Genomic DNA, 57671 nt, shown 5'->3' with positions numbered 1-57671 from the left:
TAGTAAATCTTCTTAAGCAAGCGACGATTGCAAGCAAAGAGTGGGTTTACGATCAATACGATTATATGGTTCGTACAAGTACAGTGGTTGCGCCAGGAAGTGATGCAGCAGTGGTTCGTATTCGTGGAACTAGAAAAGCACTAGCGATGACAACGGACTGTAACTCTCGCTACATTTACTTGGATCCAGAAACAGGCGGAAAAATCGCAGTGGCTGAAGCGGCACGTAATATTGTTGCTTCTGGTGGGGTACCACTTGCGATCACGGACTGCTTAAACTTCGGAAATCCAGAGAAGCCAGAAATTTTCTGGCAGATTGAAAAATCGGTTGATGGTATGAGTGAAGCGTGTAACGTTTTAAGCACACCAGTAATTGGTGGGAACGTATCACTTTACAATGAAAGAAGTGGAACGGCTGTTTATCCAACACCGGTTGTTGGAATGGTTGGATTAATCGAGGACATCGATCATATTACTACGCAAAGCTTTAAAGATGCGGGAGATTTAATCTATCTAATCGGGGAAACAAAGCCTGAATTTGGTGGAAGTGAGCTTCAAAAGCTGACACACAACAATATCTTTGGTAAAGCGCCAGAGCTTAACCTTGAGGTAGAAGAGAAAGCTCAAAAGCAAGTTCTTTCAGCGATTCGTGCAGGAGTGGTAGCATCTGCTCATGACGTGTCTGAAGGTGGAGTAGCAGTAGCACTTGCTGAAAGCTTAATGGGTAGCTCAGAACTAGGAGCAGAAGTTACCCTTCAAGGCGAAGCAACAACGGCACTATTTAGTGAGTCACAATCTCGCTTCGTATTAACGGTGAAAAAAGAAAACCAAGCTCAATTTGAGAGTTTAGTAGATGCAACTTATATCGGTACAGTAACAGATACGTCTGATTTAAAAATAACTTGTGGTGATGAATTGGTCGTTACACAACCAGTTTCTACGCTAGAAAAGGCTTGGAAAGGGGCAATCCCATGCTTGCTGAGCTAAAGGGGTTAAATGAAGAGTGTGGTATCTTTGGTATTTGGGGACATCCGGACGCTGCACAACTCACGTATTACGGATTGCATAGCCTTCAACACCGTGGTCAGGAAGGAACGGGAATGGTCGTTTCTGATCAAAAGAGATTGAAGGGCTTAAAAGGGGAAGGTCTTGTTGCCGAGATCTTTACGGCCAAGGCGATGGAAGAAATGACGGGCTGTGCGGCAATTGGGCATGTTCGTTATGCAACAGCTGGAGGAGGCGGTTACGAGAATGTTCAACCGCTTCTCTTCAACTCACAGACGGGCAGTCTTGCTCTTGCGCACAATGGAAACCTTGTGAATGCGAATCAGCTGAAGCTTCAGCTTGAGGGACAAGGAAGTATTTTTCAAACGAGTTCTGATACAGAAGTGCTAGCCCATTTAATTCGTCGCGGTGGATTTTCATCGATTAAAGATCGTGTAAAAACCGCTTTAACGATGTTAAAAGGAGCTTACGCCTTCTTGATTATGACAGAAGATGAGTTAATGGTTGCTCTTGATCCGAACGGCATGCGACCATTATCCATTGCTAAACTGGGTGACGCGTATGTGGTGGCATCAGAGACTTGTGCCTTTGACGTAGTAGGTGCCGAGTTCGTTCGCGATGTATTGCCAGGTGAGTTAATTACCATTAATGCAAATGGCATTCATTCAGAAATGTATTCCATTGCATCAAACCAAGCGATGTGTACGATGGAATATGTGTATTTTTCAAGACCGGATAGCAATATTCAAGGAATTAATGTTCATACGGCAAGAAAAGCAATGGGGAAAAAACTTGCCTTGGAAGTACCGATTGAAGCGGATGTCGTAACGGGTGTACCTGATTCTAGTATTTCAGCAGCGATTGGTTATGCAGAGCAATCTGGTATTCCTTATGAAATGGGTTTAATTAAAAACCGTTATGTGGGTCGTACGTTTATTCAGCCATCTCAAACTTTGCGTGAACAGGGAGTGAAGATGAAGCTTTCTCCAGTTCGTGGAGTGGTTGAGGGCAAGCGTGTCATTATGGTGGATGATTCGATTGTTAGAGGGACAACAAGCCGTAGAATCGTCACGATGTTGAAGGAAGCGGGAGCAAAGGAAGTCCATGTGGTCATTAGTTCTCCTCCGATTCAAAATCCGTGTTTCTATGGAATTGATACGTCTACAAGAGAAGAGTTAATTGCGTCTAAGCTTTCGCCTGAAGAAATTCGAGAGATGATTGGTGCGGATTCGCTCACATTCTTGAGTGTGGAGGGAATGCTTGAAGCAATCGGGAAGGATCCACGAGAGGATCAATGCGGACAGTGCTTAGCTTGCTTTACTGGTAAATACCCAACGGAAATTTATCCAACGGAACTAACACTAGAAACGGTCAAATAAATGGCAGCAGCACATGCTGCCTTTTCTTCGGAAATCTATTTTTACATGAAAATTGTTTAGCACCGGCGTCTACTTAAGACGCTTGCGCTTTTCTATGGAGGGTTTTTACAATGGCAAATGCTTATAAACAAGCTGGGGTAGATATTGAGGCTGGATACGAAGCTGTTTCCCGTATGAAAAAGCATGTAGAGCGTACCATTCGTCCAGGTGTGCTTGGAGGCTTAGGTGGGTTTGGTGGTATGTTCGATCTTTCAAGTCTAAACCTGAAGGAGCCGGTGCTCGTCTCTGGAACAGATGGCGTGGGAACGAAGTTGATGCTTGCGTTTATGCTCGATAAGCATGACACAATTGGAATCGATGCCGTGGCCATGTGTGTGAACGATATTGTGGTTCAAGGGGCAGAGCCGCTTTACTTTTTAGATTATATTGCTTGCGGAAAAGCAGAGCCTAGTAAGATTGAAGCCATCGTTAAGGGAATTGCAGACGGTTGTGAACAAGCGGGCTGCGCACTTGTTGGTGGAGAAACAGCTGAAATGCCTGGTATGTACAGTGAAGAAGAATATGATCTGGCTGGATTCTCGGTAGGAGCTTGTGAAAAGTCGGCATTAGTTGGCGGTGCTTCGATCAAATCGGGTGATGTTCTAATCGGCCTTGCATCAAGCGGTCTACACAGCAATGGTTTCTCATTAGTTCGTAAAGTATTGCTAGAAAAAGCAGGACTTGATCTTACTCAGCACGTAGATGAACTTGGTCGCACCCTTGGTGAGGAGTTGCTACAGCCAACAAAAATCTATGTGAAGCCATTATTAGCTGCATTGAAAAAGTTTGACATTAAGGGAATGGCTCATATTACCGGTGGTGGTTTTGTAGAAAACATCCCACGTATGCTTCCAGAGGGATTAGGAGCAGACTTAGAAGAGTCAAACTGGACGGTACCAGCCATTTTTAACTTGCTTGAAAAGTATGGTGAGCTTGACCGTAAGGAAATGTATAATATTTTTAATATGGGTACGGGTATGGTAGTAGCAGTGGATAAGAAGATTGCAGACGATGTGATTCGTTTCTTTAACGAAAGTGGAGAAAAAGCTTATGCAATCGGAACGGTATCAAGCCAAGAGGGAATACACATTAGGTAAGCGAGGGACAGTATGAAAAATATAGCTGTATTTGCATCAGGCTCGGGCAGTAATTTTGGTGCGATTTTAGAAGCGATTCAATGTGGTGAGCTCGAGGTGAAGGTGCAGCTGTTAGTATGTGACCAGCCGAGTGCGTACGCCATTCAAAGAGCAGAAGAGGCAGGCGTTCCAACGTTTGTGTTTCGTGCGAAGGACTATTCTTCAAAAGAGGAGTATGAGCAAAAGATTTGTGCTCTTCTTACAGAGAAAAACATTGATCTTGTGGTATTAGCAGGGTATATGAGATTAATTGGTCCTACCTTGTTAACTGATTTTGAAGGAAAAATCATCAATATCCATCCATCGATGCTGCCGGCCTTTCCGGGTAAAGATGCGATCGGTCAAGCGTTAGCGGCTAATGTGAAAGAAAGCGGAGTAACGGTACATTACGTGGACGCAGGGATGGATACGGGACCTATTATCGCTCAACAGTCAGTGATCGTTGATGAGGGAGAAACAAAGGAAAGTCTGCAGAAAAAAATACATGAGGTGGAGCACAAGCTCTATCCATCAGTAATCAGCCAGCTTTTAAAGGGTGAAAGGAGAACGGAAAGTGAAAAAACGAGCATTAATTAGTGTATCTGATAAAACTGGGGTTGTTGAGTTTGCCCGTCATTTAAGTGAATTAGGATATGAATTAATTTCTACTGGAGGAACAAAGAATGCCTTACAGGCTGCAGGTGTTCCAGTTATTAGCGTAAGCGATGTAACAGGGTTTCCAGAGATTCTTGAGGGCCGGGTAAAAACACTTAACCCCTACATTCACGGAGGCCTTTTAGCAAAGTTTTCAGATGAAAACCACCAAAAGCAACTTGCTGAGCATAAAATTGACCCAATCCAAATCGTTTGTGTCAATCTTTATCCATTTCAACAAACGATTGCTAAGCCTGATGTGACCGTTGAAGATGCGATCGAAAACATCGATATCGGTGGACCAACAATGCTTCGTGCTTCAGCCAAAAACCATGAGTTCGTAACTGTGGTTGTTGACCCTACTGATTATGAAGTGGTACTAGAAGAGCTGAAAGCTTCAGGTGATGTAGAGAAAGCTACACGTCGTAAGCTTGCTGCCAAAGTATTTAGACATACAGCTGCGTATGATGCAATGATCGCTGAGTACATGACTGACCTTGCTGGTGAAGAAAATCCAGAAAAAATGACGGTTACTTATGAATTAAAGCAAAGTCTTCGTTATGGGGAGAACCCACATCAAAAGGCAGCTTTTTATCGTAAGCCACTTGGCTCTGTTTTCTCGATTGCTAATGCCACTCAACTTCATGGCAAAGAGTTATCATATAACAATATTAATGATGCAGATGCAGCCCTTCAAATCGTAAAAGAATTTACGGAGCCTGCGGCAGTAGCGGTTAAGCATATGAACCCTTGTGGTGTAGGAACAGGAACGGATGTTTATGATGCATTCACAAAAGCGTTTGCTGCTGACCCTATATCGATCTTTGGTGGAATTATTGCCTTGAATCGTGAAGTGGATAAACCAACGGCTGAAAAGCTTCATGAAATCTTCTTAGAAATTATCATTGCTCCTTCTTATTCAGAGGAAGCTTTAGAAGTATTAACAAGCAAAAAGAATCTTCGCTTGCTAACGATTCCGTTTGATGAAAAAGTTAAGGTAGAAAACAAGCATGTGTCAATTGAAGGCGGACTACTTGTTCAAGATCAAGACCGTTTTACACTAGAAGATGCGACTGTAACGGTAGCTACGAAGCGTGAACCTAGTGAAGAGGAATGGAAAGCACTGAAGCTTGGCTGGAAGGTTGTTAAGCATGTGAAATCCAATGCGATCGTTGTGAACGATGCTGACATGACACTTGGAATTGGTGCTGGTCAGATGAACCGTGTAGGTGCAGCGAAAATTGCTTTAGAACAAGCTGGAGAAAAAGCTACAGGTGCGGTACTTGCGTCAGATGCATTCTTCCCAATGGATGACACCGTTGAAGCAGCGGCAAAGGCTGGAATTACAGCGATTATTCAACCGGGTGGATCAATTCGTGATGAAGATTCAGTGAAAAAAGCAGATGAGTACGGAATTGCAATGGTATTCACTGGAGTTAGACATTTTAAACACTAATTTTCAAAAATGGGGGTACAAACCATGAACGTTCTAGTCGTAGGTCGTGGAGGGAGAGAGCACGCTATTTGCTGGAAGGTAAGCCAAAGTCCTTCTGTAGAAAAGGTGTTCGTCGCTCCTGGGAATGTAGGAATGACAGACTTAGCCGTACGTGTAGATATTTCTGAAGACGAACAAGACAAGCTGATTCATTTTATAAAAGAAGAAAAGATTGGTCTTACGATTATTGGACCTGAAGCACCACTTCAAGCGGGACTTGCTGATCGCATTCGCGCAGAAGGTTTAGCGGTTTTTGGTCCAGATCAAAAAGCTGCTGTAATTGAAGGCAGCAAATCGTTTGCTAAAGAGCTGATGGAAAAGTACCAAATTCCAACCGCTGCTTATCAATCCTTCACAGATTTTGATGCAGCGAAAGCGTATGTGGAGGAAAAAGGCGCTCCTATTGTCATTAAGGCAGATGGTCTTGCAGCAGGCAAAGGAGTAACCGTTGCTCTAACGTTAGAAGAAGCGATTGACAGCTTGAAAGAAATGCTCGTGAATAGCAAGTTTGGTGCAGCCTCTGCGAAAGTCGTTATTGAAGAATTCTTAGAGGGAGAAGAATTTTCTCTCATGGCATTTGTAAATGGTGACGTTGTGGTGCCAATGGAAATTGCTCAAGATCATAAGCGTGCATACGATGGCGATCAAGGACCAAACACAGGTGGAATGGGGGCTTATTCTCCGGTTCCGCAAATCAGCAGTGAAGCTGTTCAAACAGCTGTTGAAACGGTGTTAAAGCCTGCTGCACATGCGATGATTGAAGAAGGAAGAAGCTTCTGTGGAATTCTTTATGCGGGTCTGATTCAAACGACTTCCGGACCAAAGGTCATTGAGTTCAATGCTCGATTCGGTGATCCAGAAACACAAGTGGTTCTTCCAAGAATGGAATCGGACTTAGTAGAGGTCATTCTTGCCGTGTTAAACGGAGAACAGCCAACGATCGAGTGGTCATCTGATGCCGTGGTGGGTGTTGTTTGCGCAGCAAAAGGCTACCCCGAACAGCCGGAAAAGGGTAGTGTTATTGAAGGACTTGATTCTGTGAAGGAAGGACTTGTCTTCCATGCTGGAACCGATCAGAACGAGGAAGGAAAGATCGTTACTGCTGGCGGACGTGTATTGCTAGCAGCTGCGAAGGCAGACACTCTTCAAGCAGCACAAGAGCGTGTGTATGCTGAGTTATCCCATGTATCAAGTGAGGGCATTTTTTATAGAAAAGATATTGGACATAAAGCCATTACGTTTGCCGCTTGCCAGACTTCTTAATATAAACAAATAGAAGAGCAATGATACTTCCAATCAAAGCAATCAATACAAAGGACATATCGCTAACATATTCCCAAAACATATAGTGATGACTCCTTTCTATGGTGAGATTTCCCCCTCTGTGATCAGAGGGGGCTTTTTTATTGGGTATTATAAGGTAAAAACTGTTCCGTCATTGATTTTTCATTAGAAGATTGATTTTGATTGTTTCTCAAATTTTGTTCTCTTTCATAGAGGGCAGTGATTGGACAAAAACGAACGATCCCCTCTGCCACCTTCATAGCACCTAAAATTCCTAGCAATACATAGGAATCTCTCCAAGGCATTTTTGTATGTTTCGCTGTACTCCATGCTAAGACACTTAAACCAATGGTAATACGGACAAGAGCATTTAAAATGCCAATATTGGGCTTTACATTCATGAAATTGTCACTCCTTTACAATTATTTTAAAAATTTAGTACTTCTTTACTGCGTTAAACAGTGAAATATGGTACTATAAAAACCAAACCTATAAAATGTAAGGGTTTTCATTTTAGATAGGTAGTGTTGAATTTCTGACAATATTTTTGAAAAAACTGTGTCAAAAAATCTAACCAATCAATGGTAGATCTTTGGTATTTGAACTATTGTTACCCGTAATATGACAAATTTTTTCTAAGATAAAGGACACTGCTTAAGGAGGGACATACATGCTGGATCAACGATATCGATGGAAAAATAAACATATTAGAGAACATATTTCCGTTCTAGATGGAAATGTTTCTCCGACTATTCTATTAACAAATGCCAAGTACCTGAATCAAACATTTCGTGCTTGGATGACAGCGAATATATGGATATACGACGACCGTATTATTTATGTGGGCGACCAATATCCTGACAATGTAGACAATTGTGAAATCGTGGATTGCTCAGGTCTTTTACTGGTTCCAGGCTATATTGAGCCACATGCGCATCCCTTTCAAGTATATAATCCCCATTCGCTTGCACACTATGCATCGCAATATGGAACAACAACACTAATTAATGACAATATGGTACTTGCGTTGCAGATGGAAAAAAATAAAGCGTTCTCATTTATGAGGGAGATGCATAACTCACCAACTTCCATGTATTGGTGGTGCCGCTTTGATGCCCAAACAGAGATCCGAGACGAGGAGCAAATTTTTTCACATAGCAATGTGAAATCCTGGCTCGAACACGATGCAGTGATTCAAGGCGGAGAGCTGACCGGTTGGCCAAAGCTTCTTGATGGGGATGATATGATGCTCCATTGGATGCAAGAAGCCAAACGAATGAGAAAGAAAGTGGAAGGCCATTTTCCGGGCGCATCTGAAAAAACATTGGCAAAGATGATGTTATTTGGTGCAGACTGTGATCATGAAGCGATGACTGGAGAAGAAATTTATAATCGTCTCATGCAGGGTTATATGGTTTCGTTAAGACATTCATCTATCCGTCCAGATTTACCTGTCCTTTTAGATGAAATACATCAGCTGGGAATCACGATGTACGATAAATTTATGTTTACCACAGACGGCGCATCTCCTCACTTTTACGAAAATGGAATTATTGATAATATGATTCGAATCGCCATAAAAAAGGGAGTACCAGTCATTGATGCCTACAATATGGGGACGATTAATGTAGCACGCTACTACAATGTAGAACACCTCCATGGAAATATTGCGACAGGAAGAGTAGCGAATATTAACTTTTTGACAGATGAACGTAATCCAACCCCTGTATCGGTTTTGGCAAAAGGTCAGTGGGTGAAAAGGGATGGAAAAGACACCAATGCCTATGAGCAACTAAATTGGGTGGATATGGGGTTTGAACCGTTAAAGTTAGACTGGGAACTATCCATGGATGATTTTCAGTTCTCTATGCCATTTGGAATAAAAATGGAGAATGCCGTTATTACCAAGCCATATTCTGTGTCTATTGATGCCAATTATGATGAGCTTTCGTGTGACCATGATGAATGCTTCTTCATGCTAATTGATAAACATGGCAAATGGAGAATCAACACGATGTTAAAAGGATTCTCTAACAAGGTACAGGGTTTAGCTAGTTCGTACTCGACAACAGGAGATATTATCTTAATTGGAAAAAACAAGTATGAAATGATGAACGCCTTTCACCGCATGGTCGAGCTGGGTGGAGGAATTGTCATCAGTGAGGAAAGAAGAATTGTGTTAGAAATTCCACTGCCTTTAAGTGGAGTGATGAGTGACCACTCAGTTGAGAGGCTGGTTGAGGAAGATAAGGAATTGCTTGCTTATTTAAAAACAAAAGGGTATGCGTACGGCGATCCTATCTATACCTTGCTATTCTTCTCATCCACACATCTGCCGTATATCCGAATTACGCAGCAAGGGATGTACGATGTGATGAACAAAATGATACTCTTTCCAACGATAATGCGTTAAAATATAAAAGGACCTCATAGAAAAAGCATAGAAAAAGATTATTAGGGGTGTATTGATGCTTAAGAAATGGATAACAGTCGGATTGGCATCTGCCTTTATACTAACTGGCTGTAACAAAGTAGAAGAGGTTCAAAAGGAAAGTGAAAAACCAGTGGAAGAGGAAGATACAGTCGTAGAAGAAGTATCCCAAACTTTTGAAGCTCCTTTAACTGGTGTGGAACTTTCAGATGAACCATCTGGTCGAGCATTTGGTGTGATGATCAACAATGATCCAAAAGCAAGGCCGCAGTCCGCTCTAAACCAAGCAGACATCGTTTACGAAGTGTTAGCAGAAGGCAATGTGACGAGATTTTTGGCTATTTTTCAAAGCGAACATCCTGAAAATATTGGGCCAGTAAGAAGTGCAAGAGATTATTATATTGACCTTGCCAGCGGGTATGATTCATTATATATCGCTCATGGGTACAGTCCTGAAGCACAGGAAATGCTTACGAGTGGGGTTATAGATAATTTAAATGGAATGCAGTATGATGGTACGCTTTTTAAACGTGCGAGCTTCAGGCAAGCACCACATAACTCCTATATTTCTTATGAGAATATTTTAAAAGGAGCAAAGCAAGTCGGTTATGACATGTCAGAAACTCCAGAGGCACTGCCTTTTTATGAGGAAGACGAGTTAGCCAGTATCACAGGTGAAGCTGCTGAGAATGTTACAGTTGCCTACTTAAAGAGCAATCTGTTTAAGGTCGACTACAAATACGATACCAGTAGCAAAAAATATGCTAGATATTCAAATGATGAACAAACGATAGATTTAGATTCAGAGGAGCCGGTTCTTCTCGACAATGTCTTTATTGCGGAGATGGAGCACACTTTACTCGATGACTCTGGAAGAAGAGAGATTGATTTAACCTCTGGTGGAAAAGGGTATTTATTACAGCAAGGAAAGCTTCTTCAGGTAGAGTGGAAAAATGTAGATGGAAGAATTCTTCCTTTCTTAAATGGCGAAGAAGTCAAGTTTGTTCCAGGAAAAACATGGATCAATATCGTTCCAACGAATCCAGGATTGGAACAAACCGTTACGATACAATCATAAAGGAGTCTAGATCATGCAAATTGATAAATTAAGGGGCAAAGAGCTCGACCAGTTATTTAAGGCGGTTTTAACGTTAAAGGATTTAGAAGAGTGCTATAAATTTTTTGATGATTTATGTACGGTCAATGAAATCCAATCATTAGCCCAACGCTTAGAGGTGGCCCGTATGCTTCGTGAAGGGAAAACCTATCATAAAATCGAAACAGAAACAGGTGCAAGTACAGCAACGATTTCACGTGTTAAGCGTTGCTTGAATTACGGAAACGATGCGTATGAAATGGCATTAGAGCGTGTGAAGGAAGAAGAAGCAGGAACGGTTTCGGAGTAAAAAATAGCGGGATAAAAGGATTAGAGATGCAAATATCTCTAATCCTTTTTTAGCGCTTAAGCAATAAAGCGTGTTTGAAAAATAAGCGGAGAAATTTCTCTTAATTAAGGAAATCGTACTGAAAATAGCTAAATAGACGGAAAGATTCCGACTATTGACTCGAAAAACGTGAAAATCGGCAATTTTGCTTTGCTTAATCGGAAAACCTCCGCTTATTTACCCCAAAACAAGCTGTATTCAGGAGCCTAACCGGAAATTCTCCGCTTATTACCCTTACCCTGTGATCTACTATGTGAATCAAGACATAATAAGCAATTAAAATTTGCCAAAAAAAATGTCAATGAAAAACGCCCTGTGAATGATATCGTGAATTCAAGTGCTTTTTCATAAGAAATCTTTGGTTTTATTTTTTAGAAACTTTCGCTAGTGCTATAATGGTGTAATGTGATAGTAGAATGGAGGTTACAGCATGTACGATACAAGAGAATGGCGTCATGCTTTTAAATTAGATCCTGATAAAACAATCTCAGATGAAGCGCTGGAGAGAATATGTGAGTCAGGCACAGATGCCGTCATTGTTGGTGGAACCGATGGAGTAACGGATGAAAAGGTACTGGATTTAATGGCAAGAATCCGAAGATACACGGTGCCTTGTGTGTTGGAAATCTCCAACCTTGAGTCGATTACACCAGGCTTTGATCTTTATTTTATCCCAACGGTTTTAAATAGTCCTGACTCCAAATGGATTGTTGATTTACATCATCAAGCGGTTAAGGAATATGGGGATATCATGAATTGGGATGAAATTCTTGTTGCAGGATATTGTATCTTGAACGAAAATTGTAAAGTAGCCAAACTAACCCATGCCCAAACATCTTTAACCAAGGAAGATGTGGTTGCTTATGCGCAAATTGCTGAGAAGATGTTTCATTTGCCTATTTTTTATTTAGAATACAGTGGAACCTACGGGGACCCTGAAATTGTGAAGGCCGTTAGCCAAGCAACCCAGGAGACAACCGTGTTTTACGGTGGAGGTATTCATACATTAGAGCAGGCGAAGGAAATGGCTGAACTAGCAGATGTGATTATTGTGGGGAATGCTGTTTACGACAATTTAGAGGAAGCTCTTCAAACGGTCGGAATTAAATTGATTAAACGATAGTATAAAGGTAAAATAGAATAAGAACATATGTTTGTATGGTGGTGAAAATATAGTGCAATACTTAACAGATAAATTATTAAATGGTTTAAATCCAGAACAACAGCGAGCGGTGAAAACGACGGATGGTCCTCTGTTATTGATGGCTGGTGCGGGTAGTGGAAAGACGAGAGTACTAACGCATCGTATTGCCTATTTGATGGTAGAGAAACAAGTGAATCCGTACAATATTTTGGCGATCACGTTTACAAATAAAGCGGCGCGTGAAATGAAGGAACGTATTTATTCCATGATGGGGGGAGTAGCCGATGAAATTTGGGTATCTACGTTCCACTCGATGTGTGTACGTATTTTAAGAAGAGATATTGACCGACTAGGATACAATCGTAACTTTACGATTCTTGACACAACAGACCAACAATCCGTGGTTAAGACCATTTTAAAAGAAAAAAACCTTGATCCAAAAAAGTACGATCCACGTGCGATCCTTGGGGCTATTAGTTCAGCGAAAAACGAACTGATTGGTCCGGAAGAATTCGCGAAAAATGCGGGCGGTCATATGGATCAAATTGTTGCCGATGTGTACGAGCTTTATCAGAAGCGACTACGCAAAAATCAAGCACTCGATTTTGATGACTTGATTATGACAACGATTCAACTGTTTCAACGTGTTCCAGAGGTATTAACCTACTATCAACGAAAGTTTCAATATATCCATGTGGACGAGTACCAAGATACAAACCGTGCTCAGTATATGCTGGTTAAACTTATGGCGCAACGGTTCCAAAATCTATGTGTGGTTGGGGACTCCGATCAGTCGATTTATCGCTGGCGTGGGGCAGATATCGCCAATATCCTTTCTTTTGAAAAGGATTATCCGCGTTCAGAGGTGATCCTTCTAGAACAAAACTATCGCTCGACAAAGAGAATTCTTTTTGCGGCGAATGAAGTGATTAAGAACAATCTAAATCGTAGAGATAAGAATCTTTGGACGGAGAATCCAGAAGGAAATAAGATTTTCTATTATCGTGCGGACAGTGAGCAAAGCGAAGCGCAGTTCGTAGCAGGAAAAATTAAGGAAGCTATTCAAAGCGGTAAACGTAAATACTCCGACTTTGCCATTCTGTATAGAACCAATGCTCAGTCCCGTGTAATGGAGGAAGTGTTACTAAAGTCGAACATTGAATACTCCATCGTCGGCGGAGTGAAGTTCTATGACAGAAAAGAAATCAAAGATACACTAGCCTACTTACGCTTGATTGCAAACCCAGATGACGATATCAGCCTAACTCGTGTGATTAATGTTCCAAAAAGAGGAGTCGGGTCGAGTTCCGTTGATAAGATTGCGAACTTTGCGGACATGCATGATATGTCCATGTTCCAAGCACTGGGATCGATTGAGTTAATCGGATTAAGCCCGAAAATTACAAAGGCTTGTCGTGAATTTTACGATTTAATTAATAACTACACACATATGCAAGAGTATTTATCGGTGACAGAGCTTGTAGAAGAAGTGTTAGAGAAAACCGGCTATTATGAAATGTTAAAAGCGGAAAAATCGATTGAAGCACAAAGCCGACTAGAAAACTTGGACGAATTTTTGTCTGTTACGAAAAACTTTGAAGAAGGAAATGAAGATAAAAGTCTGATTGCCTTCTTGACCGATCTTGCCCTTGTTGCCGATATCGATAAGTTGGATGAAGACGGAAAGCAAGTCGATACCGTTGTGTTGATGACCTTGCACTCCGCAAAAGGTCTTGAATTTCCTGTTGTGTTCCTTTTAGGACTAGAAGAAGGAGTGTTCCCGCATAGCCGATCTCTTATGGAAGAAGCAGAGATGGAGGAAGAACGTCGCCTTGCTTACGTGGGAATCACAAGAGCGGAGGAAGAACTGTTTATCACGAATGCACAAATGAGGACCTTATTTGGGCGTACGAATATGAACCCTCCTTCTCGATTTATAGGCGAGATTCCAGCAAATCTTCTCGAAGGATTAGAGCCGAAAAAGCCGTCGTTACAATCACAGTCAGCCAGTCCTTTTGCCGCTAGACAAGCAGCCGCTGTACGTAAGCCGGTACTTCGTCCAATGACGAATTCAACGGGTGGAGAAGAGCTTGGATGGAAAGTGGGAGACAAGGCCGTGCACGGAAAATGGGGCACAGGTACCGTGGTTAGCGTAAAAGGCGAAGGAGAAGGAATTGAGCTTGATATCGCATTTCCTAAACCAGTTGGGATCAAACGACTGTTAGCGAAGTTTGCTCCTATAACAAAGGGGTAAGGTATTTCAATCAATCAAACGATTGATTGAAATTGCTTCAAACCATGATACAACTGGCACGAAGGCAATTCAATCAAACGTTTGATTGAAAATTCTTTTTCTATTTTAAAATAGTTCTGATGGAAGGGTTGAGTACATGGATCAACAAGCTGCGGAAAAAAGAGTACAAGAGCTGCATGTCCAGTTAAATCAGTTAAATTACGAATATCACGTATTAGACCAACCAACCGCTTCAGATGCTGAATACGATCAATTATTAAGAGAATTAATCAATCTGGAAGAAACGTTTCCTCAACTAAAAAGTCCGGACTCACCTACACAACGTGTAGGTGGAGCCGTATTAGATATGTTTGAAAAGGTACAGCATCAATCGCCTATGCTTAGTCTTGGCAATGCCTTCGGAGAGCAGGATTTGCTTGATTTTGACCGACGTGTTCGCCAAGCAGTGGGAGATCAAATTTCTTATGTGTGTGAATTGAAAATTGATGGTCTAGCGGTTTCGCTTCGTTACGAAAATGGTTTGTTTATTCAAGGAGCGACAAGAGGAGATGGAACCATTGGGGAGGATATTACGTCTAATTTACGTACAATCAAATCCATTCCCCTAAGATTAAATAAACCAGTGTCCATTGAAGCTCGCGGAGAGGTCTTTATGCCTCGAAAATCGTTTGAAGCATTGAATGCATTGAAGACAGAACGAGGGGAAGAGCTGGCAGCCAATCCCCGAAATGCTGCAGCCGGTTCACTAAGACAGCTTGATCCAAAGATTGCTGCATCACGTAATTTGGATATTTTCCTATATAATATTGCAGATGTAGGGGAGACCGGTGTGACTTCCCATAGTGCAGGCTTAGATTTGCTAGAAAGTCTAGGTTTTAAAACGAATAAGGAAAGAAGAAAATGTGCTTCTATCGAGGAAGTCATTTCTTATGTTAATGAGTGGACGGAGCAGCGACCAAATCTTCCGTATGATATTGATGGGATTGTGATTAAGGTCGATTCCCTCGCACAGCAGGAGGAGCTTGGTACAACGGCGAAAAGTCCACGTTGGGCCATCGCGTACAAATTCCCAGCTGAAGAAGTGGTCACGACTTTAAAATCAATTGAGTTAAGTGTAGGACGTACAGGGGTCGTTACACCAACGGCTATTTTAGAACCCGTCCGTGTAGCTGGAACAACCGTACAACGTGCCTCTTTACATAATGAAGATTTGATTCGGGAAAAAGATATCAAAATTGGCGATCAGGTAGTGGTAAAAAAAGCAGGAGATATTATTCCGGAGGTCGTAAATGTACTTGTTGAGAGACGTACAGGGGCAGAGGAAGAGTTCCGTATGCCAACACACTGTCCTGAATGTGAAAGTGAACTAGTGAGGCTTGAAGAGGAAGTGGCGCTACGTTGTATTAATCCGAAATGTCCGGCGCAAATCAGAGAAGGATTAATCCACTTCGTATCAAGAACGGCTATGAATATTGATGGTCTTGGTGAAAAGGTCATCAGTCAGTTATTTGCCGAACAATTGATTGAAGATGTGGCAGATATTTATAAACTATCCTTTGATCAGTTGATTCAATTAGAGAGAATGGGAGAAAAGTCAGTTAACAATCTGATTGAAGCGATTGATGCTTCAAAAGCCAATTCCCTTGAAAAGCTGTTGTTCGGATTAGGCATCCGTCACGTGGGAGCCAAAGCAGCAAAAACTCTTGCGCAGGAATTCGAAACGATTGACCGACTGGCGGTGGCTACGGCTGAGGAGTTAACAGCCATCAACGAAATCGGAGAAAAAATGGCCGAATCGGTGGTCGCTTACTTTGAGCTTGAAGAAGTGAAAGAATTAATTGAAGAGCTAAAAGAAGCAGGAGTTAATACCACTTATCTTGGGCCGAAAAAGGTTGCTGTTGAAAACATTGATCATTTTTTTGCGGGGAAAACGATTGTCCTAACTGGAAAGCTAGAACAGCTTTCTCGTAATGAGGCAAAGGAACGAATCGAAGCGTTTGGCGGGAAAGTTGCAGGAAGTGTAAGTAAGAAGACAGATTTGGTGATCGCTGGGGAAGAGGCAGGATCCAAATTAACAAAAGCAGAACAGCTAGGAATTGAAGTATGGAATGAAGAGAGATTAGTGGAAGAATTGAAGAAATAGAGGTGATACCATGAGGAAGATTCTAATGGTTGCTCTTACCGTTCTCTTGAGTTTAACCGCCTGTGCTCCTAATCTTCAGAAGCAAGAAGAGGTGGTACAGGAAAACGAAGATACAAAGCAAAAGGCCATTATACCGAAGTATCAGATTTCTGATCAATACTATCGGACGATCCTCCCTTTCGAGCCCTCACAAGCAAGAGGGTTAATCGTAAATAACTTAAACACAAGATACGATATCAGTGAGTTTGAAACAGGGTTAATGAGGCTTGCGCAAACATCCTTTGGTCCAGATAAGTACCTTTTTAAGGAAGGGCAAAATCTTGACCGGGAAACGGTTGGTTTATGGTTGAACCGTAAAATGACGGCGACGCAGCTACAAGATGCTGGTTTAAAAGAAAATGAAAACATTGGTTTGAATCCGCAAATTCCTGAAGGCGGAGATATAGCTGCGAACAATGAACAGAACCCGATTTATTTAGCGCATCTTCTTGAGCACAACTATCTTCTTAAAGATGAAGACGGAACGGTTCGTCTCGGAGGAGTGGTGATCGGTCTGGCATTAAACTCTGTTCACTATTACCAAAAGGAAGCATACGGTGCCACGTTTGAATCCGAAATATCTCAAGCCAAACTTGAAGAAGAAGGAAAGAGAATCGCGGCAGAAGTACTGACGAGACTACGTGGGATGAAGAGCTTAGCGAATGTCCCTATTACGATTGCCCTTTTTAAACAGAAAAGTCGCTCTTCTGTCGTTCCAGGGAATTTTATCGCTTACGCATCAGCAGATAAAGGAAGTTCAAAATTGGGTGCTTGGCAGAGTGTGAACGAAAATTATTTTCTGTTTCCGTCTACCGAAGCAACCAATGCCCATCGTGATGATGTGACTTTCTTTTTGAATTTTAAACAGGACGTGGAAACCTATTTCCCAAACTTTAATGGTGTTATAGGTCAGGCTTTTTATGTAGGAGATCAGCTTCAAGAGCTGAAAATCGATATCCCGATCCAGTTCTACGGAAAAGCAGAAGCAGTGGGCTTCACGCAGTACGTAACAGGATTGGTGATGGAGCATTTCCCTGACTATTATTCAGTCGAGGTGAACATCACATCCGTGAACGGACAAGAAGGTTTGATCGTGAAAGAAGCTGGAGACAAGGAACCATTTGTTCATATTTATCAATAATTCCAAAGACAAGGTGAATGCCTTGTCTTTTTTTACTTCATTTGAAGGTGCGTTCATTTGCATGCTAGAATGGGGATGGAACGTTTTTATCATAAGGAGGCGGAAGAATTGGTGCAACCGTATAAACATGAACCATTCACAGACTTTTCTAATGATCAGGAACGCGAAGGATATTTATTAGGCTTACAAACAGTAGAAGGATATCTTGGTCAGGACTATGATTTAATCATTGGTGGCGAGCGAGTTTCTACAGAAGAAAAAATTGTTTCATATAATCCATCACATAAAATAGAAGTCGTAGGACGCGTATCTAAGGCAAATCGTGAACTAGCAGAAAAAGCCATCCGAGCGGCTATGGAGGCATTTAAAACTTGGAGAAAAACAAAGCCAGAATTACGTGCAGATGTACTCTTTAAAGCCGCTGCAATTATTCGCCGTCGCAAACATGAATTCTCTGCCCTGTTAACAAAGGAAGCGGGGAAACCTTGGAGAGAAGCGGATGCGGATACAGCCGAAGCGATTGATTTCCTCGAATATTACGCGCGTCAAATGCTGTTGCTGAAGGACGGCGTGCCGGTAAATAGCCGACCAAATGAATTTAATCGTTATGACTATATTCCATTGGGAGTAGGAATTGTCATCTCTCCTTGGAATTTTCCGCTAGCCATCATGGCTGGAACAACCGTAGCCGCGATCGTAGCAGGAAATACCGTTCTTCTAAAACCAGCTTCCACCACTCCTGTGGTAGCAGCGAAGTTTGTGGAAGTGATGGAGGAAGCAGGATTACCAAAGGGTGTATTGAACTTTGTACCGGGTAGCGGAGCGGAAGTTGGTGACTACTTGGTTGATCACAAGGATACACGTTTTATCTCCTTTACAGGATCAAGAGATGTGGGATTACGAATTTTCGAGCGTGCTTCTAAATTGAATGAAGGACAGATTTGGTTAAAGCGTGTGATTGCTGAGATGGGTGGAAAGGACACGATCGTCGTTGATAAGGAAGCGGACCTTGAATTAGCGGCACAGTCCATTGTTACCTCGGCATTTGGCTTCTCTGGTCAAAAATGTTCTGCGTGCTCCCGTGCAGTTGTCGTAGAGGATGTTTACGATACCGTATTAAAGCGTGTGGTGGAGTTAACCAATCAGTTAACTCTTGGTAATCCGGAAGAGCAAAGCGTGTATATGGGACCTGTGATAGACCAGAATGCTTTTAATAAAATCATGAGTTATATTGATATGGGAAAAAAGGAAGGCCGTTTAGTCGCTGGAGGAGGGGGAGATAACTCGAAAGGCTTTTTCATTAAGCCTACCGTTTTCGCTGACTTAGCCCCGAATGCACAATTAATGCAAGAAGAAATCTTTGGACCGGTTGTAGGTTTTACAAAAGCTAAGGACTTTACAGAAGCCATTAGCATCGCAAATAACACGGAATATGGATTAACAGGAGCGGTTATAACCACCAACCGTGAACACATGCAACAAGCACGCGAAGACTTCCACGTAGGAAATCTATACTTTAACCGTGGCTGTACAGGTGCGATTGTCGGGTACCAGCCATTCGGAGGCTTCAATATGTCAGGAACGGACTCAAAAGCGGGAGGACCTGATTACTTGCTGCTGCATCTGCAGGCTAAAACAACATCTGAATTGTATTAATTAATATGGTAGCACCACTCCAGTTGGGGGTGGTGTTTTTTGGTGAGTTGAGTGCTCTGGAGCAAGGGGTGGTGGTAGTTATGACGTGAATGTGAAGGGGGAACGACAGTGAGAAGTCATAGGAGCGGGTTATGACGCGAGGGCAAGGAAAAAAGAGTGGGAGAAGTCATAAGAACAGAGTTATGACGTGAGAGCGAAGGTTGAAGGCTCGAGAAGAGTCATAAGAAGGAGATTATGACGTAAACGAGAAGGAAAATGAGAACGAGAAGTCATAAGAACAGAGTTATGACATCACGGCAAGGGAAATACCACTTGAGGAGTCATAAAAATTAAGAAAAATGTAAGAGCTAGTTCACTAGAATTCCACCCGAAAAGCCCACTTTTCCAACTTAATTTTATAAATTTCAGTGTATACATATCAGTAAACGGGGAGTTGAGCCCTATAATCATACAGAACCTATGAATATTTATGAATTAATCCTTTAGTTTTCAGATAATTCAGTTAGATAGAACCTAGTATGTATGCTACGCTTGTTATGTTGGTTCGGCCACGGCAAGAAATTATGTGTATAATTTTACAGAAAAATTGTATGAACCAATAAAATCGTTGAGAGGGGAAATGTGAAAAAAATATGGAAACAGCTACGTTAGTTACTTTTATTGTGTATCTAGTTGGCATGCTGATCATTGGTTTGATCTCATTTAAGCTAACTAGCAATCTATCGGACTATGTCTTAGGGGGAAGAAGTCTTGGGCCCGGTGTCACAGCATTAAGTGCTGGTGCCTCTGATATGAGTTCATGGCTGCTACTTGGGTTACCTGGACTTGCTTATGCCACTGGATTAGATTCCATTTGGATGTGTGTTGGTTTAATTATTGGTGCCTATTTAAACTGGAAGTTTGTTGCATCCAGACTACGATCGTACACTGAGGTGGCGAATGATTCGATTACGGTCCCCGATTTTTTTGAAAATCGCTTCAAAGATCAATCACGTTTACTACGAGTGATCTCCGCGTTAGTCATACTAATCTTTTTCACCTTTTACGCGTCCTCAGGTTTAGTAGGAGGAGCACTGTTATTCCAAGAAACGTTTGGAATGTCTTATAATACAGCTCTCTTTATCGGAGCCATTGTTATTATTTCGTATACTTTCTTAGGAGGCTACTTAGCGGTGAGTTGGACGGACTTTTTCCAAGGTTTATTAATGTTCTTAGCATTGGTGATTGTTCCGATTGTCGCAATTTTTAAATTAGGTGGTTGGGGTGAATCGATGGACGCCATCCGCAGCATTGATCCTTCCTATCTCAATGCATTTGATTCCGTCACGGCTTTAGGAACGATCTCATTACTTGCTTGGGGATTAGGGTACTTCGGTCAACCGCATATTATCACCCGCTTTATGGGCATTCGATCTACCGAGGAAGTTAGAAAAGCCAGATGGATTGGGATGAGCTGGATGACCATTTCGATTGCTGGTGCGATTATTGTAGGGTTGGTCGGAATCGCTTATTTTGCAGATAATCCACTTATTACAGCCGACGTAAATAATAGTGAGAAAGTGTTTATCTTTTTCTCAGATATCTTGTTTAATCCTTGGGTATCAGGAATTCTGCTTGCTGCCATTCTTTCGGCAATTATGAGTACCATTGATTCACAGCTATTAGTATCTTCCAGTGCGTTAGCTGAAGACTTCTACAAAGCGCTGTTCCGAAAGAATGCTAGTGATGCAGAATTGGTGTGGGTTGGTAGAGCAGGAGTCATCGTGATTGCTCTTGTTGCCATTGCACTTGCTTATACAGGCAATCCTGAAAATGGTGGAGCGTCTATCTTAGACCTTGTTAGTTATGCTTGGGGTGGATTTGGAGCAGCATTCGGTCCGGTAATCATTCTGTCTCTTTATTGGAAGCGAATGAACCGAAATGGTGCATTAGCGGGGATGATCACAGGTGCTGTTACCGTGGTTGTGTGGAAGCAGTTAACTGTGGCTGGCATGATCCCGTTTGAATTATATGAAATTGTGCCTGGATTTATTTTAGCGACAATTGCCATTATCGTATTTAGCTTAACAGGAAACGAACCGAAGAAAATTATTAAAGAGGAATTTGTTGAAGCGGTTGAGAATGATATTGAGAGTAAATAATGGATGAACCACTCGCGGGGTTGCGAGTGGTTTTTTGTTTTCGCCTTGCTTGCTAGAGCCTAATTGCCCGTTTGAGTCTGAATGGGTGGCTGGCGGTCAAATAGAGAGGTTCTAATTGCCCGCTGGAGTCTGAATGGGTGGCTGTCGGTCAAATAGAGAGATTCTAACTGCCCGCTGGAGTATGAATGGGTGGCTGGCGGTCAAATAGAGAGGTTCTAATTGCCCGATGGAGTCTGTTTGGGTGGCTGTCGGTCAAATAGAGAGATTCTAACTGCCCGATGGAGTCTGAATGGGTGGCTGGCGGTCAAATAGAGAGGTTCTAATTGCCCGTTGGAGCCCGAAATGGTGTCAGATGGTCCAATAGGAGAGTTCTAACTGCCTGCTAGAGCCCCGCTGAACCTCAACTGGTCAATTAGAAAATATCATCTGTCGCCCCTAGCTAAGCCAGTTCCGCTTTTGAAATTTGTCGAAAAAATAATCTGAAAATTTTAGAAAAAGTGGTTCCTATCTCCAAATCTCTGTTATATAATACAACATGTAAAGAAAACTGTATTATAACAAAAGGGACAAAAATCGAAGGGAGAGGTTTTTACAATGACAAATGAAAGAGTAAGAGAGTTACAGGAGAGCTGGGAAATGGATGCGCGTTGGAAGGGGATTGAAAGACCGTATTCTGCCGAAGAGGTGATTAGATTAAGAGGTTCGATTGATATTGAGCATACATTGGCACGAAGGGGAGCAGAAAAGTTGTGGAAGCTGGTGAATGAAGAAGACTTCGTAAACGCGCTTGGCGCATTAACGGGCAATCAAGCGGTTCAACAGGTGAAGGCGGGCTTGAAGGCCATATACTTAAGCGGGTGGCAAGTGGCAGCAGATGCGAACCTTTCTGGACATATGTATCCCGATCAAAGCTTGTATCCAGCAAACTCTGTACCGAGTGTGGTAAAGAGAATTAATCAAGCATTACAACGCGCGGACCAAATTACTCATTCAGAAGGAGACGACTCGATCGATTGGTTTGCCCCAATTGTGGCAGATGCAGAGGCTGGCTTTGGTGGACAATTAAACTGTTTTGAACTGATGAAAGGCATGATTGAAGCAGGCGCGGCGGGTGTTCACTTTGAAGATCAACTGTCTTCTGAGAAAAAATGCGGTCACTTAGGCGGAAAAGTACTACTTCCAACGCAAACCGCTGTACGCAACCTCATTGCGGCGCGTCTTGCTGCGGATGTGATGGGTGTTCCAACTGTACTAGTGGCAAGAACGGATGCGAATGCGGCGGACCTGATTACTAGTGATGTGGACCCAATTGATGCTCCGTTTATCACAGGGGAACGAACACCGGAAGGATTTTTCCGAACAAAGGCAGGACTTGATCAAGCCATTGCAAGAGGATTAGCGTACGCACCTTACGCCGATCTGATTTGGTGTGAAACATCCGAACCAAATATTGAAGAAGCCCGTCGATTTGCCGAAGCGATCCATGAGAAATTCCCTGGAAAGCTTTTAGCCTATAATTGTTCTCCATCGTTTAACTGGAAGAAGAAGCTTGATGATGACACGATTGCAAAGTTTCAAATCGAGCTTGGAAAAATGGGCTACAAATTCCAGTTTGTCACGCTAGCTGGTTTCCATGCGCTTAACCACAGTATGTTTGAACTTGCTCGTGGTTATAAGGACCGTGGAATGGCAGCGTATTCAGAGCTTCAGCAAGCAGAATTTGCTAGCGAAGAAAATGGCTATACGGCTACAAGGCACCAACGAGAAGTGGGTACAGGTTACTTTGACCAAGTCTCAATGGTGATTTCTGGTGGCACTTCTTCCACCACAGCTTTAAAAGGTTCAACGGAAGAAGAGCAGTTTACTGCAACAAAGTAAGAGGCTTCAAACTTGTTTTACACCTTTATTTGTAAACCTCCATTTTGTCCTTCTCTTTCTCATGAAAGGGAAGGAAGTTTTTTTGTCCTAACGATTGGGTTATACTTTATATACGAACAATTATTAGGGGAGTATCATACAAATTTAAGGAGGAGGGATGATATATGCGACCGGATATTGATGATTATTTGCAGCAAGGGATTCACGGAAAAAAGGAAATCAATCCTGATGAAAGACGCCGATTTTTAGGAACCTTACGAGAACGTGTTGTTATTGCCTTAAAACAACCACAGTTGATTGAACCAGGTATCTATCCAGAGGTAGAGACCGCTTTAAAAGAAAATAAAAAAGCGCATCTCTATTTGAATGGCAACATGAGCTACGAGTTTTTGTCTAAGTATAAAAAAGTAGCCGATCAATATGATGTAGAGTATACGCTTGTGACAAACAAAGAATATGACTCGGAGCTGGGGCTTGTTCTTGCCTATGATTACGCAATAGATAAGGAAAGCATTTATGTCGAAAAGAAAGTAACCATAGATCCAACTCCAAAGAAAAAAGGCTTCTTTGGAAAGCTATTTGGCAATTAACTCGGCAGTCGCGAAAAGTAGACTGCTTTTTCTTTGGATTCTCTTTGCTCAAACCCTAAAACTTTGTTATCATCAGTGTATTATTGTGTGAAAAGTTCAAAAAAATTTATGGAGGTGAGAGGATGTCAAGAATATCCATCGATGAGGTAAAGCATGTGGCGCATTTAGCGAGACTTGCGATTACTGAAGAAGAAGCTGTGAATTTTCAAAAACAGCTGGATGCCATCATTACATTCTCGGAGCAATTGAACGAGCTTGATACAGAAAATGTGGAACCGACGTCCCATGTTTTAGATATTAAGAATGTATTAAGAGAAGATGTTTCAAAAGAAGGCTTGCCACAAGAGCTTGTCTTAAAAAATGCACCAGATCAACAGGACGGACAAATCAAAGTTCCGCCGATTATTGAGTAAGGAGGGACCATATGAGCTTATTCGATCAAAAAGTATCTGATCTTCATGAACAGTTACATAAAAAAGAAATTAGTGTGTCAGATCTTGTAGATGAGTCGTATAAAAGAATAGCAGAAGTAGAAACCCAAGTGTCTGCGTTTTTAACATTAGATGAAGAGCGAGCACGAAGCCAAGCTAAAAAACTAGATGAAAAGCTAGGAACGGACGAGGCAAAAGGTTTGCTGTTTGGTATGCCGGTAGGGGTTAAAGACAATATTGTAACGAAAGATTTACGTACAACAGCAGCAAGCCAAATTCTACATAATTTTGATCCTATCTATGATGCTACTGTTGTGACAAAGCTTCAGGAAGCTGAAACGATTACGATTGGGAAATTAAATATGGACGAGTTCGCCATGGGATCATCCACGGAAAACTCAAGTTTTAAAAAGACGAAAAATCCGTGGAATATTGAAACCGTTCCTGGTGGGTCTTCAGGCGGTTCAGCAGCAGCCGTAGCAGCCGGTGAGGTTCCGTTCTCATTAGGATCTGATACAGGTGGGTCCATTCGTCAGCCAGCTAGTTTTTGTGGAGTGGTTGGGTTAAAGCCTACCTATGGACGAGTATCTCGTTTTGGCTTAATTGCTTTTGCTTCTTCGCTAGACCAAATTGGTCCAATTACTAGAACCGTTGAAGACAACGCATATGTTTTACAGGCCATTGCTGGTGTGGATCCAATGGATTCAACGTCCGCCAATGTTGAGGTTCCATCATATGTGAATGCCTTAACAGGTGATGTGAAAGGGTTAAAGATTGGGGTTCCAAAGGAATATATCGGAGAAGGTGTGAACCCAGAGGTTCGTGAATCAGTCATGAAAGCTCTTGCGACACTTGAAAAGTTAGGAGCCACTTGGGAGGAAGTTTCTTTACCTCACTCAAAGTATGCTCTCTCAACTTATTACCTATTAAGTTCTTCCGAAGCGTCTGCTAACCTAGCACGTTTTGATGGAGTCAGATATGGCTATCGTTCGCCGAATTCGAATAATTTAATGGAACTGTATAAAAACTCTAGAGCAGAGGGCTTTGGAGATGAAGTGAAACGCAGAATTATGCTTGGTACCTTTGCTTTGAGCTCAGGGTATTATGATGCGTATTACAAGAAAGCACAAAAGGCACGTACATTGATTAAAAAGGATTTTGAAGATGTATTTGCGAAGTATGATGTCATCGTTGGACCAACGACACCAACACCTGCTTTTAAAATCAGTGAAAAAACAAGCGATCCATTAACAATGTATGCAAATGATATTTTAACCATTCCAGTAAATCTTGCTGGGGTACCTGGAATTTCTGTGCCATGTGGTTTTGATCAAGGACTGCCATTAGGTTTACAAATTATCGGTAAGCACTTTGACGAAGCAACTGTCTACCGTGTAGCTCATGCATTTGAGCAGGCGACAGACTTCCACAAGCAAAAGCCAGGTCTGTAAGGGGGATAAGAATGGAATTCGAAACGGTAATTGGACTTGAAGTCCATGTAGAGTTAAAAACAGAATCAAAAATCTTCTCTGCAAGTCCCAACCATTTTGGTGCGGAACCTAATACCAATACAACGGTGATTGACCTTGGATATCCAGGGGTGTTGCCGGTCTTAAATAAAAAGGTGGTTGACTACGGGATGAAGGCTTGTATGGCCTTAAACTGTCACGTTGCAACACATACGAAGTTTGACCGGAAAAATTACTTTTATCCAGATAACCCGAAAGCATACCAGATTTCCCAATTTGACCAGCCGATTGGTGAGCACGGGTTTATCGAAATCGAAGTCGATGGATATAAGAAGAAAATCGGCATCACAAGAATTCATTTAGAAGAGGATGCTGGCAAGCTGAATCATGAAAATGGATATTCTCTGTGTGACTACAATCGTCAGGGAACGCCTCTGATTGAGATTGTGTCAGAGCCGGATATTCGTACAGCGAATGAAGCCTATGCTTATTTAGAAAAATTAAAATCAATTATTCAATATACTGGAGTTTCTGATTGTAAGATGGAGGAAGGCTCCTTACGTTGTGATGCGAACATTTCCATTCGTCCAGTAGGACAAGAGGAATTTGGGACAAAGACGGAGTTGAAGAACTTAAACTCCTTTAACTTTGTTCGCAAAGGAATCGAATATGAAGCGAAGCGTCAGGAAGAAGTCGTTCGTGCTGGGGGAGAGATTCAGCAGGAAACACGCCGTTATGACGAGACAACCAATACCACTTTATTAATGAGGGTCAAAGAAGGTTCGGAAGATTATCGTTACTTCCCTGAACCAGATTTAACGGATTTGTATATTGATGAGGATTGGAAGGCTCGCATTCGTGCGGAAATTCCAGAGCTTCCAGATTCAAGACAAAAGCGTTATACCGAAGAGTGGGGCTTACCTGCGTATGATGCGGCTGTATTAACGGTGGTTAAGGAAACAGCTGACTTTTTTGAAGCAACGGTTGCAGCAGGAGCGGATCCGAAACAAGCATCTAACTGGATTATGGGAGAATTATCAGCCTACTTAAATTCCGAACAAAAGGAACTGGCTGATGTAGCTCTAACACCAGAAGGTCTTGCGGGAATGATTAAGCTCATTAGCGACGGAACGATTTCTTCGAAGATTGCGAAGAAGGTATTTAAAGAGCTAATTGAAAAAGGCGGAAGCGCTGAGAAAATTGTCAAAGACCAAGGTCTAGTACAAATTTCTGATGAAGGTGCTCTACTAACCGTCATTGCCGAAGTTCTTGATGCTAATCCACAATCCATTGATGATTTTAAAAATGGGAAGGAAAAGGCCATTGGATTCCTGGTTGGTCAAATCATGAAAGCCACCAAGGGTCAGGCGAATCCTCCATTAGTAAACAAGTTATTACAACAAGAGATACAAAAGCGATAAACAATGATAAGGGGATATGATGTTCAATATGAGCATATATCCTCTTTGTTTATTTAACATTCGAAAGTAGCGTTTTGGGTATTCTTTCTATTGACTCATCTTTATCAACCAAACCACCTTTTGCCTCTTTTATTTGTAAGTTTCTCCTATTAAATTAGTAAATCTAGTTATAAAAACGTAATCATGGTAGAATGTTGTCGATGAATGAAAACGCTTTAAAGGGGTGAAAGATTCTTTGATAAAGATTAATCAAGTAACTTTTAAAAATAGGATTATCTTTATTTTTCTATGTAGCAGTTTAATTCCCTTTATATGTTTGGGGTTTCTTTCCTTCTATACAATAGATTCTATCCTGCGTAATAAAGTAGAAAGTTCACTTCAAAGTAATTTGAAGCAAGATTTAATCACTTTAGAAAATACATTAAATAACTTAAATCATGTCTCTCAGCAGCTTGCATACGGTGCAAGAGTAAATGATTTCTTTGAGGAATTAAAAAATGAACGAGAGCCCTATAATCGTATTCAGCTTCGAAGTGAAATTAAAAGTGAAATAAATTTGATTTCTTTTTCAAATCCCAATGTAGGTTTAATTATGTACTACTATCCCGAGAAGCAAGAATATGATTTTGAAAGTTTTAGACTCCGTGGGGACTTTTTGCCAGACGAACTTCCAATAATGGCTAAGTACTCGGAAATTACATACTATGGACCTCACAAAAGTTACAACGGGTTAATTAATCAGTATGTATTTAGTACGATGTGTAAAGTGAATTTACCTAATCAAAATGTTTATCTATATATAGAGACGGGACGCAATGCTTTGGAAACTATATTTGCTCCTGAGAATAAGAAAGAGGACTCCCGTCGTTTACTTATACTTGATAATGATGGGAAAATTACCTTTAGTGAAAATAAAACAGCTTTCCCTGAGAATAGTATGTTTGTAGATTACAGCAAATCAGAAGCTAGCTCTGGATATTATAAAAACTATTTTTGGAATAAAGAAACAAGTAACCAAGGATGGAGTATTGTTTCCATTACCCCAGTTGAGGAGCTGAACAAGGAACGAGACAAATGGCTCTTTCAAGCTGCTTTAATATTGACCTTTTTCGTAGTCGTTGCGTTATTATTTGCTATGTTAATGTGGAAGATGGTCTATAACCCGTTGAAAAAATTCAACAAGGAAGTTAAATCCCTAACTCAGTCTACTACCGAGCAAACAGAATTAACTAAGATACCTGAATTTGATGATTTACTTTATCAGGTGAGAAGTATGAAGACGAAGATATGGGATTTGTATGCTGAGATTGAACAGAAAGAAAAGCGACGAGCAGACTTAGAAGTAGAAAAACTTCTATATCAAATAAATCCACATTTCTTAATGAATACACTAGATACCGTGCATTGGTTGGCTGTCTTTAGTGGTCATGAAAAAATAGATAAGGTGGTCCTCTCCTTAAATAAGTTACTTAGCTATAATCTTGGGAAAATGGGTGAGTCCACAACGGTTACGAAAGAAATAGAGGCTGTAAAAGAATATTTACAGTTGCAACAAATTCGCTATGATTTTCAATTTGATGTGGATATAGAAGTAGATGAAACCACGATGGAATTATCGATTCCACGTTTCCTCCTTCAGCCCCTGGTAGAAAATGCTCTTTATCATGGTGTTAGTGACGACGGCTACATACACGTAAATGTTAAGTTGTATGATTATTTAGAGATTACCATTCAAGATAATGGCTCTGGTATGTCAAGAGAAGAAATAAACAGCTTACTTCTTGATGAGTCAAAAAATAGTCAAAAGGTTGGAATGGGCATCGGCTTGAGCTATGTGAAACGAATCCTGGAAGCGAATTATGGCGAGAAAGCTAATTTAGAAATTAAAAGTGAAATTGGAAAGGGGACAATCGTTACTTTACGAATCCCTGTCTCTGGAGGTGAAAGATCGCTATGATTCGAGTTTTAATAGTAGACGATGAAAAAATTGTTCGTAAGGGCTTAATTTCCTTTATGCCCTGGGAAGATTTTGGGATGAAGGTTGTAGGAGAAGCCAATAATGGTGAGAATGCACTCCAGATTATTGAGAAAAACAAGGTGGATTTGTTATTAACGGATTTATCCATGCCAGTCATGTCGGGTATTGAATTAATGAGAGAGGTTAGAAAAAAATACCCACATATTCAAATAGTCGTTCTAACTCTACATCAAGATTTTGAATATGTTCAAGAGGCACTCCGCCTTGGAGTGATTGACTACATTGCCAAAACTCAGTTAGATAAAGAGCAATTTGAAGATGTACTAGGTAGAATTGCTTCCTTAATGGAACAGAAAGATTTATTAAAAGGAAATCTTATTCCTCAAGATGAATTAGAAAACGTCGAAGAAATCTTGGCATTATTCGCTTTAAACCCACAAAGTGATGAGCTGAAATTGGATGCCTACTTATCAGTTGGAGCCTTAGAAGCGGATCTGGGTATCTGGTATTGGCTAACTATAGAAGAACAAGATAGGAAGTCACTCCAGGATTGGGTAACCAAAACTTTTTCATCAAATTCAGGTTTTGTATTAATACGTTTCCATGGACTTAAACATTTGGATCGAAAATCAATTTTGCAACTTCTAAGGGGCTATCAAAAGGGTGATTTATTTTATGATTATGACCCATTACAGCCTTACAAAATTGTAAACAGTGAAGATATACTTAACAAAGTAAAAAGAGAAACTGGATATGATATGAGTCAAATCAAAGCAAAATGGCTATCCGGTGAATGGATCCATAACGATCAATTGTTTGAACATATGCAAAATGAACTTAAATCATTCAGGCTGCCACCGATCCGGTTAACAAGGATGTTCTTTTCTATTACAGATGAATGGAACCGCCTCTACCAACCAATCCTTTCTGAGCCAATTATTATCGAAGATTTTTTAACCAATTGGGTTCAATTTGAGACTTGGTTAAGGGAAACGAGAAAACAATTAAAAATGATTAAAATGAAGTCTACCTATTCTTTAGAGATACAAAATAGTATCTTACAAGCCATGAGCTTAGCGCAGCAAATGTTGAATAAACATATAACAGCAGGAAACATGGCCAAGAGAGTTAATATGAGTAGTAGCTATTTCAGCCAGTGTTTTAAAGAAATTGTTGGTCAAACATATACAGATTATTTAAGAGACATACGGATGGAACAAGCAAAAGATTACTTAAGAAACACAACTAAAACGATTCATTGGATTGCAGAACAGGTTGGGTATACCGACGAAAAATATTTTAGCAGACTATTTCGAGAGCATGTAGGTGTTTTACCGAGTGATTATAGACAAAAGGGTAGTATATAAAGTTGGTTAGAAAACGTACGAAAAAGGGGTAGACATTTTTCATACGTTTTTTTTATTTTTAATAAATAGTGAACCTATTTTGTAACCGCTTTCTATCTCGTGAAATCCTTCTGTAGTGGTATATTGAAACTAGAAAAAGGAATCTCATAAGAGGGGGAAAATTATGATAAAGGTAGTAAAGGCTGGACTCGCTGGTTTATTAATTACCGCTAGTTTAAGTGCATGTACCAGTAAAACTGAAAGTAATAACAACGCGGATAATGTACTGAAAGTTGATTCCGATGGGAAGTATACGGAACCAGTTGAAGTGTCTATTGGTAAAGGAATTGATGCTAACTATAAGTTCGAGGGAAATGACACAGCCGAAAACAATGCCTACACCCGTTGGTTAAAAGATCGTTATAACATTGATATTAAGCATGAGTGGGAAGCATCGGCAGGAGATTATGAACAAAAAGTAAGTTTGACCATTGCAAGCAACGATCTTCCAGATGCTATGTTAGTCAACGAGTCGCAGTTAAAGCAAATGATTAAAGCGGATCAATTGGCTGACTTATCAGACGTTTATGAGGAATATGGTTCAGAAAGACTAAAGGATATTTATAAATCAAATCCTGGCTTATTAGAGAATGTAACGGTTGATGGAAAATTGTATGCGTTCCCAGAAACCACGCTTCCATCCGCACCGATGACCTGGATTCGTAAAGACTGGCTTGATAAATTGGGGCTTCAACCACCTAAAAGTTTACAGGACGTAGAAAACATCGCGCAAGCGTTTATTGATAACAATATGGGTGGACAGGACACAATTGGTATTGTAGGAACTGCACAAGGTGGTGCACTATATCCTACTTTTCTAACATCAGGTGATCATTCCTTTAATTTAGCACCGGTGTTCTTTGCTAACAATGCTTATCCAGGAATTTGGGTTAAGGATAAAGATGGAAAAGCAGCTTATGGTTCAACACTTCCGGAAACAAAGGAAACATTAGCTTTATTAAATGAATGGTACGAGAAAGGAATTTTGGACAAGGAACTTGGGTTAAGAAAAAGTACACAAGAGGTAATTGCAAGTGGGAAAACGGGTATTTACTTTGGAGCTTGGTGGACTCCTTATAATATTGAAGATTCCGTCAAGAATGATCCGAATGCGAATTGGCGTCCATATGCTGCACCAGTAGATACAGCAGGTGTACTTAATTCTAATGAAACCACAGGAAGCCAGTATATCGTCGTTAGTAAAGAATATGAACAACCAGAAGCAATTGTAAACCTTTTAAATATCCATGTAAATGAGAAAGACGTTAGCTATAAAGAAGCAGTAGGTAAGGAAATGACTTCACAGGAAATTCCGTTGTTTACGATCATGGGGCATGGGGATCAGCTGAAGTACGCTGTAGATACCACTCGAAAGTTTCTTGCGGGAGAAGTTAGCCTGGAAGAAGTGGATAAAGTAAATTATGGCTTTACGTATGAACTCGTATCACATGCTAAGAACACGAAAATAGAGCCTTACGACAATTACGATATACAATACTGGAATAAAGATGACGAATTCTTTACTCATGTATATTCTCATCTGAATGGTGGTTCTACATTTGTAGATGCAGACATTAATTATGTTCGTAGTCTAGCAACGGCCAAAACAAAAACGATGCAAACTCGTTGGACAAATCTTAAAAAACTGGAAGATGAAACGTTCTTAAAAATCATTTTCGGCAATGCGCCATTAAGTGATTTTGATACATTTGTTGAACAATGGAAAGAACAGGGTGGAGATCAGATTACTAAAGAAGTAAACGAGCAATAAAAAATCATCTCAAGACGGGTAAAAACTCGTCTTGAGATTCTTTTAAGGAGGATAATGAAATGAAAAACAGAGTGGTACACAATCAAGCTCCGATCACCAGATCTGTTTTAGAACGGAAACCGGCTATAACCTTATCAAAGGTTTTTCGTTCGAATTATACCCATTACTATTTAATGCTTCTTCCTGGCCTTCTTTGGATGTTCTTTTTTAATTTGTTTCCTATGTACGGAACATTAATGGCGTTTAAGGATTTTAATCCAGGAGTAGGGATTCTTAAGTCTGCATGGATAGGTCTAGAAAACTTTAAATATATGTTTGAGCTTCCAGACAGTATTCAAGTTTTCAAGAATACAATAGTAATCGCATTCGCAAAAATGATTTTGCAGTTAATTGTTCCTCTAATATTTGCTCTTATGTTAAATGAAGTGAAAAATAGGTTTTTTTCTCGGTCTGTTCAGACAATTGTTTATCTGCCTCATTTTCTATCTTGGGTTATAGTGGCAGGTATTCTACTAGACCTTTTCTCCCTTACTGGTCCAGTTAACCAGTTACTTTCCGTCTTGGGAATTGAACCGATGCTATTCTTTTCCAATCCAGATATCTTTCCGGCAATTGTAATAGGTAGTGACGTTTGGAAAGAGTTTGGTTTTGGTGCAATAATCTATTTTGCAGCACTAACTTCTATTAGTCCTGAATTATACGAAGCAGCGGCAATTGATGGTGCTTCCCAGTTTAGACGCTTAATTAGTATTACGCTGCCTAGCATACTTCCAGTAGCTATATTACTAGGTACATTAAGCTTAGGTAATATCTTGAATGCGGGGTTTGATCAAATATTCAACCTTTATAATCCACTTGTTTATTCTACAGGGGATATCATTGACACTTGGGTTTATCGGGCGGGTCTAATAGATATGCAATATGGATTAGCTACAGCAGTAGGACTTCTTAAATCTATTGTTAGCTTAATTCTAATTGCTATTTCTTATGGATTAGCTTACCGGTTTGCAAATTATCGAATTTTCTAAAGCAAGGAGGGATGGAATATGGTAGAAGAACGATCTGTCATATCCAAGTTATTCAATGGATTTAATGTGTTTTTACTTATTTTGATTACCCTTCTATGCATCTATCCAGTTTGGTATATGCTAGTTGTTTCTTTTAGTGATAAATCTGCAGTGGCTGCCGGGCAAGTATTCTTTTGGCCCAAAGATTTTACAATAGCCGCTTATAGACTGATTCTGGATGATATTCAATTTTTTAAGTCTTTTGGGATTTCTGTTACACGTGTCATTTTAGGAGCAATAACTACCTTTGTAGTAGTGGTATTAATGGCTTATCCACTTTCAAAAACGTCAAGGGAGTTTAAACCTAGAAATATTATTATGTGGATTTTGATATTTGCCATGCTTTTTAACGGCGGTATAGTTCCGTGGTATATGACGATGAAGGCACTTGGACTGACCAATAATATATGGGGTCTTGTTCTTGGAGGGGGATTACCTGTATTTAATGTTATTTTGGTCATGAACTTTTTTAGAAATTTACCAAAGGAATTGGAAGAATCAGCAATTATGGACGGAGCAGGACCATGGAGGATACTGTTGAACATCTATTTACCGTTGTCTAAACCTGTATTGGCTACCATTTTAGTCTTTACCATCGTTTATCATTGGAATGAGTTTTTTCAGGCAATGGTGTTAATGACCAAAAATGATCAGTATCCTTTACAAACTTATATTCGTTCCCTAACGGTCATAACTGATCTTTCAAGTATGGATGCGGAATCAGCGAAACTCCTTACATCGACGTCCAATCAAACATTAAATGCAGCGAAAATATTTATTTCCATGCTTCCGCTTTTGGTGATTTACCCATTCTTTCAAAAGTATTTTGTCAAGGGTATTACACTTGGTTCTGTTAAAGGGTGATAGAAAGTATGCCCTTTGCCGACAAGTAAGCTTGAACATGTAACAAAAGGAGGAACTTGTATGCAAGATACTAGTTTTGCTATACACCCAGGAAAAAAAATGAATGTGAGAGGAACTTCCTATCAAAGTATAGGTTCTCTTATTAATTATCACTTTCAAGAAAAAGTATTGAATATTACATGTGAAAATGGATATGTTTCGATATGTTTTTATCGAGATGATATTGTTCGAATTATTATGAATCCAAAAAAGACACCTTCTTTAAAAACGAGTTTTGCAGTAATTAAAAAGCAAGAAGATGTTGAGGTGGTTGTTAGCGAGCGAAATGGTGAGATACATGTTTCAAGTAATAAGCTCTCACTTGTTATTAACAAAACACCAATAAGGATTTCTATTTTTGACAATCAAGGACGTTTGCTTGTGAATGAAAACGAAACAGGTATGGGTTTTAATGAGAAAAAAGAGGTGATCTGTTTTAAAGAGATGCATAAAGAAGATCACTTTTATGGGTTTGGTGAAAAAACAAGCTTCTTAGATAAACGTGGTGAGAAAATGACCATGTGGAATTCCGACGTGTTTGCTCCTCATAATCCTGAGATTGATGCGCTTTATCAATCAATCCCTTATTTTATGACGATTCGCAATGGTAATGCTCATGGAATTTTCTTTGATAATACGTTTAAAACCGTATTTGATATGAAAACATTCGATGATACGTATTCGTTTTCTGCTGAAGGTGGTCAACTAGACTATTATGTCTTTGCAGGTCCATCTCCAAAGGCAGTATTGGAACAGTATTCAGAAATAACAGGGAGAATGCCTATTCCTCCAAAATGGGCATTAGGATACCATCAATCTCGCTATAGTTATGAATCTGAGCAAGAAGTGAGAGAACTAGCACGTAATTTTCTAGAGAAAGAGATTCCACTTGATGCGATTTATTTGGATATTCATTATATGGATGGTTATCGTGTGTTTACCTTTGATGAAGAAAGGTTTCCCGATCCTGCAGCCCTTGTTCAAGACCTAAAGGATGCTGGAATTCATGTTATACCAATCGTAGATCCTGGTGTGAAAGAAGACCCTGAATATTTGGTTTACCAAGAAGGGGTAAGAGAAGATAGATTTTGCAAATACATCGAAGGAAATATATACTTTGGTGATGTTTGGCCTGGCAAGAGTGCGTTTCCTGATTTTACGAACAGTGATGTACGTAAGTGGTGGGGGAAAAAACACGAATTTTATTCTGATCTAGGTATAGAAGGTATTTGGAATGATATGAATGAACCAGCTGTCTTCAATGAAACAAAAACAATGGACTTAAAAGTTATGCATAATAATGATGGGGATCCCAAAACGCATCGAGAACTGCATAACTTGTACGGGCTATTAATGGGTGAAGCAACATACGAAGGGATGAAAGAACAGTTAAATGGGAACCGCCCGTTTTTACTAACTCGTGCGGGTTTCGCGGGTGTTCAACGTTACGGAACTGTCTGGACGGGGGATAATAGAAGCTTCTGGGAGCACTTACAAATGTCAATTCCCATGTGTATGAATCTGGGTGTTTCCGGAATTCCATTCTGTGGGCCTGATGTTGGTGGATTTGCACATGACACAACCGGACAATTACTTTTAAGGTGGACCCAAGTTGGTACCTTTACTCCTTATTTTAGAAATCATAGTGTGTTAGATTCCATTCGCCAAGAGCCGTGGTCATTTGGAGAAGACTATGAAAAGGTAATTAAAAAATACATTCAAGAGCGCTATGTGTGGCTTCCCTATTTATACACATTATTTAGAGAGGCAAGTGTTACCGGAGTACCTGTAATGCGTCCATTAGTACTTGAATATCCGGATGATAAACATACTTTTAACCTTTCTGACCAATTTATGATTAGCTCAAAGGTGATTGTAGCACCAATTTTAAAACCAGATACCTATCATCGGGTGGTTTATTTACCTAAAGGAAACTGGGTGAATTATTGGACAGAAGAAATTCTGGAAGGTGGTAAGCACCATCTGATCCAAGGTGACCTTGAAACATTGCCGATCTTTGTTAAAAAGGGAGCAATTCTTACTCATGGGACTGTAAAACGTTCAACTAAAGTGAAAGAAAATGAAATGACCATTCATTTATATCCAACAAAAGATGAGGCTTCTACGTTTACTTATTATGAAGACGATGGGAAAACATTTGCCTATAACTATAGTCAATTCTTCGAGTGTCGTATTGAAACAAAAATGGATGATGAAAATCTTGATATCGTTATTAATGCTGAACATGATCAGTTTAAACCAGATTGGCAAAAAGCAATCTTTGTCATTCACGGATTAAAAGGCGACATGACAATAAAAGTGAATGGAAAAACACCAAGTGAAGTGATTAAAGAATCGGAATCAACTCTTATTAAAATTCCATTTGCTATGGAACATTTGAACAAATAACGAGTTTTTAAAGAAAGTTTGAATTGCGTTCCATTGTTTGAATGAATCTAGAAATCTTATAAAAAGAGGGAGAGGTTCAGTTGAAAAGATTAATAAATAATGCTTCTATTCTAATGATGATTATAGTTTTGGTAATGTTCAATGGGAATGTTTCTGTTTCCAATCATGTGGTAGCTGAGAATTTGTCCAAGAAGCAAGTAGATTCTAGTACGATCCCTGACAACACAATCAGAATACATTACGAAAGAACGGATCAGAACTATGATAATTGGGGACTTTGGTTATGGAATGATGTAGCCATTCCTTCAGCTGAAGCAGGTGTTTGGCCAACAGGTGCCACTCCATTTTCCAATACACAGGTAGATGAAAATGGGGCTTATGTTGATTTAAAGTTAAAAGAAAATCCAACCAGTATAAGTTTCATTGTTGTAAATAGGTCAACGGGTGAAAAAGACGGTGATGCTAAGGTATTTTCCCAATTTGGTGAATATAAAGAAGTATTTATTACAGAAGGAGATGACTTTGTGTATACGTCCCCTGATGGGTCATCGAATGTAGGAAAAAGTAAAACTTTACAACCTAATTGGTCAAAGGATTCTACCATTTATGAAGTGAACGTTAGACAGTATACTTCTGAGGGAACGTTTAAGGCGTTTGAATCTCATCTGCCGAGATTAAAGGAATTAGGTGTAGAAATCTTGTGGTTTATGCCCGTTCATCCAATTTCGAGTGAGGGAAGGATTGGAACATTAGGTTCATACTATGCAGTACAAGACTATAAAGCGATTAATCCAGAGTTTGGCACATTAGATGATTTTAAAAGATTAGTAGATAAGGCACATAGCATGGGATTCAAAGTGATGCTAGACTGGGTGGCTAATCATACCGGAAAAGATCATATTTGGACTGAAAATAAAGAATGGTACACTCTGGACAATGAGGGGAATATCACTCATCCCCCTGGGACAAACTGGATGGATGTAGCCGATTTAAATTATAACAATAATGAAATGCGAACTGCGATGATTGACGCTATGAAATATTGGGTTACTGAAGCAGACATTGACGGGTATCGTGCGGATTATGCTGTAGGTGTGCCTCTAGACTTTTGGGAGAATGCGCGAAAAGAGTTAAATAAAATAAAACCGGTATACATGTTAGCGGAGGATAATACTGTTTATAACCTGTTAGATCATGCATTTAATTCTAATTATGGCTGGGAACTAAATCATATTATGAGGGATATTGCCATTGGGAATAGGGATGCAACGCATGTAAAATCATATATTTCAAAAATGAAACGTCTATACCCTAGTGGTTCTTATCCAATGCATTGGACTACGAATCATGATGATAATTCGTGGGAAGGTACTACATCAGAGCTATTTGGTGAATCTGAAAAAACGATGGCTGCTTTAACCTTTACCTTACCAGGTATGCCATTAATTTATTCCGGTCAAGAAGCGGGATTAAATAAGAGATTGGCGTTTTTTGATAAAGATGAAATCTCTTGGCAAGATTTATCGGATCAAAGGTTTTATCAGGATTTAATCCGCCTTAAAAAGGAGAATAAGGCATTGTGGAATGGAGATGCTGGTGGGGAAATTAACTTATTAGACACTTCTGACGAAAACCTATTAGCTTTTGAAAGGCAAAAGGGTAATTCTAAGGTAATTGTTATAGTAAATCTTTCTGCTGACCCCATTTCCGGCAGTGTGACTGTAGACTCAAAGTCTGTCGGTAATTATCGTTTGTTTCCTTCAAAGGAAGCCGTTAGTTTTCAAAATAAACAAGCATTTGATTTGGAACCCTGGGAATATCATATACTCGTAAAATAGACTCTAAATATTTAAAACCAACCCTATTCACTAAAATAGGGTTGGTCTTTTCTTATAGGAGTAATTTCAACAGTTATCTATACCACCCTATAAAGGGACATCATCCTATTCTTGTAGATTATTTTGTCATAACAAAAGTAAGGCCATTACAGATATTCGACTAATTTGTAATGACCTTTATTTATTAAGCTTTGATAAACTGGAAGCAAGGGAATCTCGTTATATTTATGCTTTTTGTTGAAGAAGATCTGCGCCTTTTTTGAAAACCGTTTTGCGAAGGAAAGGAACCACATAGTAGTCTAAGCCGTAACGTCCTGCATTGAATCCGGCAGTAAGAATGATTACACCCATTAGTATGTCTGTAGGGTTATGAGATACGGTACCTGCTAACATGAAAGAGAAGTTCATGACTAGACCGAAGAACATTGCTGCACTTGTAAAGCACCCAAGAATTAATCCTAAACCTACTAGAAACTCGCCCCAAGGTACAAGGAAGTTAAATAGTTCCACGTTCGGTAGTGCCACACCTTCAAGGAAAGATACATACCAGCCATACACAATTCCATCTGGACCAGCAACAGGGTTAGCGATAGAACCTTTTAAAAATCCAGCAGCATCAAATCCACCGCCAGTTATTTTTCCCCAACCTGCTGTCATCCAAGCATAACCGAGATATACACGTAATAGAGTAAGAAGTGCTGCAGAAATCTTATTTTCTCTTAAAAATTGATTAAACATAAATGATTCCGCCTTTCAAAATGAATTTTATTAATGATTACACTCATAATATACAATCTTGTGATAGTGAAAAGAATAGTTATGTGAAATAGTTCACAAATTAGTCGAAACTTATTGAACAAATGGTTAACTTAAGCCATTTCTTTTATCGGGCGTTCTTCTTTTTTGAAGATGGCTTTGCGAAGGTAAGGAACGACATAGTAATCTAAGCCGTAACGACCAGCGTTAAATCCAGCTGTTAGAATAATCACACCCATTAATATATCTGTTGGGTTATGAGATACTGTACCTGCAAGCATGAAAGAGAAGTTCATGACTAAACCGAAGAACATCGCTGCACTCGTAAAGCACCCAAGAATTAAGCCTAATCCTACTAAAAACTCGCCCCAAGGTACAAGGAAATTAAATAGATCCACGTTTGGCAGTGCTACACCTTCAAGGAAAGATACATACCAGCCATACACAATTCCATCTGGACCAGCGACAGGGTTTGCAATTGAACCTTTTAAAAATCCAGCAGCATCAAACCCGCCAGTTATTTTTCCCCAGCCTGCTGTCATCCAAGCGTAGCCGAGATACACACGTAATAGAGTAAGAAGAGCTGCAGAAATCTTGTTTTCTCTTAAAAATTGATTAAACATAAATGATTCCGCCTTTCAAAAAGGATTTAATTGATGATTACACTCATAATATACGATGTGACCATAGTAATAACCATAGGGAAAAACAATCGTTCACAGTTTGTTAAAAGCTTATTGACCGAAGTGTGAACTATGTCACTTTTATGAACAACAGGATTAGACAAGTTCTCTGGAAATAAGCCTGTATTTCCCAGGAAAAGAATATTTCCGACAAAAAAACAACCCATTCGCTGTCGAATGAGTTGTTTGAAAATTATTTCTCTTCTTTTAATAACGCGATACTTTCATTAAATTCTTTTTCAATTTGATCGTTTTGTTTAAATGTAAGGATGCTTACGATAATCGCAACGATTGCATTGAGGAGGAAGCCAGGAACAATTTCGTATAAGTCAAAAATTCCGCCCTCAGCTTGTTTCCATAGAATTACCGTAATGGCACCGGTGATAATACCTGAAATGGCTCCCCAGTTCGTCATCTTTTTCCAGAAGAGACTGAGAATAATAACAGGACCAAAGGACGCGCCAAATCCTGCCCAAGCATAGGCAACAAGTGAAAGAATCGTATTGTCTTGATCTAGAGCTAATAAAAGGGCAACAACAGCCACGGTTAATACAGCTAATCTTCCTAATAATACATAATGTTTGTCGGTCGCTTCTTTCTTTAATAACACTTTGTACAAATCTTCAATAAGAGCACTTGAAGTTACAATGAGCTGAGATGAAATCGTGCTCATGATCGCGGCTAAGACTGCAGCTAATAGGAAACCGGCAATGATCGGATGGAACAAGTATTGTCCAAGTTCAATAAAGACGGCTTCTGGATTAGAAAGGGTTAACTCAGGATTCTTTTTAAAATACGCAATCCCAATCATCGCTGTAAGGATGGTTCCGAGTAGAGAGAAAATCATCCATGTCATCCCAATACGGCGGGCACTCTTTATTTCTTTAACGGTGGTGATGGCCATAAAACGTACGATTATATGTGGCTGGCCAAAGTATCCTAATCCCCATGCCATAGCCGACACAACTCCGATGAAGCTAGCACCTTTTAATAAATCCAAGAAGTTTGGATTCACGAGTCGAACCGTTTCAAACGTTTCAGAAGGTCCACCTGTGGCAAATACCCCAATAATAGGGACAAAAATAAGTGCAAGGAGCATCATAAGTCCTTGAATAAAGTCGGTATAACTTACGGCCAAGAACCCACCAAATAAGGTATAGGCCACCACAACTGCAGATACGATCAGTAAACCGGTATGATAGCTTACGCCGAAAGAGCTCTGGAAAAATACGCCCCCTGAGACCATTCCGGAAGAAACATAAAACGTAAAGAAAACGAGAATAACAAGACCAGACACGATTCGAAGCAGCTTCGTTTGATCTTTAAATCGATTCTCTAAGTAACCAGGAATCGTAATCGAGTCGTTTGCCACTTGAGTATAAGAACGAAGTCTTGGAGCAACAAGAACCCAGTTGAGGTAGGCTCCAATGGTAAGTCCGATGGCAATCCAGGCATCGACCATGCCATTAACATAAATGGCTCCAGGTAACCCCATTAATAGCCAACCACTCATGTCGGCTGCACCGGCACTTAGGGCGGTTACGGCAGGACCTAGTGAGCGCCCGCCTAACATATAATCCGTCAGATTACTTGTTTTTCTATAAGAATACCAACCAATTAGTAGCATCCCCGCCATGTAGATGGTAATGGAGATGGCTTGGTAAAATTCATTCGACAAATAGGTTTCCTCCTTTATTATAGTAAAAGAATAATCATAAAAATATATGCAATATTCTATCATTATTATGCGAACGAGACGATATTTTTTTAGCCGAAATAAATCATGAAAGGGGTAACAATAAAGCTTTTCTCAGAAAGTATCAGTTCTATCTTGAGAATAATAATTCATTTGGTGAAAATAATTAAAAAAATTCAATCAAACGTTTGATTGAATTTTTTGAGCTTCATTTTATAGGTTTAGGAGGAATTCGATCGTCCTTAAGTTTTTTGTCATTAATTTTTAACTCCGTATCATTCATATAATTCCTGATATTGGAGCGGTGCAAAAAGAAAAGCAGAAGTAAGAATAAGAAAAATATAAGATCGGTATGATAGCCTTCCTCAAAAAGGGAAAATATCAGCATGGCAAAGCCAACCGAGATTGATCCAAGAAATACATATTTTGATACAAAAATCACGGTGAAAAAGGTAAGAAAAGTAATCAGAAATAAAAAAGGATGGTAAACAATTAAAAAACCAGCAGTGGTTGCGATCGCTTTTCCTCCGCGAAACCCTGCAAAGATCGGAAAACAATGACCGATTACCGCCATTAAGCCTGTATATAGAGGATCTAGATCGGAATGAAACAGAATGGGTAAATACGTCGCAACAGCCCCTTTGCCAACATCGACAAGAAGAACAATGAATCCAGCCTTTTTCCCAAGAACCCTTATGGTATTGGTCGCACCTGGATTGTTACTACCGAGCGTTCGAATATCCACTTGAAAGAGCCACTTTCCAACTAATAAGGCAGTCGGAATGGAACCTAGTAAATAGGCAATGATAAGTAGTCCATACTCCATAAAAGTCCTCCTTACTTTCATTGTGATATGTCTAAATTTTACCATATTTTTAATGGTGCTGTTAGAGTTGAGATTTTTACTTTTACCTATCTCCATGATATGATAGATTGTCAACATATTTGCAGGAATGACACCTGTGAGATATGATATTAATGTTAAATGATGGAATCAACTTCGGAGTTTACATACTAATAGAAAAGAACCTTATTTTTGAAATAGGATGATGAAAATGAAAAGAGCAAGAATTATTTATAATCCTACCTCAGGAAGAGAAGCGTTTAAAAAGCAATTGCCAGAGGTACTGCAAAAGCTAGAAATGGCCGGTTATGAGACTTCTTGTCACGCAACAACTGGTGTAGGTGACGCGACAGAGGCGGCTAAAATTGCTGTCGCTCGAAAATACGATCTAGTTGTAGCAGCAGGTGGAGATGGAACGATCAATGAAGTAGTGAATGGACTGGCAGAGCAAGAGTATCGTCCAAAGCTAGGAGTCATTCCGGTTGGAACGACCAATGACTTCGCAAGAGCGCTTCATATTCCACGTGACATTGAAGCGGCAGCGGATATTATCGTTAAGGGAGACACGATTCCTGTTGATATCGGCCGAATTAATGACAAGTATTTTATTAATATTGCTGGTGGAGGCCGTTTAACGGAGCTAACGTATGAGGTACCAAGCAAACTAAAAACGATGCTGGGACAACTCGCTTATTACTTAAAAGGCATTGAAATGCTTCCTTCCATTCGTGCGACAGATTTAAGTATCGAGTATGATGGAAAGCTTTTTGAAGGAGAAGCCATGCTGTTTCTAGTTGGGCTAACCAATTCAGTAGGCGGCTTTGAGCGCCTCGCTCCCGATGCGTCGATTAACGATGGCATGTTTACTTTATTGATTTTAAAAAAGACAAACCTGGCAGAATTTATCCGCATTGCCACATTAGCTGTTCGTGGGGAGCATGTGAACGACCCGCATGTGATTTATACAAAGGCAAACCGTATCAAAGTTCACTCAGAGGAAAAGGTTCAGCTCAATCTAGATGGAGAATTTGGAGGCCTATTACCTGCGGAATTCGTGAATTTATACCGACATCTAGAAGTGTTTGTACCGATTGATCAAATACGTGAACAGGACCGACCAGCAGAGGGTTGGAATGTATCAGGAAACTAATCACTAGATAGGTGGTTAGTTTCTTTTTGTAATTTCGTATCCGAGAGGTAGTTATGATACAATTTTTCATATCGAAAAACATAAAGGAAGTAACCAATGACAAAAACAATACCCGTTCAAAAAAATGATTATATAGAAGTTGTATTTGAAGACTTAACCCATGACGGTGCAGGAGTAGCGAAAGTAGATGGCTATCCGTTATTCGTTAAAAATGCGCTACCTGGTGAAAAAGCAAAAATAAAGGTTATTAAGGTCAATAAGGGATATGGATTCGGTCGATTAGAGGAAATCCTTGAAGAGAGCCCGTATCGTGTGGATACCCCGTGTCCGATTTACAAAGAGTGTGGAGGCTGTCAGCTTCAGCATTTGAGCTATGAAGGACAGCTGTTAGCAAAGGAAAAACAAGTAAGAGATGTGCTTACCCGCATCGGCAAGCTAGAAAATGTAAAAGTTCATCCGGTATTAGGCATGAGTGAGCCTTGGAGATATCGAAATAAAGCTCAAGTTCCTGTGGGTGAGCGTGAAGGTGGCTTGATTGCCGGTTTTTATCAGCAGCGAAGCCATGAAATCATCGATATGGAAGCTTGTATGATTCAGCAGGAAAAAAATGACGAGGTCGTACAGGCAGTAAAGAGAATTTGTACGAAATACGGAGTCACTGCCTATAACGAACAGCGTCATAAAGGATCGTTAAGACATATCATGGCTCGTCATGGACAAGTTACGAAGGAAGTTATGGTCGTTCTTGTCACACGTACACCTGATCTTCCAAACAAAGAGAGGATCGTTAAGGAAATCGTGGAGGCAGTTGAAGGGGTCAAATCGATTATCCAGAACGTTAACTCGAAGAAAACCAATGTCATCCTTGGTGACGAGACTCGTGTGTTATGGGGAGAAGAGGTTATCTATGACTTAATCGGAAACGTCAAATTTGCGATTAGCTCAAGATCGTTTTACCAAGTGAATCCAGCGCAAACGAAGGTGCTTTATGACCAGGCACTTTCTTACGCTGAATTGACTGGTGAGGAAACAGTGATCGACGCTTACTGTGGGATTGGAACGATTTCGCTGTTTCTTGCGCAAAAGGCGAAGAAGGTGTATGGAGTTGAAATTGTCCCAGAGGCCATTGCCGATGCGAACCGGAATGCAGAGTTAAATGAGATTGATAATGTAGAGTTTGCGGTAGGTGAGGCAGAGGTTGTGATCCCTAATTGGTATAAGGAAGGGATTGTGGCGGATGTACTTGTCGTGGATCCACCACGTAAAGGCTGTGATGATGCATTGCTGCAAACGATTATTGAGATGAAACCGAAGAAGGTTGTGTATGTGTCTTGTAATCCGGCAACTTTAGCACGGGATTTGCGAATTCTTGAGGATGGTGGGTATCGCACGGTTGAGGTTCAGCCTGTAGATATGTTTCCGCATACGACACACGTCGAGTGCGTGGCGTTGATAGAGTTAAAATAGCTTAGTATCAATAGGTTTAGCGATTTCCAACAATATATGAAGTGTATTTTATGTTCCCTCGGACTAATGGTTCGGGGGATTTTTTGACCCCCGGGGTCTTACTTTTTCGCGTAACTAGGTAGTGTTTTAAGGTTTCCGTAGTTTTGCGTGAAGGATTTTTGTAGGATATTGTTTGTTTAATCAAAGTCAACAGGTTAGAAGGTTTGCTATAATTATGACAACTTTATGGATTGGAAAATATATATCAATAACAAATGAAGGGAGGCAATGTAATGATTAAAAAGAAATTTATAAGATTAGTTAGAAATGGAAAACAATTGTTAAGAATAAAAGTAAAGGAAACTCCATTACGATATAATACAAGTAAAGGTGAAGTTGATATATTAATAGATTCTGCAGCTAAAAACAAATGCTTTGATGTAGCCTGTTTACAAACTGAAAAAGGCAGGGTCTTTTGTGGAAAACCTATAAATTCAGCCTCGTGGCATGGTTATTATGATGAACGAGAGAATCCTATCAAGCTTCCTGTTATTCACTTTAAGCATAATCATGATAAGATTTATAGCTCTAGACATAGGGGAGTTGTTCAACAAGAGAATATTTTCCTATTTCCTATCTGTAGTGTTTATTTACCTTCTCAATTTGATACTTCAGACTTAACAGAGGTTCAGGAGAGAGAGGAAGACATTATTATTGAAATGGACGATAGGAGCAATGTACGAGTTGATTTTTTTATATTACCTAAGGGGGTAACAGTTGATGAATTTGTATCAAATATAAGCCTTTCGGTTACCTATTTTATGAGTGACATAACAATTTTTAATAAAAGTCTTCGAGGAGAATTTAGACCGCTTCCTGTAAAGAGGAATGAGGATATAGAGTTCCTGAGTATGCAAGTAGGCGAGTGGGATATGCTTGTACGTATAATGTATACAGAAAAAACCTATGAACCTGACCTTTGTGGTAGATACAGTTTGCTTTTTCATGATCCGAATGAAACGATAGATATGTTATTAGATAGGACAATCGGCTTTCCAAATGAAGATGGATCTGTTGAATATGTTTCTATGAAGGAACGGTATTCAAGTGAAATAAATAAATTGAAATTGTAGCATTACCTGTTATGTTTATGGGTAATAATTGCAAAGGATATAGTCAAAATGGAGGGAGAAAAACTGTGGTTGAAAAATTAATGTTAAATTCTTTAGACATTACTTCGGATAAAATTAATCAGTTAAAAAAAATTATGCCCGAAGTATTTACTGACGGGAAAATTGATTTTCAAAAGTTTCAACAGATTTTGGGAAAACAAATTGAAACTGATCAAGAACGATATGGATTATCATGGGCAGGGAAAAATGAAGCAATAAAAAACATTCAGACTCAAAGCACAGGAACATTAAGGCCGATCCTTGATGAATCAATTAACTTTGATAAAACATCCAATATATTAGTTGAAGGCGATAATTTAGAAGTGTTAAAGCTCCTTCAAAGAAGTTATTATGGAAAAGTTAAAATGATTTATATCGATCCCCCATATAATACAGGCAATGAATTTATATATCCTGATAATTATAGGGAGGGTCTGGTTGACTATTTGAAGTATACAGGTCAGATAGATGAAATGGGCATTAAGCAGTCTACAAATTCTGAAACAAGTGGAAGATATCATTCGAAGTGGTTAAGTATGATGTATCCACGTTTATTCCTTGCTAGAAATCTTTTAAAAGAAGATGGACTGATATTTGTTAGTATAGATGATCATGAGTATGATAATTTGAAAAAAATATTAGATGAAATTTTTGGTGAAGAGTCTTACCTTGGTACATTAATATGGAAGAGGAGACAAAATGTGGATAGTCGTTCTAAAAACGGTATTTCCCAAGACCATGAGTACATAGTTTGTTATGGTAGAAGCATAAGCTCAAAATTACGTGGGAAGGACAAAGATTTAGATAAATATTCAAACCCTGATAATGATCCTAGGGGGCTTTGGATGAGTGATAATATGGTCGGCTTAGCAACCAAGGAGCAACGTCCAAATCTACATTATGATTTAACAGACCCAATAACTAATATTACTTATTCTTGCCCACCTACTGGTTGGCGTTATGAACCAAAAAGGATGAAAATATTAATTGAAAATGGTGAAGTTATTTTTCCTAAGAATCCAGATGGACGCCCTCGTCGAAAGAAATTCTTGAAGGATTTAGAAAGTAACTATACTGGTTTTTCAACAATATTAGATACGGTATTCAATACACAAGGTACTCGTGAAGTTAGGCAAATCTTTAATGAACAAGAAGTATTTGATTTTCCGAAGCCAGTAGGTTTTATACAAGAGTTGTTAAGGCAAGGATTAGGTGAAGAAGATAGGCAAATAGTTTTAGACTTTTTTGCTGGTTCTGGTAGTACAGCGCATGCATTAATGAATTTAAATGCTAGTGAAAATAAAGAGCATCAATATATTCTAGTTCAATTACCTGAGCAAACTCCTGAAAAGTCAGCCGCTAGAAGTTTTGGATTTAGTAAAATGTCTGACATTACAAAAGAACGTGTTCGCAGAGTAATTTATAAGTTTCAACAAGAGGAGCAAGAGGGATTACAGTTTGATAACGAACATAAAGTTGGTTTAGGGTTTAAAGTGTTCAAATTAGATTCTAGTAATTTTAAAGTTTGGGATGGTTCAAAAGTGGCAGCTCAGCCAGACCAGATTGAAGAACAGCTAGATTTATTCGTGGAAAATGTAAAAGATGGACGCTCTGAACTGGATATTTTATATGAAATTGTGTTGAAATCTGGTTTTAACCTTACAACAAAAATAGAAGAAGTTGAGCTTGCAGGAGAAAGAGTGTATTCTGTTGCAGAAAAATCATTATTTGTTTGTTTACTTGACAGAATGAATAAGAATCTTATTCAGGCAATGGTTGAAGAAGAGCCGGAACAGGTAGTTTGTTTAGATATGGCTTTTCATGAACAAGATGAATTAAAAACAAATACAGTTCTTGAGATGAAGTCAAGAACTATCAAGTTTAGAACGGTCTAGGGGGCATATAATTGAAAATTCAGTTTGAGGCTAACCAGGATTATCAATTGGATGCAATAAAATCAGTTGTAGAGGTTTTTAATGGACAACCCTTGGCTAAAGGGCAATATGAGGTTGATTTAACAGGCATGGTAGGTGGATTTTTATCAGAACTGGGAACGGGAAATCAACTGTTATTAGAGGATTGGCAGATATTAAAAAATGTCCAAGCAATTCAAGAAGAAAATAAAATTTCACCCATTGATGAACTAAAAGGAATGCACTTTTCAATTGATATGGAAACAGGGACAGGAAAAACCTATGTTTACTTACGAACGATTCATGAGCTCCATCAAAAATATGGATTTACTAAATTTATTATCGTTGTTCCCAGTGTCGCTATTCGTGAAGGGGTTCTGAAAAATTTAGAAATTACACAAGATCATTTCCAGACGATATTTGGAAAGCAGCCCCTTGACTATTGGGTTTACGATTCAAGTCGAGTTTCATTGTTACGCCAGTTTGCTAGCTCCAAGGAATTACAAATTATGGTCATTAATATTGATGCTTTTAATAAAAAGGATAACAATATCATTCATAAGGAAAACGACAAACTCTCAGGGAGAAAACCGATTGAATTTATTCAGGCTACTAATCCTATTCTTATTATTGACGAACCACAAAACATGGAAAGTAAACAAGCAAAGGATGCTATTCAATCGCTAAATCCTTTGTGTACATTACGTTATTCAGCTACTCACAGGAAACTATATAACCAACTATATCGTTTAGGACCAGTACAAGCTTATGATATGAAGTTGGTAAAGAAGATAGAAGTTGATTCTGTTTTAGATGATCCAGATTTTAATCAGCCCTTTATTGCTGTAGAATCTATTAAAGCAACAAAAACAAAAATTACAGCTAAGGTAAAAATGGATATACAGGAAAAAAACGGACCGAAACGAAAAAGCATATCGATAAGTAAGAATGGTACAGATTTATATGAAATCTCTAATGAGAGAACTATGTATAAAGGTTTTGTAGTAGATTATATCGATGCAGGCAGCGGATATATTGCTTTTACAAATGGTGTTAGCCTAAATGAGGGACAAACTATTGGTGGACAAACAGATGAATTAATGAAGGTTCAAATTTATGAAACGGTAAAGGAACATCTTGAGAAAGAGTTAAGAATTAGACAAAAGCGTCCAGAAGGCCGTCGATTAAAAGTACTATCCCTATTTTTTATTGATAAAGTTTCGAATTATACTGAAGACGACGGGAAAATACGTCTGTGGTTTATTGATGCGTATGAGGAGTTATCTTTTAAGCCACGTTACAAAGACCTCAATCTTCCAACGGTGGAAAAGGTCCATAATGGATATTTTGCAACTGATACAAAAGGTAAAGCAAAAGATACAAGAGGTAATACGAAAGCAGACGATGAGGCATACCAATTAATTATGAAAGATAAGGAGAGGTTATTGTCACTGGAAGAACCGCTTCGTTTTATCTTTAGCCACTCTGCTTTACGTGAGGGTTGGGATAACCCTAATGTGTTTCAAATCTGTACCCTCAATGAAACGAAGTCTGAACTAAAAAAGAGACAGGAAATAGGGAGAGGTCTGCGTCTTCCTGTAGATGAGACAGGTAATAGAATATTTGATGATCATATAAATCGCTTAACCATAATTGCTAATGAGAATTACGAAGATTTTGCTACTTCTCTTCAAACTGAAATTGAAGAAGAAACTGGCGAGGTGTTTAACAAAGAGAGAATAAACAACAAGCGAGAGCGTAAGAAAGTGAACCTTATTCCTAAATGGCGTGATCACACAGAATTTGTTGAGCTATGGGAAAGAATTAAGTATAAGACTCGATACTCCGTACATTATGATTCAAATGATCTAATTGTAAGGGCTGCTACTGCAATACGACAAATGCCCAAGGTGGAAAAAACAAAAATTTATACACGGAAGGCAAGCTTTGGAATTACGAAGGATGGTATCTCTAATAAAATGCTTGCTATTAACGAAGCTAGTATAGATTATAAAATTACTAACATCCCTGATATTCTTTCTTATATTCAAAAGGAGACTGAACTAACACGTAAGACAATAGCTGTTATTCTCAAGAAATCCAACCGTCTCGCGGATATCTGGCAAAATCCACAACAATTTTTGGACCAGGTAACTAAAGCTATTCGTATAACCATGCAAAAGATGATGGTTGAAGGAATAAAGTATGAAAAAATATCTGGTGACGAATATGAAATGAGATTATTCGAGGAAAATGAAATAGAAGGCTACATTAGTAGAATGGTTAGCGTAGAAGGATCTATATATGATGCTCTTGAGTATGATTCTGAAGTGGAGAAAAAGTTTGCAGAAGAATTAGATCAACGTGAAGATATTAAGTTTTTCCTTAAACTCCCTCGCTGGTTTACTGTTGATACACCACTTGGAAAATACAATCCAGATTGGGCGATTGTTAGACAAAGAGTAGGAGAAGAAGCTAAACTCTATTTAGTTGCCGAAACAAAATCAACACTTGATGAGACAAAACTTCGTGAAAGTGAAAATGATAAGATAGAGTGTGGGAAGGCGCACTTCAATGTACTAGAAGAAGTTACTTTTAAGAAAGTGACGGCTGCGGAGCAAGTCTAAACTAGTTATTCAGAGAAGGAGGCCCTGAGCTTCCTTTTTATTTTACTATCAAGAGTGTTAAGAAAGAGGTGATTATAATAAATTTATTCAACATAATTTCAGAAGATTTTTTCAAACCATTAACGAGCAAATATAAAACTACCTATATTGATTGTATCAGGCTCATATACAATACATATAAAACTGAATTGTCGTTTGGCGTTGATAAGGAAGTTATCCTTGCAGAGCTTGAAAGTTATTTTGAAGATCAATCAAGTGAAGATATGATATTTGATGATAATGAAGAGATTGCAAAGGACTCCAGGGCAAAGGCAAACGCAATTTTACGTAATTTAAAGGATAATGGTTGGATAGAATATGAGGTTTCCAATGACTATAGGGTAAAGATAAATTTGTTTGATTATGCTGCTACTATGATTGAATCTTTCAACAAGATATTAAAGAATGAAGAAATGGAATATCAGAGCCTAGTATCTCAAATACATGCCACCCTTTTGAATAAAGAAGCCTATGTGAAGCCCTATGAATATATTATAAAACGTGTAGTAGAAAATACGGAAGAATTAATCACGGGTCTAAAGAAACTAAACACCAATATTAAGAAATATATTGATGCTATTACAAATGAAAAGACGGCTGGGGAAATTGTACAGGATTTCTTTGTTTACCATAAAGATATCGGATCTAAAGCCTATCATCGTATTAAAACGAGTGATAATATATCACATTTTAGAACGTCAATAATTGAGAATCTTTACAACATATTAAATGATAAAAATATTTTTGAGCGTGCAGTACTGGGCTATATGGAAATAGAGCAAGTAGAAGAAAAAGTAGAAGCAGAAGATTTATTGAGAGGAAAGATATTAAATGTTATCTCGGCCTTTAGAAATTATGATGATATTATTTCCGAGATAGACAATAAAAATGCTAAATACATTGGAAGTGCTGTTGCAAGAGCGAAGTTCCTGTTGACTAATACCAATAATGCAGAAGGTAAGATTTCAAAGATACTAGCGTATTTATCTGATGAATTTAATCGTGATGAAACCATAAACCTATATGATGAGGTGGATGACACACTCCTTGATGTGTTTAATATATTCCCACAAGGATTTATCGATAGTGACTCGCTATATGTAGTTCCTATTTCAAGGAAAATGTCTATTCCACAAGAACTTAGCTCTACGCTTGGGATTTCGGAAGATGAGCGAGAACGCCGGAAACTTGCTTTACATGAAAAAAATAAGAATAGATTTTCTAGAAAAAATATTAATACATATATTGAAGAATTATTAAGGGATAAACAAGCTGTCCTGGCTTCTACGCTTCCTTTAGATACTAAGAGAGATTTAATAAGGATAATTTTTATAAGTCTCTATGGAAAAGACAAAAAATCTATGTATAAAACAACCCAAACTAATGAGGTTATTACGGTTAATGATTTTCGATTCTCAGATTTTGTGATTGAGAGGTGTGAATAGTAAGAATGGAAATATTAAAAGAAAGTGTCATACAAAAAGAAAAATTTAGAACGACTGCTAATAAACTTCTCAATCATTGCTTTATCCTTAAGAAAAAAGACGATACACGGAATGATTATATTTTTATTGTCCAGAATAGAGAGCTTTTCATAGAATACTTCGATTTACTAGGTTATAAAATTGAAATTAATGAGATGCAAGGCGTTGTTGCCCTTACTAATGTTGCTGGCACTGGGAGGATAAGGCTAAGGAAAATTGAAAGCATTATTTTACTAATCTTGAGGCTATTGTATATCGAAAAACGGAAGGAATTAACTCTGAATGAGGAAGTAATCGTTTTATCAGATGAAATACACGAAAAGTATAATATGCTCAAAATTGAGGCCAAAACAAACATAGATAAAACCGTGTTTAGAGATACAATTAGACTGTTTAAGAGATTTAATATCGTTTCAAATCTTGACAGTGATGTTACGATGTCTGATGCAAGAATAAAAATTTATCCGTCCGTATTATTTGCTGTGCCCAATGATAATTTAACTCTTCTTTACGATGCTATAAATGAAAAACTAAATAAATATATGAATGGAGGTGAGCAGAATGATGATGAAGAAACTATGCAGGATTAGGTTAATTAACTGGCATTACTTTGTTAATGAAACCATTAGTGTCAATGGCTCATTTTTAGTCAGTGGTGAAAATACGGCAGGAAAATCAACAATTTTAGATGCAATTCAATTAGTTTTAACTACGAATACACGTAAGTTCAATACAGCTGCAAATGAGAAAAGCAGTCGTGATTTAAAGGGCTATGTCCGTTGTAAAACAGGAATTGAAGGTAGTAACTATGTCAGAAGTGGCAGCGTAATTACATATGTTGCACTGGAATTCTATGAGGAAAAAACAAGTAAATATTTTACTCTTGGAGTTAAAATAGATTCACCAGATGAAGAAAGTAAACTTACAACAAAATGGTTTAGAGAAGAAAGTAAACTTGAGGAATTATCTTTCTTGACCGGCGGAAGGCCATCTACGACAGAGGAATTTAGAAAAAATGATAAAAAGGTGCAGCTCATTTCACAGATTTCTGAAGCTAAAGCAAGGTTTGGGCAAAGGCTAGGTAATTTGGAGCCTCGATTCTTTGATATGATACCTAAATCCTTAGCATTTAAACCTATGGATAATGTTAAAGATTTTATTAATAAATTCATACTCCCAGAAAAAACAATAGAAGTTGAAACTTTGAGAAATAATATAGCTGCTTTAAAAGAGCTAGAAGATTTGATGGATTCAACTAAGGAAAAGATATCAGAGCTTGAGACGATTTTATCAAAAAATGAAGACATTGTTTCAAAAGATCGAGAGATAAAGACCAATGAAATTTTAATAAAAAAAGCTGAGATTGAAGCAAAAAAGCAAGAATGTGAAGAACTGATACAAAACAATTACGTCTTAGGGCAAAAGCTTATTAATCAGCAGAATATAGAAAAAACTCAAAAAGTAAGTCTTGAAAATGAGAGAGATAGACTTGCTAGTCTACAAGGTGCACTCTCAAACAATGAAACAACACTACTTATTAAAGATATAAAACATAGAATTGAAATACTGAAGAAGGATAAGGAAAAAGAGGTAATAGAAGTTAATAAACTTAAAGCCATGTTAAACAAAGTCGTTGATGCATTGAGCTTATTGCATCAACATGAAGTGTTTATCATGACAAAAGAAGAACTATTAAGTTTAGAGACGGTAAATACAGAAACTGAAAAGAAAGCGGAAATGATCTATAAATTAGAAAAAGAACTTAAGAAATTATTTGAAGAGTATAGCTCTGAACACTATAGAATCAAGGATTTACTTGAAAGATATAAACTTCAAAGGCTTGATTTAGAAAATGAAATTAGAAATCTTAAAAATAAGAAATTAACATACCCACCGAATACAATGAAATTGAAAACAGCGATTGAAAAGGAATTTTTAAATCAGGGAATACGAAGTGAAGTGAGAATCTTCTCAGACTTGCTCGAGATTACAGATAGTAAGTGGCAAAATGCAGTAGAGGGGTACCTTAATAGTCAGAGATTTTACATTATTGTTGAGCCACAACATTATCGAGTGGCGTTAACGGTTTACAATAATATTAAAAAGGAAGTCCATACAGTGGGACTTGTTAATACTGGAAAGCTTGATACTAATGCAGTGGCTGACAAAGATTCACTTGCATATGTTCTAAAAAGTGATAATCGTTATGCAAAAGCATACGCTACCTACTTACTTAATCGTGTTTTCCGTTGTGACTATATAGAAAACCTAAAAAACTATAAAGTTGCAATAACATCTGATTGTATGCTTTATCAAAATTTTGCAGTTCGTAAAATCGCTGAGAGTGTCTATCATACTCCTTATATAGGAGCACACGCATATGAAATTCAGCTTAAAAATAAAGAAGCTGAGCTAGAAATTTTAAAAGAGGATATAAAAAAAGCAGAAAGTAAACTCGTTGATGATAAAGAAATAATAGAAAAAATAAACCTATGTAAAATGGATGTCCTAAAAGAAAACATGGATGCCCCTAAACGTTTGGCAGATAATATTGACTTGATCAACGGGGAGTTATTCGAGCTAAAAAAAGCACAAGCTAATCCAGGGTATATTGAGATACAAATGCAGATTGACGAATGTAAACAAGCGGTAGATAAAAAACAAATTCAATATAATACCCTTTTTGAAACAATTGGTAAGCTTAAAAATACCATAGAATCAAATGAGGAAAATATAGAAAGCAAGGGAAGCCTAATTTCTGCATTAGAAAATAATTTCAATGACCTATGTAATATTGACACAGAAATTACTATACAAGGGATTAATAAGTTTAATGAGCAAGTAAAAATCAAATCTCCAGCAACTATTGTTCATAATTTTTCACCACTTAAAGTTGGATTGGAAAATAAAAAAGAGGAGTATTGTACCGAGCTGATTAAGCTCCAAAGCAGCTACTGTAGTAAATATGACTGTGATCTCGGTACTGGGTATGACCAAATCAATGAATATATTCAGGAACATCATAAGTTGGTAGCATCAGATATTATAAAATACGAAGAGGATTTAAAAAGAGCTAAAGAGAATTGTGAGTTAGAATTCAGGGAATCATTTTTGGCGAGATTGAAAGAAAACATCGAGAATGCAAGATTAGAATTTAAAAACCTCAATTCAGCACTTAAAGATATATATTATGGTGAGGATCGTTATAAATTTGAAATAACCTACAATAAAAAGAAGGAAAGCATTTATCATATGATTACTTCAAAAGATAATAATGAAGGATATACTATATGGTCCAATTCCTTTGAAGAAGAATATAAGGAAGAAATGGAAGATTTATTTGCTAAATTAACTGCATATGACGATAAGGGAGAGAAAGTTCTAGCAGAGTACACGGATTATCGTAGTTATTTAGACTATGATATTGTAATTGAGAAAAAAGATGGAACGGTTCAACGTTTTTCTAAAATCTATGGAGAAAAGAGCGGTGGGGAAACCCAAACCCCATACTATGTTGCAATAGCGGCATCTTTTGTTCAGCTATATAAGCTTGGCGATACGATTAGAATTATCATGTTGGATGAAGCCTTTGACAAGATGGATGACAACCGAATCAGTGCTATGATGGACTTTTTTAACAGTCAAAATTTCCAAATTATATTAGCGACTCCACCTGCAAAGTTAGAAGTAATTGGTGAAAAGGTAGATACTATTTTAATGGCAATGAGAGAAGGGAGTACATCTATAATTGAGGAGTATGACCTATGATAAGCAAGTATGAAAAGGAAATTATTAATAAGTTATTGGATAAGTATGAGAAAAGCAAAAGTTTTGTCGGGGAAAATAAAGTGAATCAAAGATTTAATGTGAAAATTTCTTCGGTATTTCCCAGATACACTGATCACTCAAATTATGAGATATTTCAGGCTGTAAATGAAGCCGTTGATACTTTGGTGAGAGCATCTTTTATCATTGCAAAGGCAAATTCTGCCCATGTGTACAGTAATGTCATTTTGAATGTTGCTAAACTAGAAGATATATATAAATATATTGGTCGAAAACCTAAGAAGGACATCAATAGTTCAGTATTGAATCTAATGGAAATCTACAAAAACAAAAATCAAATACTAAATAAATATTGTGAAACACAATATGAGAGAATCCATTCTAATAAAACGATACAGTTTTTTAATAATGATTTAGAGGAATTAGAGAATATTTTAATAGCCGTTGATGAGTTATTGAAAGTTGACACTGAAACCTTTTCCAGAGATTTTTCAGTAAAAGTTTTTAAAGATTCAAAGGTCTTTGAGCGAATTGCAGGTAAAGTAGTAAATCTTATATACGAATTCGGTGTTTTTCCGGAAAAGGATCGAATTTTAGGTGATCTAAATATTGTAAAAAACCCCACTTATGTAAATTTTAAAGGCCCCGGGAGTATAACTATAAATGACCAGAAGATTGACTTAACAAGCCTGAGTAGCGACATTGCTATCTCATCAAAAATGCTTTCTGATATTGAATGCATTGAAGTGACAGGAAAAGCTGTCATAACCATTGAAAACTTAACCAGCTTTCATACATTCAGCGATAAAGATATGCTTGCTATTTATCTTGGTGGCTACCATAACAGAGTGAGACGAGAAATTATTAAAAAAATACATCAACAAAATTCTCAGATAGCTTTTTATCATTTTGGCGATATTGATGCTGGTGGATTCTATATATTGGAGCATTTAAAGAGGCAAACAGGCGTAGATTTCATACCATTTAAAATGGATATAGAAACCTTAGAAGCACACAAAAAGTATACCAAAAGATTAACAGAAAATGATAAAAAAAGACTTACGAAGCTAGTTGATAGCCAATATCATAAGGTAATTAACTATATGCTTGAAAACAATTGCAAGTTAGAACAAGAAGCTGTAAATGTTGAATGATTTTTTGTTATTGCTAATAAAAAATTTATGACCACCTATGACCACCCTAGTGTAGAGACCCATGTATATTTGATGTCCAGAAAAAGAAGAATGAGAAGCGTTGATGATGAATTATTTGACTTTTTTCTAATAACTTTTCCTTATATAAACTTCTTTTATCCACACACTTATTCACATAATGTGCAAATGCAAAGGAGCTATTGTTATTCAAAGCTGTAATACATATAATTTCCTGTATAATATAACATATAATTAATATCCGATATTAGTGGTAGTGTCAAAAGTTCTATGAAAACTATGTAAAGTATTAGATCACTTCCATTGGGGGGACGTGAGGCCCCGCAATCGCTCTTGACAAACAGTCGAAAAAGGTTGCGATAAAAGTATCAAGGGCGA

42 protein-coding genes (1 of these 42 running past the window's edge) are annotated in these 57671 nt (G+C 38.6%); 36 read left to right on the top strand and 6 right to left on the bottom strand.

Annotated features, from left to right (window positions below; translation table 11 throughout):
- The 6 genes from purL to purD form a co-directional block, all read left to right on the top strand.
- Positions 1–986, top strand: the end of a protein-coding gene (purL, locus tag ACFFHF_RS17945; protein WP_160548541.1) for a phosphoribosylformylglycinamidine synthase subunit PurL. 1234 nt of this gene lie to the left of the window's left edge; the window shows 986 of its 2220 coding nt (coding positions 1235–2220); the start codon falls outside the window, past its left edge; it ends in the stop codon at positions 984–986.
- A complete protein-coding gene (purF, locus tag ACFFHF_RS17940) occupies positions 971–2383 on the top strand; it encodes an amidophosphoribosyltransferase (protein ID WP_160548540.1) in 1413 nt (470 codons plus the stop codon). Before purL ends, purF begins: the two co-directional genes overlap by 16 nt.
- Before the next feature lie 110 nt (positions 2384–2493).
- The gene (gene purM / locus ACFFHF_RS17935; RefSeq protein ID WP_160548539.1) at positions 2494–3519 is read left to right on the top strand and encodes a phosphoribosylformylglycinamidine cyclo-ligase; all 1026 of its coding nucleotides are present in this window, start codon (positions 2494–2496) and stop codon (positions 3517–3519) included.
- A 12-nt stretch (positions 3520–3531) separates the two neighbouring features.
- Positions 3532–4134, top strand: a complete 603-nt coding sequence (gene purN / locus ACFFHF_RS17930) for a phosphoribosylglycinamide formyltransferase (RefSeq protein ID WP_160548538.1) — start codon at positions 3532–3534, stop codon at positions 4132–4134.
- The gene (purH, locus tag ACFFHF_RS17925) at positions 4112–5647 is read left to right on the top strand and encodes a bifunctional phosphoribosylaminoimidazolecarboxamide formyltransferase/IMP cyclohydrolase (protein WP_377058736.1); all 1536 of its coding nucleotides are present in this window, start codon (positions 4112–4114) and stop codon (positions 5645–5647) included. Before purN ends, purH begins: the two co-directional genes overlap by 23 nt.
- Before the next feature lie 24 nt (positions 5648–5671).
- On the top strand, positions 5672–6949 hold the full coding sequence (gene purD / locus ACFFHF_RS17920) for a phosphoribosylamine--glycine ligase (protein ID WP_340902019.1): 1278 nt from the start codon (positions 5672–5674) through the stop codon (positions 6947–6949).
- Here purD and ACFFHF_RS17915 read toward each other — a convergent pair.
- Positions 6921–7007 carry an EYxxD motif small membrane protein gene (locus tag ACFFHF_RS17915; RefSeq protein WP_377058742.1) on the bottom strand — a complete coding sequence of 29 codons (87 nt, stop codon included), beginning with the start codon at positions 7005–7007 and terminating at the stop codon, positions 6921–6923. The genes purD and ACFFHF_RS17915 overlap by 29 nt on opposite strands.
- 82 nt (positions 7008–7089) lie before the next feature.
- The gene (locus ACFFHF_RS17910) at positions 7090–7371 is read right to left on the bottom strand and encodes a YgaP family membrane protein (protein ID WP_340902021.1); all 282 of its coding nucleotides are present in this window, start codon (positions 7369–7371) and stop codon (positions 7090–7092) included.
- A 269-nt stretch (positions 7372–7640) separates the two neighbouring features.
- Between ACFFHF_RS17910 and ACFFHF_RS17905 the strand changes: the two genes are divergently transcribed.
- The 21 genes from ACFFHF_RS17905 (at position 7641) to ACFFHF_RS17805 (ending at position 38525) form a co-directional block, all read left to right on the top strand.
- Complete coding sequence (locus tag ACFFHF_RS17905) at positions 7641–9383, top strand: adenine deaminase C-terminal domain-containing protein (RefSeq protein ID WP_340902022.1); 1743 nt, start codon at positions 7641–7643, stop codon at positions 9381–9383.
- Between the two features lie 55 nt (positions 9384–9438).
- Complete coding sequence (locus ACFFHF_RS17900; RefSeq protein ID WP_160548534.1) at positions 9439–10479, top strand: DUF3048 domain-containing protein; 1041 nt, start codon at positions 9439–9441, stop codon at positions 10477–10479.
- A 13-nt stretch (positions 10480–10492) separates the two neighbouring features.
- Positions 10493–10807: a YerC/YecD family TrpR-related protein gene (locus ACFFHF_RS17895; RefSeq protein WP_160548533.1), complete on the top strand. Its 315-nt coding sequence runs from the start codon at positions 10493–10495 to the stop codon at positions 10805–10807.
- Between the two features lie 469 nt (positions 10808–11276).
- Entirely contained in the window at positions 11277–11969 is a 693-nt protein-coding gene (gene pcrB / locus ACFFHF_RS17890; RefSeq protein WP_377058735.1) for a heptaprenylglyceryl phosphate synthase, read from the top strand.
- 52 nt (positions 11970–12021) lie between these two features.
- Entirely contained in the window at positions 12022–14244 is a 2223-nt protein-coding gene (gene pcrA, locus ACFFHF_RS17885) for a DNA helicase PcrA (RefSeq protein ID WP_377058734.1), read from the top strand.
- A 136-nt stretch (positions 14245–14380) separates the two neighbouring features.
- A complete protein-coding gene (gene ligA / locus ACFFHF_RS17880) occupies positions 14381–16387 on the top strand; it encodes an NAD-dependent DNA ligase LigA (protein WP_377058733.1) in 2007 nt (668 codons plus the stop codon).
- Between the two features lie 10 nt (positions 16388–16397).
- A complete protein-coding gene (locus ACFFHF_RS17875) occupies positions 16398–17567 on the top strand; it encodes a CamS family sex pheromone protein (protein WP_160548529.1) in 1170 nt (389 codons plus the stop codon).
- A gap of 108 nt (positions 17568–17675) precedes the next feature.
- On the top strand, positions 17676–19223 hold the full coding sequence (gene pruA / locus ACFFHF_RS17870) for an L-glutamate gamma-semialdehyde dehydrogenase (RefSeq protein WP_377058732.1): 1548 nt from the start codon (positions 17676–17678) through the stop codon (positions 19221–19223).
- A gap of 632 nt (positions 19224–19855) precedes the next feature.
- Positions 19856–21364 carry a sodium/proline symporter PutP gene (putP, locus tag ACFFHF_RS17865; protein ID WP_377058731.1) on the top strand — a complete coding sequence of 503 codons (1509 nt, stop codon included), beginning with the start codon at positions 19856–19858 and terminating at the stop codon, positions 21362–21364.
- A 594-nt stretch (positions 21365–21958) separates the two neighbouring features.
- On the top strand, positions 21959–23242 hold the full coding sequence (gene aceA / locus ACFFHF_RS17860; RefSeq protein ID WP_377058730.1) for an isocitrate lyase: 1284 nt from the start codon (positions 21959–21961) through the stop codon (positions 23240–23242).
- Between the two features lie 164 nt (positions 23243–23406).
- On the top strand, positions 23407–23832 hold the full coding sequence (locus tag ACFFHF_RS17855; RefSeq protein WP_160548526.1) for a DUF1694 domain-containing protein: 426 nt from the start codon (positions 23407–23409) through the stop codon (positions 23830–23832).
- Between the two features lie 122 nt (positions 23833–23954).
- Positions 23955–24245, top strand: a complete 291-nt coding sequence (gatC, locus tag ACFFHF_RS17850) for an Asp-tRNA(Asn)/Glu-tRNA(Gln) amidotransferase subunit GatC (RefSeq protein WP_160548525.1) — start codon at positions 23955–23957, stop codon at positions 24243–24245.
- An 11-nt stretch (positions 24246–24256) separates the two neighbouring features.
- Complete coding sequence (gatA, locus tag ACFFHF_RS17845; protein WP_160548524.1) at positions 24257–25714, top strand: Asp-tRNA(Asn)/Glu-tRNA(Gln) amidotransferase subunit GatA; 1458 nt, start codon at positions 24257–24259, stop codon at positions 25712–25714.
- An 11-nt stretch (positions 25715–25725) separates the two neighbouring features.
- Complete coding sequence (gene gatB / locus ACFFHF_RS17840) at positions 25726–27153, top strand: Asp-tRNA(Asn)/Glu-tRNA(Gln) amidotransferase subunit GatB (protein ID WP_377058729.1); 1428 nt, start codon at positions 25726–25728, stop codon at positions 27151–27153.
- Positions 27154–27388: 235 nt separating this feature from the next.
- On the top strand, positions 27389–29110 hold the full coding sequence (locus ACFFHF_RS17835) for a sensor histidine kinase (RefSeq protein WP_377058728.1): 1722 nt from the start codon (positions 27389–27391) through the stop codon (positions 29108–29110).
- On the top strand, positions 29107–30498 hold the full coding sequence (locus ACFFHF_RS17830) for a response regulator (protein ID WP_377058727.1): 1392 nt from the start codon (positions 29107–29109) through the stop codon (positions 30496–30498). Before ACFFHF_RS17835 ends, ACFFHF_RS17830 begins: the two co-directional genes overlap by 4 nt.
- Before the next feature lie 163 nt (positions 30499–30661).
- Positions 30662–32308, top strand: coding sequence for a type 2 periplasmic-binding domain-containing protein (locus tag ACFFHF_RS17825; RefSeq protein WP_377058726.1), 1647 nt, complete (start codon positions 30662–30664; stop codon positions 32306–32308).
- A 173-nt stretch (positions 32309–32481) separates the two neighbouring features.
- Positions 32482–33336 (top strand): ABC transporter permease, encoded by an 855-nt coding sequence (locus tag ACFFHF_RS17820; protein WP_377058740.1) that lies wholly within the window; start codon positions 32482–32484, stop codon positions 33334–33336.
- Between the two features lie 18 nt (positions 33337–33354).
- Positions 33355–34239: a carbohydrate ABC transporter permease gene (locus ACFFHF_RS17815; RefSeq protein WP_377058725.1), complete on the top strand. Its 885-nt coding sequence runs from the start codon at positions 33355–33357 to the stop codon at positions 34237–34239.
- Between the two features lie 60 nt (positions 34240–34299).
- Positions 34300–36687: a glycoside hydrolase family 31 protein gene (locus ACFFHF_RS17810; protein ID WP_377058724.1), complete on the top strand. Its 2388-nt coding sequence runs from the start codon at positions 34300–34302 to the stop codon at positions 36685–36687.
- An 80-nt stretch (positions 36688–36767) separates the two neighbouring features.
- Positions 36768–38525 (top strand): alpha-amylase family glycosyl hydrolase, encoded by a 1758-nt coding sequence (locus ACFFHF_RS17805; RefSeq protein WP_377058723.1) that lies wholly within the window; start codon positions 36768–36770, stop codon positions 38523–38525.
- 225 nt (positions 38526–38750) lie between these two features.
- Here ACFFHF_RS17805 and ACFFHF_RS17800 read toward each other — a convergent pair whose 3' ends face one another.
- From ACFFHF_RS17800 to plsY, 4 genes are all read right to left on the bottom strand, one after another.
- Positions 38751–39263 carry a DoxX family membrane protein gene (locus tag ACFFHF_RS17800; RefSeq protein ID WP_377058722.1) on the bottom strand — a complete coding sequence of 171 codons (513 nt, stop codon included), beginning with the start codon at positions 39261–39263 and terminating at the stop codon, positions 38751–38753.
- Positions 39264–39394: 131 nt separating this feature from the next.
- Positions 39395–39904 (bottom strand): DoxX family protein, encoded by a 510-nt coding sequence (locus tag ACFFHF_RS17795; protein WP_377058721.1) that lies wholly within the window; start codon positions 39902–39904, stop codon positions 39395–39397.
- Between the two features lie 253 nt (positions 39905–40157).
- Positions 40158–41642, bottom strand: coding sequence for a sodium/proline symporter PutP (putP, locus tag ACFFHF_RS17790; RefSeq protein WP_377058720.1), 1485 nt, complete (start codon positions 41640–41642; stop codon positions 40158–40160).
- A gap of 226 nt (positions 41643–41868) precedes the next feature.
- The gene (plsY, locus tag ACFFHF_RS17785) at positions 41869–42486 is read right to left on the bottom strand and encodes a glycerol-3-phosphate 1-O-acyltransferase PlsY (RefSeq protein ID WP_377058719.1); all 618 of its coding nucleotides are present in this window, start codon (positions 42484–42486) and stop codon (positions 41869–41871) included.
- Between the two features lie 229 nt (positions 42487–42715).
- Between plsY and ACFFHF_RS17780 the strand changes: the two genes are divergently transcribed.
- The 9 genes from ACFFHF_RS17780 to ACFFHF_RS17740 all read left to right on the top strand — a co-directional run bounded on the left by ACFFHF_RS17780 (position 42716) and on the right by ACFFHF_RS17740 (position 57275).
- On the top strand, positions 42716–43654 hold the full coding sequence (locus ACFFHF_RS17780; protein WP_377058718.1) for a diacylglycerol kinase: 939 nt from the start codon (positions 42716–42718) through the stop codon (positions 43652–43654).
- A gap of 96 nt (positions 43655–43750) precedes the next feature.
- Entirely contained in the window at positions 43751–45121 is a 1371-nt protein-coding gene (gene rlmD, locus ACFFHF_RS17775; protein WP_377058717.1) for a 23S rRNA (uracil(1939)-C(5))-methyltransferase RlmD, read from the top strand.
- Positions 45122–45393: 272 nt separating this feature from the next.
- Positions 45394–46233, top strand: coding sequence for a hypothetical protein (locus ACFFHF_RS17770; protein WP_160548404.1), 840 nt, complete (start codon positions 45394–45396; stop codon positions 46231–46233).
- Between the two features lie 65 nt (positions 46234–46298).
- The gene (locus ACFFHF_RS17765; protein ID WP_160548403.1) at positions 46299–48167 is read left to right on the top strand and encodes a DNA methyltransferase; all 1869 of its coding nucleotides are present in this window, start codon (positions 46299–46301) and stop codon (positions 48165–48167) included.
- Between the two features lie 11 nt (positions 48168–48178).
- Positions 48179–50812 carry a restriction endonuclease gene (locus tag ACFFHF_RS17760; RefSeq protein WP_160548402.1) on the top strand — a complete coding sequence of 878 codons (2634 nt, stop codon included), beginning with the start codon at positions 48179–48181 and terminating at the stop codon, positions 50810–50812.
- Between the two features lie 68 nt (positions 50813–50880).
- Entirely contained in the window at positions 50881–52296 is a 1416-nt protein-coding gene (locus tag ACFFHF_RS17755; protein ID WP_340902043.1) for a Wadjet anti-phage system protein JetA family protein, read from the top strand.
- 5 nt (positions 52297–52301) lie between these two features.
- On the top strand, positions 52302–52925 hold the full coding sequence (locus ACFFHF_RS17750) for a DUF4194 domain-containing protein (RefSeq protein WP_160548401.1): 624 nt from the start codon (positions 52302–52304) through the stop codon (positions 52923–52925).
- Positions 52897–56103: an ATP-binding protein gene (locus ACFFHF_RS17745; protein WP_019155468.1), complete on the top strand. Its 3207-nt coding sequence runs from the start codon at positions 52897–52899 to the stop codon at positions 56101–56103. Before ACFFHF_RS17750 ends, ACFFHF_RS17745 begins: the two co-directional genes overlap by 29 nt.
- A complete protein-coding gene (locus ACFFHF_RS17740; protein ID WP_160547848.1) occupies positions 56100–57275 on the top strand; it encodes a Wadjet anti-phage system protein JetD domain-containing protein in 1176 nt (391 codons plus the stop codon). Before ACFFHF_RS17745 ends, ACFFHF_RS17740 begins: the two co-directional genes overlap by 4 nt.
- Positions 57276–57671 lie beyond the last annotated feature (396 nt).

This window comes from Robertmurraya beringensis, assembly GCF_042433785.1.
GTDB classification, from domain to species: Bacteria; Bacillota; Bacilli; order Bacillales; family Cytobacillaceae; genus Robertmurraya_A; species Robertmurraya_A beringensis.
Note: the sequence above shows the minus strand (reverse complement) of the source record. Positions and strands in the feature narration are given on the sequence as shown.

Excerpts from the sequence above, each read along its gene's own strand:
- purF (WP_160548540.1), top strand. The coding sequence starts at position 971 with ATGCTTGCTGAGCTAAAGGGGTTAAATGAAGAGTGTGGTATCTTTGGT.
- purM (WP_160548539.1), top strand. The coding sequence starts at position 2,494 with ATGGCAAATGCTTATAAACAAGCTGGGGTAGATATTGAGGCTGGATAC.
- purN (WP_160548538.1), top strand. The coding sequence starts at position 3,532 with ATGAAAAATATAGCTGTATTTGCATCAGGCTCGGGCAGTAATTTTGGT.
- purD (WP_340902019.1), top strand. The coding sequence starts at position 5,672 with ATGAACGTTCTAGTCGTAGGTCGTGGAGGGAGAGAGCACGCTATTTGC.
- ACFFHF_RS17915 (WP_377058742.1), bottom strand. The coding sequence starts at position 7,007 with ATGTCCTTTGTATTGATTGCTTTGATTGGAAGTATCATTGCTCTTCTA.
- ACFFHF_RS17910 (WP_340902021.1), bottom strand. The coding sequence starts at position 7,371 with ATGAATGTAAAGCCCAATATTGGCATTTTAAATGCTCTTGTCCGTATT.
- ACFFHF_RS17905 (WP_340902022.1), top strand. The coding sequence starts at position 7,641 with ATGCTGGATCAACGATATCGATGGAAAAATAAACATATTAGAGAACAT.
- ACFFHF_RS17900 (WP_160548534.1), top strand. The coding sequence starts at position 9,439 with ATGCTTAAGAAATGGATAACAGTCGGATTGGCATCTGCCTTTATACTA.
- ACFFHF_RS17895 (WP_160548533.1), top strand. The coding sequence starts at position 10,493 with ATGCAAATTGATAAATTAAGGGGCAAAGAGCTCGACCAGTTATTTAAG.
- pcrB (WP_377058735.1), top strand. The coding sequence starts at position 11,277 with ATGTACGATACAAGAGAATGGCGTCATGCTTTTAAATTAGATCCTGAT.
- ligA (WP_377058733.1), top strand. The coding sequence starts at position 14,381 with ATGGATCAACAAGCTGCGGAAAAAAGAGTACAAGAGCTGCATGTCCAG.
- ACFFHF_RS17875 (WP_160548529.1), top strand. The coding sequence starts at position 16,398 with ATGAGGAAGATTCTAATGGTTGCTCTTACCGTTCTCTTGAGTTTAACC.
- putP (WP_377058731.1), top strand. The coding sequence starts at position 19,856 with ATGGAAACAGCTACGTTAGTTACTTTTATTGTGTATCTAGTTGGCATG.
- aceA (WP_377058730.1), top strand. The coding sequence starts at position 21,959 with ATGACAAATGAAAGAGTAAGAGAGTTACAGGAGAGCTGGGAAATGGAT.
- ACFFHF_RS17855 (WP_160548526.1), top strand. The coding sequence starts at position 23,407 with ATGCGACCGGATATTGATGATTATTTGCAGCAAGGGATTCACGGAAAA.
- gatC (WP_160548525.1), top strand. The coding sequence starts at position 23,955 with ATGTCAAGAATATCCATCGATGAGGTAAAGCATGTGGCGCATTTAGCG.
- gatA (WP_160548524.1), top strand. The coding sequence starts at position 24,257 with ATGAGCTTATTCGATCAAAAAGTATCTGATCTTCATGAACAGTTACAT.
- gatB (WP_377058729.1), top strand. The coding sequence starts at position 25,726 with ATGGAATTCGAAACGGTAATTGGACTTGAAGTCCATGTAGAGTTAAAA.
- ACFFHF_RS17830 (WP_377058727.1), top strand. The coding sequence starts at position 29,107 with ATGATTCGAGTTTTAATAGTAGACGATGAAAAAATTGTTCGTAAGGGC.
- ACFFHF_RS17825 (WP_377058726.1), top strand. The coding sequence starts at position 30,662 with ATGATAAAGGTAGTAAAGGCTGGACTCGCTGGTTTATTAATTACCGCT.
- ACFFHF_RS17820 (WP_377058740.1), top strand. The coding sequence starts at position 32,482 with ATGCTTCTTCCTGGCCTTCTTTGGATGTTCTTTTTTAATTTGTTTCCT.
- ACFFHF_RS17815 (WP_377058725.1), top strand. The coding sequence starts at position 33,355 with ATGGTAGAAGAACGATCTGTCATATCCAAGTTATTCAATGGATTTAAT.
- ACFFHF_RS17810 (WP_377058724.1), top strand. The coding sequence starts at position 34,300 with ATGCAAGATACTAGTTTTGCTATACACCCAGGAAAAAAAATGAATGTG.
- ACFFHF_RS17800 (WP_377058722.1), bottom strand. The coding sequence starts at position 39,263 with ATGTTTAATCAATTTTTAAGAGAAAATAAGATTTCTGCAGCACTTCTT.
- ACFFHF_RS17795 (WP_377058721.1), bottom strand. The coding sequence starts at position 39,904 with ATGTTTAATCAATTTTTAAGAGAAAACAAGATTTCTGCAGCTCTTCTT.
- plsY (WP_377058719.1), bottom strand. The coding sequence starts at position 42,486 with ATGGAGTATGGACTACTTATCATTGCCTATTTACTAGGTTCCATTCCG.
- ACFFHF_RS17780 (WP_377058718.1), top strand. The coding sequence starts at position 42,716 with ATGAAAAGAGCAAGAATTATTTATAATCCTACCTCAGGAAGAGAAGCG.
- rlmD (WP_377058717.1), top strand. The coding sequence starts at position 43,751 with ATGACAAAAACAATACCCGTTCAAAAAAATGATTATATAGAAGTTGTA.
- ACFFHF_RS17770 (WP_160548404.1), top strand. The coding sequence starts at position 45,394 with ATGATTAAAAAGAAATTTATAAGATTAGTTAGAAATGGAAAACAATTG.
- ACFFHF_RS17750 (WP_160548401.1), top strand. The coding sequence starts at position 52,302 with ATGGAAATATTAAAAGAAAGTGTCATACAAAAAGAAAAATTTAGAACG.
- ACFFHF_RS17745 (WP_019155468.1), top strand. The coding sequence starts at position 52,897 with ATGATGATGAAGAAACTATGCAGGATTAGGTTAATTAACTGGCATTAC.
- ACFFHF_RS17740 (WP_160547848.1), top strand. The coding sequence starts at position 56,100 with ATGATAAGCAAGTATGAAAAGGAAATTATTAATAAGTTATTGGATAAG.